The following is a 54,760-nucleotide window of genomic DNA, read 5'->3' on the forward strand; positions in this document are numbered from 1 at the left end:
CACAGGCTTTCCTGCCCACCGACAAGGCGCAGTTCTTCTTCACGCCGACGCTTGTCAACACTGGCTCCGAACTCGTCCTCTTCGACACCAGCACTGATCCCGGCAGCATCACGGCGGCGCTCGCCGCTGCGGGCTATGCACCCGACCAGATCGACAAGGTCGTGCTGACCCATATGCACCCCGACCACATCGGCGGGTTGATGACCGAGGGCAAACCGACCTTCGCCAATGCGACCTATGTGACCGGCGCGACCGAGCACAATTTCTGGTCGGCCAACCCCAGCGACCAGTTCACCGCCAATGTCGTACCGCTGAACGACAGGATCGCCTTCCTCGACGACGGCGGCACCGCCGCGCCCGGCATCGTCGCGATGGAGGCCTTCGGCCATACGCCCGGCCATATGGCCTTCGTCCTCGACAGTGGCGGCAAGGTCATGGCCATCACCGGCGACACGGCGAACCATTATGTCTGGTCGCTTGCCTATCCCGACTGGGAGGTGAAGTTCGACGCCGACAAGGCCAACGCTGCCGCAAGTCGCCGCCGGGTCTTCGGCAAGATCGCCGCCGACCGCATTCCCTTCATCGGCTACCACATGCCCTTCCCCTCGATCGGCTACGTCGAGGCGCAGGGCGATGGGTTCCGCTATGTCCCGGCGAGCTATCAGCTGATGCTCTGAGGGCACCGCTCGCCGAAAGGCATGCCGGAGGCCCGGTCCGGCCTCCGGCAATCCGGCAGGATCGGCCCTGCCGTCAGAAGCTGATCTCGGCCAGCGTCGCCCGGTGGTCCGAGGGCCAGGGATCGACGGCAAGATCGGTGCGCGGGCCGGTCTCGCCCACGATCCAGCCGCCCTTGACCGTCAGACCCTCTGCCTTTGCGAAGGCGAAATCGATCCGGTCGTGATGATCCTCGGGGTCCTTTTCGTCGCCCTGTGGTGTCCAGGTATAGGCGGGCTTCGCCACCGGGTCGGGGTTGGCCGCGCGGTAGCTGTCGACGAAACCGGCCTCCGACAGGCGGTGCGTCGTCGGCCATTCCACCGTCACCGGCTGCTGACCCGCCGCCACCGCGGCCTCGGTCCAGTCATGTTCCGACGGTTCGTTGAAATCGCCGAAGACGAAGACCGCCGCCGCCCCCTCTGAAGCCTTCATATCCTCAAACAGCAGGTCCATTGCGGGGCCGCGCGTCTGGTTCGCCCAGTCCTGCGCCTCGGCTTCGGTCTTGATGAAGGGCGCCGGGCCATATTCGATGCCTAGAAGCTGGTAGGGTTGATAGGGTTCGTCATCGAGATGGATGTTGAAGGCCCAGACCGTCTGGCCATTCACATCGATCGGCACACCCAGATCGTTGGTTGACGCCGCGCCGATCGGATAGCGCGACAGGATCGCATTGGCCCAGAGCGCGACATTCTCCTGCGTCTGGTCGTAATAATAATAGCCCAGCGCCTCGGCGATCTCCTTGGCGACCGACGGCCCACCCGCCGGGCAGCTTTCGGCGGTGCAATCGTCGCCTTCGATCCGGGTCTCCTGAAGGCCCACGATATCGGGATTGGCGGCCTTCAGGACCGCCACGGTTTCCTCGACGCCTTTGCCGTCGTTCGCGCCGCCACCGTAGATGTTGAAGCTCATGATCCGAAGCGTGGTTTCGGCCCCGGCCGGTGTTGCCAGAAGCCCCGCCGCCAGCGCGGCGATGATGTGTCTTTGCATATGTGCCTCCCTGTTTCGGGCGGGGGAAGGCTAGCGCGGGAAGAGATTCGGGGGAAGTTTATTTTGACTGACTATTCAATAAATATCTCGAACGCCCAGCAACCAGCCCGCCAAAGCCCGGGCAGCATCCGCCTCCGCCCCTGCCGTCGCCGCGGGGCCGTCCTCATGCGTCCAGCCATGATCCGTACCCCGGATCTCGACATGATGCAGGCCCGGCAGGCCTTGATAGGCGGCCTCGCGACACAACGCCGCCGACGGATCGCGCGACCCGATCAGCGAAAAGGAGGGCCCCGGGCAAAGCACCATCCGTTCCATCAGATACGTCCCCCTCAACGACGGCGTCAGCCAGAGCCAGAGCGCCCGCGCCGGAGGCGCCGCCATCATCCCGCCCATGGCAATCGTGCCGAGCGACTTACCCGCGACCCACAAGGGGCGGCCGTCCGAGCGCGCCAGCGCCTCGCCCAGCAGCGCCGCGCCATCCGCCTCGATCCGCGCCAGTTGCGCCTCATCCTCCTGCGCCATGAAAGCCGGATCGTCCGCATAGCTGAAATCCACCCTGAGCCGGGCAAGTCCCTGCACGGCAGCGCGCGCGGCCACCATCGCCAGCAAGGGACGGTCCGAGCGATAGGTCAGACCGGCGAGGATCAGCGCGAGGCCCCGGCCGGTGCCGGGTTCATATCGCAGCGTTGCATGGGGCGGACTGGTCATGATCCTCCTCCCCGCCGGCCGATCCTCAGCTTCCGTCGCGCCAGCGGTTCACGATCGGATAGCGGCGGTCGAGCCAGAAGGCCCGGCGCGTCAACCGTATGCCGGGCGCGCATTGGTAGCGCTTCCACTCGGCCCCATAGAGGAGGGCCTCGACCTTCTTGACCACCGCCCGCTCGAACCCCGCCGCGGCCACCTCCTCGACCGACTGGTCGCCCTCCACCAGCCGCTCAAGGATCGCATCCAGCACCGGATAGGGCGGCAGGCTGTCCTCGTCCTTCTGGTTGGCGCGCAGTTCCGCCGACGGCGGCTTGTCGATCACCCGCTCGGGGATCACCGCGCCCTTCGGCCCCTTCATCCACGCCCGGTGGTTGGCATTCCGCCAGCGGCAGGTCTCGAACACACGGGTCTTGTAGAGGTCCTTCAACGGGTTATAGCCCCCCGCCATGTCGCCGTAGATCGTGGCATAGCCCACCGCCATCTCCGACTTGTTTCCGGTCGTCAGCAACATTTCCCCGAACTTGTTCGACAGGGCCATCAAGAGAAGCCCGCGCAGCCGCGACTGGATATTCTCCTCCGGTATGCCGGGTTTGGTGCCCTCGAACAACGGCGCCAGCGCGGCGCCCACCGCCTCCCGCGCCCCCTCGATAGAAATCGTATCCAACCGGCACCCCAGCGCCCCGGCCACCGATGCCGCGTCCTGCAGAGAATGGGCCGAGGTAAATTCCGACGGCAGCATCACGCAGCGCACATTCTCGGGCCCTATCGCATCCGCCGCCACCGTCGCCACCAAGGCCGAATCGATGCCGCCCGAGAGGCCGAGCAGCACCTTCGAAATCCCGCTCTTGCCCAGATAATCGCGCAAGGCCTCGACCATGGCGCGGTAATCCTGTTCCCATTCGTCCGGCAAAGGCTCGATCTCCTGCCGGATCGCGCGCCAGCCCTGCGGCCCCCGCTCGAAATCCAGATGCCGGATACATTCGTCGAAGGGCTGCATCTGCAGCGCCAGCTCCACCCCGGGGTTCAGCACGAAACTGCCGCCGTCGAAGATCTGGTCATCCTGCGCGCCGACCATGTTGAGATAGATCAGCGGCAGCCGCGTCTCGATCACACGGGCAACCATGAGGGCCACGCGCCGGTCGTACTTGTTGCGGTAGTAGGGAGAGCCATTGGGGACCAAGAGCACCTCTGCCCCGGTCTCGGCCAGGGTCTCGGCCACATCGTCATGCCAGGCATCCTCGCAGATCGGCGTGCCGATCCGTATGGGCCCGATCCGGTAAGGGCCAGAGACCTCGCCCGAGGTAAAAAGCCGCGCCTCGTCGAAAACCGTGTCGTTCGGCAGATGGTGCTTCAGCACCCGCGCCACGACCTTGCCGCCCTCCATCACCCAATAGGCATTGTAAAGCCGCTCGCCCATGACCCAGGGCCCGCCGATGCCAAGCGCCGGGCCATCGGCGCAATCGAGCGCCAGCTGTTCGAGCGCCGCAATCGCGTCGCGGTGGAAGGCGGGCTTCAGGATCAGGTCGCGGGTCTGATAGCCGGTGATGAACATCTCGGTCAGCGCCACCATGCCCGCGCCAGCGCGCTTTCCTTCCTCCCAGGCGGCACGCGCCTTGGCGGCATTGGCGGCAATTGCGCCCACCGTGGGGTTCAGCTGCGCGAGCGTCAGGCGGAAGCTTTCGGTCATCATTCCCTCGGCAATTCTCATGGTTTCTTATGCCACTTGTCCGGCCAAGGGAAAGGCTTGCGATCGCCGATAGCGGACGACAGGGCCGCGCAACGCTTGTCTCGCCCCCGCCCTGCCTTTAAGTTCACCCCGTCCCGCGCCCTCCTGCCGGGATCTTGTGCAAGGCGGTTTCGATGAAGGCACTTTCGACAGGACTGGCGGCAGCCCTTTTCGCGGGCGTGACGCTCGCGGCACCCGGCGCAGCCACGGCGCAGGACGTCGTGACCAAGCAGTACGAGGATGGCGGCGTCTACGAGGGCACGTTCAAGGACGGCAAGCAGCACGGGCGCGGCACCTACCGGCTGCCGAACGGCTATGTCTACGAAGGCGACTGGGTCGAGGGCGAGATCCTCGGCCAGGGCAAGGCCACCTATCCCAACGGGTCGGTCTACGAAGGCCAGTTCCGGAAGGGCCGCCCCGACGGCAAGGGCAAGATCACCTATGCCGACGGCTCGACCTATGAGGGCGACTGGGTGGCGGGCGAGATCGAGGGCGTAGGCACCGCAACCTATGCCAACGGCTCGGTCTATACCGGCCATTTCACCAAGGCCTTGCATGACGGCAAGGGCGTGATGACCGGGCCGGACGGCTACCGCTACGAAGGCGACTGGGTCAAGGGCGTGAAGGAAGGCCAGGGCAAGATCACCTACCCGGACGGCGCGACCTATCAGGGCCAGATGATCGGCGGCCAGCGCGGCGGCACCGGCACGCTGAGGCTCGCGAACGGGCTGACGTATGAAGGCACCTGGGCCGACGGCCAGATGAACGGCACCGGAAAGCTCGTCCAGCCGAACGGCGATATCTATGAAGGCCCGCTGAAGGCCGGCAAGCGCCATGGCAAGGGCCGGGTGACCTATGCCAATGGCGATGTCTATGACGGCGGTTTCGTCGATGACAAGCGCTCGGGCCAGGGCAGCTTCAGGGGCGGCGACGGCTATGCCTATGAAGGCGAGTGGAGCGAGGGCCAGATCAGCGGCACCGGCAAGGTCACCTACCCCGACGGCTCGGTCTATGAAGGCCAGTTCCTGAACGATGCCGCCGACGGCACCGGCAAGATCACCTACAAGGACGGCTCGACCTATGAAGGCGGCTGGAAGGCGGGCGTGATCGAGGGCGAGGGCAAAGCCACCTACGCCAACGGCCTCGTCTATGAAGGCGGGTTCCTCAAGGGCAAGAACCACGGCAAGGGCAAGATGACCTATCCCGACGGTTACACCTATGACGGCGACTGGAAGGACGGCAACCGCGACGGACAGGGCGTGGCCAGCTATGCCGACGGCACCACCTATACCGGCGGCTTCGTGAAGGGCCAGCGCGAGGGCCAGGGCGAGATCGTGATGACGGACGGTTTCCGCTATACCGGCGGCTGGAAGGGCGGGGAGATGGACGGTGTGGGCACCGCCACCTATCCCAACGGCGATGTCTATGAAGGCGAATTCCGCAACGGCCGCCGACAGGGCAAGGGCACGATGCGCTACAAGTCGGGCGAGACAGCGACCGGCACCTGGACCGAAGGCGCCCTGACCGAGGAAGCGCCCGCCCCGGCCGAAGGCGAAGCCGCGCCTGCCGAGGGCAGCGGGAACTGAGCGCACCCATGGCGGACAATCCCCGCAAGGGCGCGGCTCGTATCGCCGACGTGCCGCCCGGTGTGCTGGCCGACCTCAACGCCGGTCGGATCGAGGCGGCGACGCTTTCGGAAAATCTCGCAACCGATTTCGGCCTGCTCCTGTCGCATGTCCTGCCCGACCTTGCGTCCCGCGCCCACGAGATCGACCCACGGGCGGGCGTCACCCGGCGCATGGCCATGGTCGCCGATCTGGTACTGGCAGGCGATGCCGAGAACCGGATTGCTCACCTCGCCCGCCACCCCTCCGATCTCGCGCGCGGCTGGGCCACCTTCGCGCTGGCCGCGCTGCCCGGCCTGCCGCTCGCGGACCGGCTCTCGCGCATCAGGCCCTTCGCGGACGATCCGCATTTTGGTGTACGCGAATGGGCCTGGCTTGCGCTTCGCCCCCATGTCGTCGAAGCGCCGGGCGAGGCGATCGAGCTTCTGACCCCATGGGCCTCCGACCCGTCCGCCAACATCCGCCGCTTCGCCATCGAAGCCACCCGCCCGCGTGGCGTCTGGTGCGCCCATATCGCCGCGCTGAAGTCTGACCCGGAGCCCGGGCGCGCCCTTCTGGGTCACGTCCGCGCCGACCCTTCGCGCTATGTGCAGGATTCCACTGCCAACTGGCTGAACGACGCCTGGAAAAGCCGCCCCGACTGGGTCGAGGCGCTCTGTTCAAGCTGGACAGCCGAAAGCCCCGGCCCCGCCACCGCCTACATCGTCCGCCGCGCGCTCAGGAACCGGCCGACGGCTTGACGCGCAAGGCGAGCTTTCCACAGCTTCCGGGTCGCGCCGGGCTGCCTGCGCCCCGACAGTGGGGCCTGCCAAATCGCAGGAGGCCGCCATGCAAGCCGATATACTCGCCCTTCTCCTCTTCCTCTTTCCGCTGGCCTACAGCCCCGGCCCCGGCAATCTCTACTTTGCGGCCAATGGCGCGCGGTTCGGCTGGCGGGCGACGCTTCCCGCCAATGCGGGCTACCATCTGGCGACCTGGCTGGTGACGGCCACGATCGGTCTGGGCTTCGCCTCGGCGGCCGACGCAGCCCCTGCCTTGCTCGAGGCGCTGCGCTGGTGCGGCGCGGCCTATGTGCTCTACCTCGCCTGCGCTTTCCTGCGCGCGCCCGCTTCCGGCGCCGCGCTTCGGGCCACGGCGCGCTCTGGCTTCTGGGAAGGCGCGCTTCTCCTTCTCTTCAATCCCAAGGCCTATGTGATCATTGCGCTGATGTTCACACAGTTCCTTCCCGCCGATCCGGCAGCGCATACCGTCCCGGTCCTCTGGATCACCACGATCTTCACCGTGAACAACCTAATGGCCTTCCTCGCCTGGACCGTCGCCGGCGACCGTATCGCCGCGCGTTTGCGCGACGAGGGAGCCGCACGGCGGCTCAACCAACTCTTCGGCCTGACGCTCGCAGCGGTGGCGCTCTGGATGGCGCTGCGCTAACAGATGCCCGGATTTCTCCGCCCTCCCCCGGATTTTTTCGCTTTTCCTTTCCGTCAAGGCACGTATAGTCCGGCGCCATGACGCGAAGCTTGATCCAGATTAGTGCGATTTCGGGTGCCTCCCGCGCCCTGCCGCTTCGCGGGCTCCTTCTTCTTACTGGCCTCTGAGCGTGCCATCCGGCGCGACCGCTCAGATGTGTCAGCGCGCCGGGATGAAGAAGCCAGAGACTTAAAGCAGAGACAGACCATGACCGACACTCCCAAGACCCGCGCCGATCAGGACCGTGTGGTGATCTTCGACACCACTTTGCGCGACGGCGAACAATCGCCGGGCGCCACCATGACCCATGACGAAAAACTCGAGATCGCCGAGATGCTCGACGAGATGGGCGTGGATATCATCGAGGCGGGCTTTCCCATCGCCTCAGAGGGCGATTTCGCCGCCGTGTCAGAGATTGCGAAACGCGCGAAAGGCTCCACCATCTGCGGCCTTGCGCGGGCGAACTTCAAGGATATCGACCGCTGCTGGGAGGCGGTGAAACACGCGAAATCCCCCCGCATCCACACCTTCATCGGCACCTCGCCCCTGCACCGCGCCATCCCGAACCTCACGCAGGACCAGATGGCAGAACGGATCCACGAAACGGTGACCCATGCCCGCAACCTCTGCGACGATGTGCAATGGTCGCCGATGGATGCGACGCGGACCGAGCATGACTATCTCTGCCGCGTGGTCGAGATCGCGATCAAGGCGGGCGCGACGACCATCAACATCCCCGACACGGTGGGCTACACTGCGCCTGCTGAAAGCGCCGACCTGATCCGCATGCTTCTGGAACGGGTGCCCGGCGCCGACAAGGTGATCTTCGCCACCCATTGCCACAACGACCTCGGCATGGCGACGGCGAACGCGCTCGCCGCCGTCGTCGCGGGCGCGCGCCAGATCGAATGCACGATCAACGGCCTCGGCGAACGCGCGGGCAATACCGCGCTCGAAGAGGTGGTGATGGCGCTGAAAGTGCGTAATGACATCATGCCCTATCGCACGGGGATCGACACGACGAAGATCATGAACATCTCGCGCCGCGTCGCCACGGTGTCGGGCTTCCCGGTCCAGTTCAACAAGGCCATCGTCGGCAAGAATGCCTTCGCGCACGAAAGCGGCATCCATCAGGACGGCATGCTGAAAAACGCCGAGACGTTCGAGATTATGCGCCCTTCTGACATCGGCCTCGCCGCCTCCAGCCTGCCCTTGGGCAAGCATTCGGGGCGCCATGCACTCCGTACCAAGATGAGCGAGCTGGGCTTCGACCTCGCCGACAACCAGCTCAACGACGTTTTCGTCCGCTTCAAGGCTTTGGCCGACCGCAAGAAAGAGGTCTATGACGACGACCTCCTGGCGCTGATGAAGGACCATGAGGCCAACACCGACAGCGACCATCTGCAGCTGAAGCGCCTGCGCGTGGTCTGTGGCACCGACGGCCCGCAGGAAGCGGAACTCACCCTGTCGGTCGATGGCGTTGATCATTCGATAGACGCGACCGGCGATGGCCCGGTGGACGCGGCCTTCAATGCGGTGAAGATGCTCTTCCCCCACAAGGCGCGGCTGCAGCTGTATCAGGTGCATGCGGTGACGGAAGGCACGGACGCGCAGGCGACCGTCTCGGTCCGGGTCGAGGAGGATGGCCGCATCGCCACCGGCCAATCGGCCGATACCGACACCGTGGTCGCGAGCGTGAAGGCCTATATCAACGCGCTCAACCGCCTGATCGTGCGCCGCACCAAATCGGCCCCGGGCGACGATGTGAAAACCGTGTCGATGCGCGACGCCTGATCCGCCATTCCTGCGACGGACGATTTCACGGGCGGCCCCTCGGGCCGCCCGTTTTCATGCGTTCCCCCGCACGCTTGCCCGGTGCACGGCAACTTTACAGGTGGCATGGAATTCAATATATAGAGAATCATCAATATAGATGATAATCAATTATGACGACGGAAGCCGCTACGCTCGACCGCATCTTCACCGCCCTCGCAAATCCGACGCGGCGGGCGATCCTCGACCGGCTGAGCCTCGGCGCGGCGACGGTGAACGAACTGGTCGCGCCCTTCGCGCTCAGCCAGCCGACGATCTCCTCTCATCTGCGCATTCTTGAACAGGCGGGCCTTGTCGAGCGAGGCCGCCAGGCCAATTTCCGCCCCGTCCGCCTTGCGCCCCATGCGCTGGCCGATGCCCATCGCTGGATCGGCCGGTACGAGGCTTTCTGGGCCGAAGGGCTCGAACGGCTCGAAGCCTACGCGAAAAGCCTGCAGGAAAAGGAAAAGACAGATGGCAGCGATCCCGGAACATGAAAGCGAGGCCGAACGCACCGCGGTGATCAGCCGCAAGATCCCGGTGCCCGCGCGCTATCTCTTCGCGGCCCATGCCTCGGCCGACCATATCAGCCGCTGGTTCGGGCCGGTTGGCTATCCGGTCACCAGCTGCGACTACGATTTCCGCGTCGGCGGGCGCTGGCGCATGGTGATGACCAGTCCCGACGGCGTGGAGGGCCCGCCCTTCGGCGGCACGATCCTCGACATCGAGCCAAACCGGCGCATCGTTTATTCGAACCGTTTCGAAGATGGCGTCGGCGGCGAGATGAACCTTCGCAACGCGGGCGACGAGATGATCCATACCGTCACGTTCGACGAGGTGGGCGGCTTCACCACCGTCACCGTCTCGATCCTGTTCGCGACCGTCGCGATGAAAGAGGAATTCCTCGGCATCGGCATGCTCGAAGGCATCTCCTCGGGCCTTGATCAGTGGGAGGCTGTCGCGAAGATTCTGGCTGCCTGACGCGGGTCAGGCCGTGCGATCCGCGGCCTCGCCCCGGGCGGCGGCGGGCTTGAACGGCTTCATCCCCTCCCGTGCCAGCTCGTCCGCGCGTTCGTTCTCGGGGTGCCCGGCATGGCCCTTGATCCATTCCCAGCGCACCTGATGGCGGGCCTGTGCCTGATCGAGCCTCTGCCACAGATCGACATTCTTCACCGGCTTCTTGTCGGCGGTCCGCCATCCGTTCCGCTTCCAGCCGAAGATCCATTGGGTGACGCCGTTCTTCACATAGGCGCTGTCGGTCACCAAAGTGATCGCCGTCGCCCGACCCAAAGCCTCAAGCGCCGAGATCGCCGCAAGAAGCTCCATCCGGTTGTTGGTCGTCCCCGCCTCGCCGCCCGAAAGGGTGCGTTCCTTCACCACCCTCTCGCCGTCCTTTGCCAGCAACAGGACCCCCCAGCCCCCCGGCCCCGGATTGCCCGAACAGGCACCGTCGGTGAAGGCGAAATAGTCAGGCATGGGACTGCACCACGATGAAAGGATCCTCTGTTCCGGCCAACCCGCGCTCCCGCCCCTCCCAGATCTTTTGGGGGGAAAATCCGGCAGCGGCCAAGAGTGCCAGCAGTTCCTCGCGGCTGTAGTAACAGTAGAAGCGGTCCAGCGCGTCGCGCGCTTCGCCCGCGCCGAGCTTCATCCCGATATGGAAAAGCCCGCGCGGCTTCAGCGCCCGGTGAAGGGCAGCCAGATGCAGCGGGAACCGCTCGCGCGGGGCGTGCAAGAGCGAAAAGTTCGCCCAGACGCCGTCATAGGCGGCCTCGGCCTCGATATCGTCGAAGCTACCCAGACGCGCCCCCAGCGCATGGCGCGCATTGGCCAGCGCCACCATCGCGGGCGTCGCATCGACCGGATCGGGCCGATGCCCCGCTGCGCGCAGGAAGGCCGAAGCCGTGCCCGGCCCGCAGCCGAGGTCAAGCACATGCGCAGCTGGCGGCAGCGCCGCGATGAAGGCTTTCAGATGCACGCCCGGCTCCGCCGAGGCAAACCGGTCGGCATAGTCGCCGACATGCGCCTCATAGGCGGCAAGGGTACGCGCATCGCCCGTCATGCCGGTTCGCGAAGGACGCGCGGCACCTTGAACTCGACCCGCTCCTGCGCCGTCTCGACCAGTTCGACCGTCAGATCGTACCGGGCACTGAAAGCGTCGATCACCTCGTTGACCAGCACCTCGGGCGCGCTCGCCCCCGCCGTCACGCCGACCGCCGCTGCGCCCTCAAGCGCGCGCCAGTCGATATCGGTCGCGCGCTGCACAAGCTGCGCATAGGCGCAACCCGCCGCGCGACCCACCTCCACCAGGCGCTTGGAGTTCGACGAATTGGGCGCGCCGATCACCAGAAGCGCCGAGATTTTCGGCGCGATCGCCTTCACCGCTTCCTGCCGGTTCGTGGTGGCGTAACAGATATCTTCCTTGTGCGGCCCGATGATCGCGGGGAAGCGCGCCTTCAAGGCCGCCACCACCGCCGCCGTATCATCGACTGAAAGCGTCGTCTGGGTGATGAAGGCTAGCTTACCCTCGTCGCGCGGCGCGACCTGCGCCACATCGGCAACCGTCTCGACAAGGATCACCTCGCCTTCCGGCAACTGCCCCATCGTGCCCAGCACCTCCGGATGCCCGGCATGGCCGATCATCACCATCTGCAAGCCGTTCTGGTGGTGCCGCTCGGCCTCGATATGGACCTTCGACACCAAGGGGCAGGTCGCGTCCACATAGACCATCCGCCGCCGCTCGGCCTCGGCCGGAACCGCCTTCGGCACGCCATGCGCCGAAAAGATCACCGGCCGGTCCACTGGGCATTCGTCCAGCTCTTCGACGAAGACCGCGCCCTTCTCCTTCAGCCCGTCCACCACATATTTGTTATGGACGATCTCATGGCGCACATAGACCGGCGCGCCCCATTTCTCGATCGCCATCTCGACGATCTTGATCGCGCGGTCGACGCCTGCGCAAAAGCCGCGCGGCGCGGCGAGATAGAGGTGAAGCTTTGCGTTCGACATGAATATTCCAGCCGGGCGTAGTCACGCCCGGTTAGGCCCGCTCACGGGACTGGTGTCAAGCGGATTGGCCGGGGCCCTTGGGCCCGGGATCAATCTTCGACGGCGGCCACAGCGACCGATTCCCCGCGCGGTTCGCGCGGCGGGCGGCCAATGACATCGCGCAGCGCATCAAGCTCGATGAAATTGTCGGCCTGACGGCGCAATTCGTCGGCGATCATCGGCGGCTGCGAGCGGATGGTCGACACGACCGAGACCCGAACCCCCTGACGCTGCAGGTTTTCCACCAGCGCACGATAGTCACCATCCCCGGAGAAGAGCACGATATGATCGACACGCGGCGCAAGCTGCATCGCGTCGACCGTCAGTTCGACCTCCATATTGCCCTTCACCTTCCGGCGGCCCTGGCTGTCGGTGTATTCCCGCGCTGGCTTCGTCACCATGGTGAACCCATTGTAATTCAGCCAGTCGACCAGAGGTCGGATCGGAGAGTAATCGTCGTTTTCCAGAAGGGCTGTGTAGTAGAAGGCCCGCAACAATTTCGACCGCCGTTCGAATTCTTGTCGCAAGAGCTTGTAGTCGATGTCAAATCCCAACGCTTTCGCCGCCGCGTAAAGGTTGGAGCCATCGATGAACAGCGCAAGCCGTTCGTCTTTGTAGAACATTAATGTCCCTTTCAAAATACCGGACAGAGTGGCTTCCGTAAGTGTGGTCTACAGACTAGTTACTACAAACAAGAACGCGCTCTGGCGGACACAGCCAAAGCGTACACGATTAAGCGAAATACTAGCGTAAATGGAATCTGTCCAAAAGAACAGGTGCTGCATTGTAGCACTCGGTGGCAACGAACCGTCGATCTGGGGCTCTTCGGGGCGCACAATCGCCCATGCCTTGACCCGCCTGTCTTCCGCCGTCGGCGTGCTTTCCGCGGTCAGCCGGTTCTATCTCACACCCGCCTTTCCGGCAGGCTCGGGACCGGAATATGTGAATGCGGTCGCGATCTTAGCAACCAGCCTCGCGCCCGAAGCGATCCTGGCCCGGCTTCATGAGATCGAGGCAGAGGCCGGACGCGCGCGCACATCCAGATGGGGCGCACGGACGCTCGATCTGGACCTTCTTTTCCTGAATGATCTGACCCTGCCCGACCGGGACACTGTTGCAAATTGGATGCGCCTTCCGCTCGAAATGCAACAGCGCGCGGCACCCGACAGGCTGATTCTCCCCCATCCCCGCCTGCAGGACCGCGCCTTCGTTCTTGTTCCGCTGGCCGAGATCGCAGCAGGGCTCCGCCACCCCTTGACAGGTCGGACGGTGGCCGAAATGCTCTCCGCACTTCCTGAGGAGGATCGCCGCGCGGTTCGCCCGCTCTGAGTGGTTCTGCGGGCAGCGCGGTTTTTCTGCGCGGCAGCGATAGGCGCTTGTCTTTCCCCGCCCTTCGGCCTAAATAGCGGTTTCCAGCTTTTCCGAAGGAATTGGAGTCTGCTTATGGCCCGCGTTACGGTCGAAGATTGCGTTGACAAGGTCCCGAACCGGTTCGAGCTTGTGATGCTCGCCGCGCATCGGGCGCGCGAAATCGCTGCCGGATCGCCGCTGACCATCGACCGCGACAACGACAAGAACCCGGTCGTGTCGCTGCGCGAGATCGCCGACGAAACCCAGACCGCCGACGACCTGCGCGAGCGCATGATCGAAAGCCACCAGACCCAGATCGAGGTCGACGAGGCCGAGGACGACGATATGGCGCTTTTGATGAGCGCCGAGATGGACCGCCCCGCCCAGGACGACATGTCGGAAGAAAAACTCCTCCGCGCCCTGATGGAAGCACAGGGCGAGGCCTGAACGGCCCGAAGGCGGACCCGCGATGATCGACGTCGAAGACCTGATCGCGCTGGTCCGCAACTACAACCCAAAGACCAATGCCGATCTGATCCGCCGGGCCTATGACTACGGCCGCCGGATGCATGCCGGCCAGAAGCGTCATTCGGGCGAGGATTACTTCACCCATCCGGTCGCCGTCGCCGCGATCCTGACCGAACAGCGGCTGGACGATGCCACGATCGTCACCGCCCTTCTGCACGACACGATCGAGGATACCAAATCCACCTGGGGCGAGATCGCCGGGATGTTCGGCGAAGAGGTTGCCGAACTGGTGGACGGCGTCACCAAGCTGACCAACCTGCAGCTTTCCTCAACCGAATCCAAACAGTCGGAAAACTTCCGCAAGCTCTTCATGGCCATGTCGAAGGATCTGCGCGTGATCCTCGTCAAGCTGGCCGACCGCCTGCACAACATGCGCACGATCAAGTCCCTGAAGGCCGAAAAGCAGGCCCGCAAGGCGCGCGAAACGATGGATGTCTTCGCCCCGCTCGCGGGCCGTATGGGCATGCAGTACATGCGCGAGGAGCTGGAGGACCTGTCCTTCAAGGTCCTGAATCCCGAAGCGCGCTCCTCGATCATCCGCCGCTTCATCACGCTGCAGCGCGAAACCGGCGATGTGATCCACAAGATCACCGCCGATATAAGGCTGGAACTTGAGAAGGAAAAGATCGAGGCCGACGTCTATGGCCGCGCCAAGAAGCCTTATTCGATCTGGCGCAAGATGCAGGAAAAGCAGCTCGCCTTCTCGCGCCTCTCCGACATCTACGGCTTCCGCGTCATCTGCCGGACCGAAGGCGACTGCTACCGCATCCTCGGCGCCATCCACCGCCGCTGGCGTGCAGTTCCCGGCCGGTTCAAGGACTATATCAGCCAACCCAAGTCGAACGGCTACCGCTCGATCCACACCACCGTCTCAGGCCGCGACGGCAAGCAGGTCGAGGTGCAGATCCGCACCCGCCAGATGCACGAAGTGGCCGAGGCGGGCGTCGCCGCCCACTGGTCCTACCGCGACGGCGAACGCGCGCAGAACCCGTTCGCCGTCGATCCCGCCCGCTGGATCGCCACGCTGACCGAACGGTTCGACAATGGCGACGACCATGACGAGTTCCTCGAGAATGTGAAACTCGAGATGTATTCCGATCAGGTCTTCTGCTTCACGCCCAAGGGCGATGTGGTGCAGCTGCCGAAGGGCGCCACGCCCATCGACTTTGCCTATGCGATCCATACCCGCATCGGCAATGCCTGCGTCGGCGCCAAGGTCGACGGTATCCGCGTGCCGCTCTGGACGCGGCTGAAGAACGGCCAGTCGGTCGAGGTCATCACCGCCGCCGGCCAGCGCCCGCAGGCCACCTGGATCGACATCGTCGCCACCGGCCGTGCCAAATCGGCGATCCGCCGCAGCTTGCGCGAGGAAAACCGCGAACGGTTCGTCAAGCTCGGCCATGAACTGGCCCGCGTCGCCTTCGAACATGTCGGCAAGAAAGCCACCGACAAGGCGCTGCGCACCGCGGCCAAGACCCTTGGCCTGCCCGACGAATCCGAAGTGCTCGCCCGCCTCGGCAGCGCCGAACTGACCGCGCGCGAGGTGATCGAGGCGATCTATCCCGAACTGGCCACCCACACCGCCGACGAGGTCGACAGCCGCCGCCCGGTCGTGGGCCTCGCCGCCGACCAGTCCTTCCGCCGCGCCAATTGCTGCCAGCCGGTGCCGGGCGAACGGATCGTCGGCATCACCTATCGCGGCCAGGGCGTCGTCGTGCATGCGATCGACTGTCCCGCACTCGCCGAGTTTGAGGAACAGCCCGAACGCTGGGTCGATCTGCACTGGCATTCGGGGCGCCACGCCGCCGCCTTTCCCGTCAGCCTGACCCTGACCATCGCCAACGGCGCGGGCGTCCTCGGCCGCATCTGCACCCTTATCGGCGAACAGAAGGCCAATATTTCCGATCTGACGTTCGTCGATCGCAAACCGGATTTTTATCGTCTCATTCTTGAAGTTGACCTGCGTGATGCCGAACATCTGCATATGGTGCTGAAAGCGCTTGAAGCGGAAAGCGACGTGGCGCAGGTGGAGCGCATCAGGGATCTTTCGCGCAAGCCCTAAGCGAGAAGACCCCGAGGGGAAGGCTATGGTTTTCAGACGGCGCGACCGGCGCCCGTTTACGACGGTCCTGAGCGAGCTCGTCTATCCGCGCGGCGGCTGGTGGCGCGCCGTGCAATATATCGTCCATCGCCTGCGCCGCCTGCCCGACCCGCCCCACCGCATCGCACGCGGCGTCTTCGCCGGGGTCCTCATTTCCTGCACCCCTCTGTTCGGCCTGCATTTCATCGGTGCGGGCGTGATCGCCTGGGCGATCCGCGGAAACATCCTCGCGGCTCTCATCGCCACCTTCTTCGGCAATCCGGTCACGCTGCCGTTCATCGCCTATGGCTCGGTCGAGCTTGGCCACTGGATGCTCGGCGATCCCTCCGGCATTGGCTTCGAGGAGATCCTGCAAAGCTTCTCGGGTGTCTGGACGAGCTTCTATCACAATGTCCGCGCGCTTTTCACCGCCGAGATCGCCGACTGGGCGGGGCTCAGGCATTTCTTCGACGATATTTTCCTGCCCTATCTGATCGGCGGGCTGCTCCCTGGCATCGTCCTTGGAATGATCTGCTATTACGCTACGCTTCCCGGTGTGGCGGCCTATCAGAAGCTCCGCGACCGCCAGCGGCGCGAAAGGATCGAACGCGCCATTGAAAAGCGCCAGAAAGCGGCCGACAAGGAACGGCGGCGGGCCGAGAAAGTGGCGGCAAAGGTGGAGGACGACAGATGACCGGCGACAGATTGCGCCTTGGCGTCAACATCGACCATGTGGCGACGGTCAGGAATGCCCGTGGCTCGGCCTATCCCGATCCGGTACGCGCCGCGCTTCTGGCCGAAGAGGCGGGCGCCGACGGCATCACCGCGCACTTGCGCGAAGATCGCCGCCATATCCTCGATGCCGATATCGAGGCGCTGATGGCCGCGCTCTCGCGCCCCCTCAATTTCGAATGTGCCGCGACGGCCGAGATGCAGGCGATCGCGCTCCGCCACCGCCCCCATGCCGTCTGCCTCGTTCCCGAAAAGCGCGAGGAGCGGACGACCGAAGGCGGGCTCGATGTGGCCTCCGACCAGAACCGCCTGACCGATTTCATCGCGCCGCTCAGCGAGGCCGGTTGCCGGGTCTCTATGTTCATCGGCCACGACCCCCGCCAGATCGAAGCCTCCGCCCGCATCGGCGCGGCAGTCGTTGAATTGCACACCGGCCATTACTGCGACCTTCACGCCGAAGGCCGCTTCGCCGAACGCGACGCAGAACTGGCGGCGCTTGTCGAAGGCGCGCGCCTTGCCCATTCGCTCGGTCTCGAAGTGCATGCGGGCCACGGCCTGACCTTCGACACGGTCAGCCCCATCGCCGCCATCCCCGAAGTCCGCGAACTGAACATCGGTCATTTCCTGATCGCCGAGGCGATCTTCACCGGCCTCGGCCCCGCCATTGCCGAGATGCGCCGCCTGATGGACGTGGCGCGCGCCTAAGACGTCGCCCCAAAAGTCTTAAAAGACTTTTGCCAAAGTCCTTCGAAGGATTTTGGCCCCGCCCGATCGTTCGTAAACGCTGTTCAATTGTCGGGACGGATGCCATACGCTTGCGGGACGGATGACCGACGCAGGCCAGACAGCATTATCGGGCAAGAAACCATGATCCTCGGCATCGGGACCGACCTTGCGAACATCGAGCGGATCGAGGCGACGCTCGAACGCTTTGGTAAACGCTTCCTTGACCGCGTGTTCACCGAACGCGAACAATCGAAAGCCCAAAGCCGCCCCCGCGCGGTGGCGGCGACCTATGCCAAACGCTGGGCCGCGAAAGAGGCTTGTTCAAAGGCGCTCGGCACCGGATTGCGGATGGGGATCAGCTGGAAGGACATGGCGGTGTCGAACCTGCGCTCGGGCCAGCCGGTGATGCATCTGACCGGCTGGGCCGCCGAACGGCTCGCCACGATGACCCCGCCAGGCCATGAGGCCGTCGTCCATGTGACCCTGACCGACGACCATCCCTGGGCGCAGGCCTTCGTGGTGATCGAGGCGCACCCACTGTCGCCAAAGGGCTAGTTTGCTTGACTCTTTGCCCCTCCGCGCTCATGTAGCGCCGGAACCGGCAGAACAGGACCGATCATGTCGACGAAGGCCAAGGAAGGGATCGCCGAAACGATCCGCACGGTGATCTGGGCTCTGGTGATCGCGGGCGTGTTCCGGACGCTTTTCTACCAGCCGTTCTGGATCCCTTCGGGTTCGATGAAGGACACGCTGCTCATTGGCGATTTCCTCTTCGTCAACAAGATGGCCTATGGCTATTCGCGCTATTCCTGCCCCTTCGCGATCTGCCCGATCTCGGGCCGTATCCTCGCGGGCGAACCCGAACGCGGCGATGTGGTGGTCTTCCGCCATCCGACGACGGGCGCGGATTTCATCAAGCGCCTGATCGGCCTTCCCGGCGACAAGATCCAGGTAAAGGGCGGGGTCGTCTATATCAACGGCGAGGCCGCACCACAGGAACCTGCAGGCACGTTCGACGAGATCTATGCCCGTCAGGGATCGCAGGGCAACTGGCCACGCTGCGCCAATGGCCCGGTCGGCGAAGGCGGTCTTTGCCAGAAGGAGCGTTTCGTCGAAACCCTGCCGAACGGTGTGAAACATGACGTGCTGAACATCGGCACCGGCCCGGGCGACGATACGGCGATCTTCACCGTGCCGCCGGGCAATTATTTCTTCATGGGCGACAACCGCGACAATTCGCAGGACAGCCGCTTCCCCACCGCCGCAGGCGGCGTGGGCATGCTGCCCGCCGAATATCTGATTGGCCGCGCCGAGCGGATCATCTTCTCCTCCGCCGGCCGCTCGCTCTTCTACTTCTGGACCTGGCGCCCCGACCGTTTCTTCAAGGCGGTGGAGTGAAGCTCGGTTCCGACCTTCAGGCCTTTTCGGCCCGGATCGGCCATTCCTTCGCCCGGCCGGAGCTTCTGGCGCGGGCGCTGACTCATGCCTCGATTTCCACGCCAACCCGGCCCGACAACCAGCGGCTCGAATTCCTCGGCGACCGGGTTCTGGGCCTTGTGATGGCCGAGGCGCTGCTTGCCGCAGACCGGACGGCAAGCGAAGGCCTGCTTGCGCCGCGCTATAACGCCTTGGTCCGCAAGGAAATCTGCGCCGAGGTGGCGCGCGAGATCGACCTCGGTTCGGTCCTGAAACTCGGCCGATCCGAGATGATGTCAGGCGGGCGCCGCAAGGAAGCCCTTCTTGGCGACGCGATGGAGGCGGTGATCGCCGCCGTCCATCTCGACGCCGGTTTCGAAGCGGCGCGGGCGATGATCCTCCGGCTCTGGGGCAAACGGATCGAGGGCGTCGAGACCGACGCGAGGGACCCCAAGACCAGCCTCCAGGAATGGGCCCAGGCGCGCGGCCTGCCCCCGCCCAGCTATACCGAAATCAGCCGCGACGGCCCCGATCACCAGCCGCTTTTCACCGTCGAGGTAAAGCTCGCGACCGGCGAGGCCGAACGCGCGCAAGCCGGCGCCAAACGTCAGGCCGAACAGGCCGCAGCCCGCGCCCTTCTGTTGCGGATGGAGAAACGAAATGACTGAAGATTCCACCCGCGCAGGTTTCGTGGCACTGATCGGCGAGCCGAACGCCGGAAAATCGACGCTGCTCAATCGCATGGTCGGCGCCAAGGTCTCGATCGTCACCCACAAGGTGCAGACGACCCGCGCGCGCATCCGCGGCATCGCGATGGCGGGCGACAGCCAGATCGTTTTCGTCGACACGCCCGGCCTTTTCCGCCCGCGCCGCCGTCTTGACCGCGCGATGGTTGCGGCTGCCTGGGGCGGGGCGGCTGATGCCGATATCACCGTCCTCCTGATCGAGGCGCACCGGGGCCTGACCGAGGGCGTGCAGGCGATCCTTGACGCCCTGAAGGAACGCGGCAACCCTCGCGTGGCACTCGCCATCAACAAGATCGACCGAGTGAAGGCCGAGGAGCTGCTGGCCCTGTCCCAGAAGCTGAACGAGGCCTATCCGTTCGAACGCACCTTCATGATCTCGGCCGAAAAGGGCTATGGTTGCGACGATCTGAAAGACTGGCTTGCGGGCGAACTGCCCGAGGGGCCCTGGCTTTACCCCGAAGACCAGATCGCCGACCTGCCCCTGCGCATGATCGCCGCCGAAGTGACGCGTGAGAAACTGACGCTGCGGCTCCACGAGGAGCTGCCCTATCAGCTGACCGTCGAGACCGAGAAATGGGAGGAACGCAAGGACGGTTCCGCCCGCATCGACCAGATCATCTATGTCGCCCGCGACGGCCACAAGGGCATCATCCTCGGCAAGGGCGGCGAAACGCTGAAGGCGGTGGGAAGCCAGGCGCGCGCCGATCTGATGGAGTTCCTTGAACGGCCGGTGCATCTGTTCCTGCAGGTCAAGGTCCGGCCGAACTGGCTGGAGGAAAAGGAGCGCTTCACCGAGATGGGCCTCGACTGGAAAGATGGCAACTGATCCGCGCCTTACCGCCGATTTCTGGGTGCGCGCCTACCTGCGGCGCCTCGAACTGGCAAATATCCCCGCCTATGTCACCAGGAAGGGCGACCCGACCGCTGGCGCCATCCTCGTGAAGCTAGCCACGCTCGACGGGCAGGCGCGCGCCCTCCAGCGCTCCTTCGACCTGATGAGCGGGAACCGGACCTGGGTCACCCTCGCCGAAGGGCCAGAGGCGGAGGTCGACGCAACGCTCGCCCGCCAGCGGCGGAACGACCCGGACCTCTGGATCATCGAGATCGAAAGCCGCGACGGCACAACGCTGCTCGATCAGGATGGACTTTCCGCCTGATCCCCTTTCATCTTGGCCCAAATACCTCGTAGGGTTCCGGGGAGGCAGCGCCTCTCCGGCCTTCGGTGTGAAGGAAGCCCATGGACTGGCGCGACGAAGCCCTGCTCTTATCGGTCCGGCCGCACGGCGAAAGCGCGGCGATCATCGAGGTCTTCACCCCCTCGAAAGGCCGCCATGCGGGCGTGGTGCGGGGCGGCGCCTCGCGGCGGCTGGCGCCGGTCCTGCAGCCGGGCAGCCAGCTTTCCGTCGCCTGGTCGGCGCGGCTTGAGGAGCACCTGGGCCATTTCATCGCCGAACCGGTCCTGTCGCGCAGTTTCCTCTGGCAGGACCGGCTCGCGCTCGCCGGCCTGTCGGCAACGCTCGCGCTTCTTGCCTTTGCGCTTCCGGAACGGGACCCCCATCCGACGCTTTATGCCGCAACCCAGGCACTCTTGACCTCGATGGAAGTTGAGGGCTGGCCCGCCGACTATCTGCAGTGGGAGCTTCTCCTCCTTGAGGAACTCGGTTTCGGCCTCGATCTATCGGCCTGCGCGGTGACCGGCGATAGCGACGATCTGGCCTATGTCAGCCCGAAAAGCGGGCGCGCGGTCTCGCGTCGGGGCGCAGGCGAGTGGGCGTCAAGGCTCCTGCCGCTGCCGCCCTGTCTTCTGGGCGAGACGCCAACGGACGAGGCCGAACTGGCAGATGCCCTCGCCACCACCGGTTTCTTCCTCGAAGACCGGCTTGCGCGCGAGCTTGGCCCCGCGCCGATCCCCGAGGCGCGGCGCCGGTTCATCGATCTTCTACAACGCCGGGCAAAATAACGACATATCTGGTCGCGGGCAGGCGGTTTCTGTCGCGCCCGGCACAGACCCGGACGCCCGCACTGACCATCACTTGCACATGGCCCTGCGTTACGTCCCGCTCGCGCTGAAGCATCCGCCGAAGCCGACAATACAGCATTTCGCCCTGCTCGCCGGTCTCGAGGCCGCGGTGCGCGGCACGCTGATTTCCGTCATGCCGCTTGCGGTGCGCGAGGCGATGGGGGGCACGGTCGGCGCCTCGCGGATCTATTTCTTCGCCGGGATAATCTCGCTCCTCTGGGGGCTGATGGTGCCCTGGTTCACCCGCCATCTGCCGCGCCGCTGGATGTATACGGCGGGTGCCTGCCTCTATCTCGCGGGCATGGCGCTGGCGCTCGCCGACACGTCGGTGACCGTGCCGCTGGCCCTTCTCGTCAATGCGATGGCGACGGCGACGACCTTCGTCTGCTTCAACGCCTATGTGCTCGACTATGTGAACCGGGCCGAACTTGGGCGCGGCCAGTCAATGCAGATGGTCTATGCGGCGACACCCTGGGCGGTAGGCCCGATGCTGGGCGTGTGGCTCTACAGCTATTCGCGGCCCCTGCCCTTCCTGCTCGCGGGCGCCTTCGCGCTCGCGCTCCTCACCGCTTTCTGGGTTCTGAGGCTCGGCAACGGCAAGCAGATCGCCCGCGCCAAGGGACCGGCGGTCAACCCGCTCGCCTATCTTTCGCGCTTCTTCGCCCAGCCGAGGCTGATCGCGGGCTGGCTTTTTGCGGTGATCCGGTCGTGCGGCTGGTGGGTCTATGTTGTCTATCTGCCTTATTTCTGTATTGAATCTGGCCTCGGCGACAAGGTCGGCGGCGTCGCGCTTTCCATTTCCAACGCTCTTCTCTTCATCTCGCCCCTCATGCTGAAGCTCGCCCGCCGCGCCTCTGTCAGGCTGTCGGTGCGCACCGCCTTCGGTCTCTGTGGCGGGCTTTTCCTGGCGGCATCCCTTGTCTCGCCCCTGCCCTGGCTGACCGTCGCGGCCTGCATGGGTGCCTCGATCTTCCTCGTCATGCTCGATGTGGTGGGCGGCCTGCCGTTCCTGATGTCGGTCAAACCGTCGGAGCGCACCGAGATGTCGGCGGTCTATTCAAGCTTCCGCGATGTCTCTTCGATCCTCACGCCCGGGGCCGCCTGGGCGGTGCTGGCCGTCGCCCCCACAGCCGCGATCTTCGCCGCCTGCGGCGCGGCGATGGGCGCGGCGCATCTGATCGCCGGGCGGCTGCACCCGAGGCTCGGGGTACAGCGCCCGTCACGTGGCGGTGAACCCGCGGGCGCCGAGGCGGCCTAGGCCAGCCCCTCCTCGATGAGGAATTCGGCCGATTTCAGAAGCGCCGTCCTCGCGTCGGTAAACTCAAGCCCGAGAAGCCTTCGTGCCTTTTCGTTCGAGGATGTCATCGGTGCATCGAGCCGCGGCAGCGCCGCGCGGATTTCGCGGTCGAAGAGCGACAAGAGCTTCAAGAGAAAACGCGGAGCGGTACGGGTGGCGATGCGGCGCTCTGGCCAGCGCTCTTTCAGGGCGCGGCCCCAGTCGGGAAACCAGAGCGATCCTTCAGTGGTCACGATGATCCGCTCGCCGATGGCCTCCGGGATACGCAGCGCCCTGACATGGGCCTCCGCGACATCTTCCACATCCACCACCGAGAAGGAGAGGCGCGGCAGCATCGGGTCCTTGCCACGCAGGACCCGGGCCACGAGATTGACCGACGTGCCGAAATCACGATCGAGCGGCCGACCAAGGATCCAACCCGGGTTGATCGCGGTCAATTGCAGCCCGTACTGAGCGGCATAGTCCCAGGCCGCCCGTTCGGCGAGGGTCTTGGAGCGGGCATAGAGATCCAGACGCGGGTCGTCCGGATCTGACCAGTCGGCCTCGGTATAGGGGTCGCTGCGGTCCGGCGAGATCGCCCCTTGCACAGCGACCACCGACGAGGTCAGGACCACCCGCTCGATGCCCGCCGCCCTCGCCGCCATCAGGGCCCTGAGCGTGCCATCGACCGCCGGTCGGATCAGCGCATCGGGATTGTCTCTTTCCGTGATGACAAAGGGCGAGGCGGTGTGGATCAGCGCATCGCATTCCTGCATTGCCTCCGCCCAGCCCTCGTCCTTCAGAAGATCGAGCGTGGCAAAGGAAAGCCGGGACGCTGCTGCCTCTCCCGCCAGCGACAGAACCGCGTCCCTGACCGCCTGCGCCTGCCGCTCCCCCCGCACGGAACCCCGTACTGCGCAACCGGCGCCGAGCAGCTTCAACACGATATGTTTGGCCAGAAACCCGGACGCGCCGGTCACGAATATCAGGTCATGTGCGCTCATCGTTCTGCCCCTCCAGACGCCTGTAATCCAATGATGCCACGGATCGCTTGCGCAGCGTATGGTTTCCGGCGCAGATGGCATGCCTGCATATGTGGACCCTGTTCGTGCGCCGCCTTATTCAAACACTCGACCTGGGGGATTATTTCATCCTGTCTGTCGCGTTCGTTGCTCTTTTCTGGCTGGAGGTCACCAAGCCGGTCTCACTGATCTTTTCGTGGATCGACCCGGAACCATCGAAGCACGCGCCCGCTGATGCGACAGCCGCCGCTGATGCGCAGCTGACCAAGGAGACCGGCGACGCACCTGTAGTGGCACCCGCCTATGAGGCCTATCGACCACGCATCTTCGGCACGACCAACCGTCTCATTCTGACCGATGAGAAGCGCCTGACGATGAACGAGGCACAGTCGATCCGGCACAACTTTGTGGCCGGTCCCTATTTCGGCGCCTTCTATGTCGGTGCCGACGGGGCATGGGGGATGTCGCTTGGGGCTGGCAGCCCAGCCGCCGCCAGGGCCGAGGCGCTGGCACGGTGCCTGGCACGATCGACCGGTTGCAGACTGATCGCCGAGCGCGGACCGAAGGACCGGACGGCGTCGCTGACGGATTCCGAAGAGACTTTGAACCAGAGACAGTCGCTCGACTATATCCGCGCCACCAAGGCGACCGGCCCGCGAGCCTTTGCCCGTTCCCGCATAGGCGCCAAGGGCTATAGCGGCGTGACGCTCGGGCCGGAACAGGCGGGTAAAGTTGCCTTGAGGGCCTGCGAGCAGGACCTGCTTCGGAACTATTCGGGCTACCTCACACGGTACCCGTGCGAGGTCGTCGCTGTCTGGGCGCGCTGATCAGTCCAGAAGCCGCCGCGCGATGACTTGGGCCTGAATTTCCGCAGCGCCTTCGAAAATGTTCAGAATCCGCGCGTCGCACAGGATGCGGCTGATCTGATATTCCAGCGCAAAGCCATTGCCGCCGTGGATCTGCAGCGCATTGTCGGCCGCTGCCCAGGCGACACGGGCGCCCAGAAGCTTGGCCATCCCGGCCTCGAGGTCGCAGCGCTTGTCGTGGTCCTTCTGCCAGGCGCTGAAGTAGGTCAGCTGCCGGGCGATCATGATCTCGACCGCCATCATCGCCAGTTTGCCCGCCACACGCGGAAATTCGATCAGCGACTTGCCGAACTGCTTGCGGTCCTCGGCATATTTCATGCCCACTTCCAGTGCCGATTGCGCGACCCCGATCGCCCGGGCAGCGGTCTGGATGCGGGCGGACTCGAAGGTCTGCATCAGCTGCTTGAAGCCCTGCCCGGGCACACCGCCCAAGAGGTTCTCGCCCTTCACCTTGAACCCGTCGAAACCAAGCTCGTATTCCTTCATGCCGCGGTAGCCCAACACCTCGATCTCGCCGCCAGTCATGCCAGGCGTCGGGAAGGGGTTTTCATCAGTGCCCGGCGTCTTTTCGGCCAGGAACATCGACAGGCCCCGATAATCGGTCGTCTCTGGGTCGGTCCGCGCAAGCAGCGTCATCACATGGGTGCGGGCGGCATGGGTGATCCAGGTCTTGTTGCCGGTGACCTTCCAGTCATCGCCCTCCTTGACCGCCCGGGTGCGGAGCGAGCCGAGGTCCGATCCGGTGTTCGGCTCGGTGAAGACGGCGGTCGGCAGGATTTCCCCCGACGCAAGCTTCGGCAGCCACTCTGCCTTCTGCTCGGGCGTACCGCCGCAAAGAATGAGTTCTGCGGCGATCTCGCTGCGCGTTCCCAGCGAGCCCACGCCGATATAGCCGCGGCTGAGTTCCTCGCTGACCACGACCATCGAAGCCTTCGAAAGCCCCAGCCCGCCAAATTCCTCGGGGATCGTCAGGCCGAAGACCCCAAGACCGGCGAGTTCCTCGATGATCCCCATGGGGATCAACTCGTCGCGCAGGTGCCAGCCGTGCGCGTTTGGCACGACCCGTTCATCGGCAAACCGCCGGAACTGGTCGCGGATCATTTCCAGATCGTCATCCAGGCCCGAGGCCCCGAAGGTCGCGCGCCCGTGATTGTCGCGCATGAGCGAGACAAGTTGCGCCCGCGCTGCCGGGTTGTTGCCCATCGCCATCAGCCGCGCCGCCGCAGTGCCGGGCGTCCAGCTCACACCCATGTCCGCCAGCCGCGCCACCTCGCCCTGGCTCATCGGAATGCCGCCGGCGATCTGCGCAAGATATTCGCCCGACCCGATCTGCAGGATCAGTGCCTCCATCTCGCCAAAGTCGCCCGCCTCAGCCACCCGGCCCGCCCAGGCGCGCATCTGTCTCAGTGCCTCGACGTAGGTCGCAAGCCACGACAGCGCATGAGCCGCGAATTGGTTTTCCTCCAGCAGCGACGCGGAAACCCTGCCGTCGTGGCTGACCCGCGCCCTCACACCGGACTGTGCCTCGGCCAATAGCGCCTCGACCTCGGGCAGTGCCGCCTCGGTAAGATCAAGAAGATCGGAAAGAAGGGCGGTCGTTGGCATCTGAACCCCGTCATGCGCCATGAATCGGCTCCGTTTCTGCATCTGCACTGTCCTAACGATTTCGCAGTCGCAGCGCAATAATAATTCACAATATGATCTCTCGGCGAGCTTTTGTGTCTCTGGAAATTTCCAGTCCCTGTCACGGCGAAAAGCCGCTAAGACCCTTTCAGGAAGGGATGATGACCGGGTTCGAATTTCATCAGATCGTGCTGGCCGTGTCTGTCACGCTGTTCGCGGGCTTCGTGAAAGGCGCGATCGGCTTTGCCATGCCGATGATCATGATGTCTGCCTTCACCGCCTTCCTGCCGCCGCCGGTGGCGCTTGCCTTGCTGATCCTGCCGACCTTCGTGACAAACCTGATGCAGGCCTTCCGGCAAGGAAGCCGCGCGGCAATCGAGAGCGCACTTGCCTTCCGTCTGCATATCGCCGCCGTCCTCGTCTTCCTCTTCCTCTCCGCGCAATTCGTGACCGGCATCCCGAAGGCCCCGATGGAGGCCGCGCTTGGCCTGCCGATCCTCGGTTTCGCGCTCTGGCAGCTCTCCGGCCGCCCGATGGCGCTGAAGGTCGAACATCGCGCCCGGGCCGAACTCGGACTCGGGGTAATAGGCGGGCTTTACGGCGGTATCTCGGGCATCTGGGGGCCGCCCCTGATCGTCCTTCTCCTGTCGCTAAGGACGGACAAGCAGGAAATGATGCGTGTGCAGGGCGTCGTCTTCCTGATCGGGTCGGCAGCCCTCTTCGCTGCGCACCTGACCTCGGGCGTGCTCAACGCCGAAACGCTGCCCGTCTCCGCCCTCCTCGTGATCCCCGCCCTTCTCGGCAACCGGCTCGGGCTCGCGATCCAGGACCGGCTCGACCAGCAGAAATTCCGCCGCTGGACGCTGATCCTTCTCGCCGTCACCGGCGCGAACCTGATCCGGCAGGCCCTTTCCTAGGCCTGCTCACGTTCTGTCCCAAAATACTCCGGGGGAGCGCGAGGGGGCAGCGCCCCCTCGCACGGGTCGGCCGGGCGAGGCCCGGACGAAATCAGGCCTCAGCCGATCGCCGCCGCCTTCACGTCGGCATCGATGAACGGCACATACTGGGCGAAATTGTCCGAAAACATCTGGACAAGCTTCTTGGCCTGCGCGTCATAGGCCGCCTTGTCAGCCCATGTGGCGCGCGGATCAAGAAGCTCGGTATCGACGCCCGGAACAGCGACCGGCACTTCGAAGCCGAAATTCGGATCCTTGCGGAAGGACACGCCATTCAGCGAGCCGTCGAGCGCCGCCGTCAGAAGCGCGCGCGTCGCCCTGATCGGCATGCGCTTGCCTGTGCCATAGGCGCCGCCGGTCCAGCCGGTGTTCACCAGCCAGCAGGTCGCGCCATATTGGGCGATCTTTTCCTGCAACAGCCGCCCGTAAACCTCGGGCCGACGCGGCATGAAGGGCGCACCGAAACAGGTCGAGAAGGTCGGGATCGGCTCGGTGACGCCGACCTCAGTCCCCGGTGTCTTCGAGGTGAAGCCCGACAGGAAGTGATACATCGCCTGCGCGGGCGTCAGCCGCGCGATGGGCGGCAGGACGCCGTAAGCGTCGCAGGTCAGCATGATCACATTCTTTGGGTGACCGCCGCGCGATGAGGCCGAAGCGTTGGAAATATAGTCCAGCGGATAGGCGCAGCGCATGTTGTCGGTAATCGAATTGTCCTCGAAATCCAGATCGAAGGTCTCGGGATCGAAGACCATGTTCTCGACCACGGTGCCGAATTTCTCGGTCGTGGCATAGATCTCGGGCTCTGCCTCGCGGGATAGGTTGATGGTCTTGGCATAGCAGCCGCCTTCGAAATTGAAGGTGCCCTTGTCAGACCAGCCATGTTCATCGTCGCCAATGAGCGTGCGCGAGGGATCGGCCGACAAAGTAGTCTTGCCGGTGCCGGACAGGCCGAAGAAGACCGCGGTTTCCGCCTCGTCCCCGATCGCATGGTTGGCCGAGCAATGCATGGCCATCACGCCCTTGCCGGGCAGGATGTAGTTCAGAAGCGTGAAGACCGATTTCTTGTTCTCGCCAGCATACTGGGTGCCCGCGATCAGGATGAGCTTGCGGTCGAAATTGAGCGCGATCACCGTTTCCGACCGGCAGCCGTGGCGGGCCGGATCGGCCTTGAAGGACGGGCAGTTGATGATGGTGAATTCGGGTGCGAACTCGTCCAACTCCTCGACCGAGGGACGGCGCAGCAGGTGGCGGATGAAAAGCCCGTGCCAGGCCAGTTCCGTCACGACCCGCACATCAAGCCGGTGCTCGGGGTCGGCGCCCGCGAACAGGTCCTGAACGAAAAGGTCGCGCCCCTGCATGTGCGCGACCATATCTTCGTACAGACGGTCGAAGGCGGCGGGATCCATCGGTTTGTTGTTGTCCCACCAGATCGTGTCTTCGACCGAGGGGGTGCGGACCACGAACTTGTCCTTGGGCGAGCGTCCGGTGTGTTTGCCGGTCGTCACCAGAAACGATCCGCCCTTGCCGAGGGTACCTTCCTTCCGGCCGAGCGCCGCTTCGATCAGCGCCGGTTCGCGAAGGTTGTAATAGACATGGCCGAGCCCCGTGATGCCCTGGTCTTCCAGACGGTTGGCGGGGTTCACTCGTCCTGTGCTCATGTGCTCGCTCCTGGCGCCGCTCCCGCGGCTTATCGGTTGCTTTCTCAGGTCTTCGGGGTTCCGGGCCATCGGAACCGGCGGTCACGGCTAAGCCGTTGGGCCGCCTATAACCCAGCCTATCACATTGAACCAGAAGGCTTTACGGGCGTTAGCGCCACCATGGGCGGTTTAGCGCAACCAAGGTGAATCGGTGATCACATTCGGAAACAAAACCGGTCTCACTGCGACAAATTCGTCATGCGCGCGAACTTTCACCCGACTGTAAGGCACTCGTTTCTTGGTGATTCGTACTTACCAGTTGATTCCGCGGGGCGAAAAACGGAAACTGTGATCAAAACAAGGCATGAGCAGAATAGGGAAGGCAGAAATGTCGCGGATCGCACTGGTGGACGATGACAGGAACATCCTGACATCCGTGTCCATGACGCTCGAAGCCGAGGGGTTCGAGGTCGAAACCTACAACGACGGCCAATCGGCGCTTGATGCGTTCAACAAACGCCTGCCCGACATGGCTGTGCTGGACATCAAGATGCCCCGGATGGACGGGATGGACCTCTTGCAGCGGCTTCGGCAGAAAACCTCGATGCCGGTCATTTTCCTGACCTCGAAGGACGACGAGATCGACGAGGTTCTGGGCCTGCGGATGGGCGCGGACGATTACGTCAAGAAGCCCTTCAGCCAGCGCCTGCTGGTCGAGCGAATCCGTGCGCTTCTGCGGCGCCAGGACGCGATCGCCTCGGGCGAGGTCGCGACCACCGAAGAGACCAAGATCATGACGCGCGGCCATCTGACGATGGACCCGCTGCGCCATTCCGTAAGCTGGAAAGGCCGGGATGTGGCGCTGACTGTGACCGAGTTCCTGCTTCTGCAGGCGCTCGCCCAACGCCCCGGCTTTGTCAAAAGCCGCGATCAGCTGATGGATGTGGCCTATGACGATCAGGTCTATGTGGACGACCGCACGATCGACAGCCATATCAAGCGCCTGCGCAAGAAGATGCGCATGGTGGACGACGATTTCGGCGCGATCGAAACCCTTTACGGGATTGGGTACCGTTATAACGAAGAATGACCCTTAGTAGAGGTTTGTGGTGGGTGGCAGGACCTCTGACAGGGCAGACGTCGTACTCGGCGAGGATTGGGTCGGACCGGAAGGGGTCGTCGATACCGAACTGAGGGAAGGGCGGGAACGGCGAGGCATCATCTCGCTCAACCGCTCGCCGTTGGCCCGCAAGATCATTACGTTCAACCTCATGGCGATGGTCGTGCTGGTTGCCGGTGTCCTGTACCTGAACCCGTTCCGCAACAGCCTTGTCCTGCAGCGCGAAAGCGGCCTTGTCGCCGAGGCGCAGCTGATCGCCGATGTGTTCGAGGCCCAGCTTGATACGGCGGGGCCGGTGAATTTCGTCACCGGCGACGGGATTGACGCGGTGGCGACCACCGGCGGCATCGAGCTGCCCGAAGGCGTCGAACTCTTCATCTATGACGCGACCGGGCAGCTCGTAACCTCGTCGGTTGGCATGGCGCGACCCGAGCAGGAGCTGATCAAGGGATTGCAGCGTGACGAGCGGTCGACCATCATCACCGATATCCTCAACCGCGTCTGGGATACGATCGAAGCGCTTCTTGGCCCCGGCGATACGCCCGACATCACCCGACATCCTGAAAGACTCGCCGCAGGGCTGGTGGATGCGGCGCTGGCCGGGGCCACACAGGCCCATACCGGCAAGGATGAACTGGGCGACGCGACCTTCACCGTGGCAACACCGATCCGCCAGAACGGCACGGTCGTGGGCGTTGCTGCCGTGACCTCCTTCGCGGGCGAGATCAACCAGCTTGTCCGCGTCGAGCGCGAACAGGTGCTACAGATGTTCGTTGTGGCGATCATCGTGTCGATCGGCCTGTCGCTGGTTCTGGCGTCCACAATCGCCAATCCGCTGTCGGACCTCGCGGCGGCGGCGGAAATCGGGCGCGACAAGAATGCCCGCAAGATCTCGCCCAACCGCGTGCGCATCCCCGACCTGACGGCACGACCCGACGAGATCGGGCGGCTTTCGGGCGCGATGCGCGGGATGGTCTCGGCGCTTTATGAACGGATCGAGGCGAACGAACAATTCGCGGCCGATGTGGCGCACGAGATCAAGAACCCGCTCGCCTCGCTGCGGTCCGCCGTCGGTACGCTGCGCGTCGCCAAGCGCGAGGATCAGCGCGACAAGCTTCTTGACGTGATCGACCATGACGTGCGCCGTCTCGACCGGCTGGTCAGCGACATCTCGAACGCCTCGCGGCTCGACAGTGAACTGGTGAAGGAAGAGGAAGAAGCGTTCAATCTTCTGAAGATGCTGACCAACCTCAGCGATTATCTGGGTCAGGAGGCACGGTCGAAAGGCGTCGAATTCATCGCCGATCTTCCCGCCGAACCGATCACCATCACCGGACTTGAGGCGCGGCTTGCGCAGGTCTTCGTCAACCTGATCACCAACGCGATATCCTTCTGCACTGAAGGCGACGCGGTGCGCATCTGGGCGCGGCAGCGCGAGGGGCGCGTACTTGTCGTGGTCGAGGATACAGGCCCCGGCATTCCCGATCAGGCGCTGACAAAGATCTTCAAGCGTTTCTATTCCGAGCGCCCGCCCGGCCAGTTCGGAGAACATTCGGGCCTTGGCCTTGCGATTTCCAAACAGATCGTCGAGGCGCATGGCGGCGTGATCTGGGCCGAGAATATCAGGCCCACGGATGCCGACATCACCTCTGAGCCGCTCGGCGCGCGTTTCGTCGTCGGCCTGCCGGTGTGACGGATACCCCTTCGGAGATCATCCACGCTACGACCGTTGCCTGGCAGCGGCGGGCCGTGGTGATCGCAGGCCCATCCGGGTCCGGCAAATCCGCGATGGCGCTGGAGCTGATGGCATTGGGCTGTTCGCTGGTCGCCGACGACCGGACGCTTCTGTCGATCCAATCCGGCATCCTCCGCGCCGAAGCGCCAGACCCGATCCGCGGCAGGATCGAGATTCGCGGCGCGGGCATCTTCGCTGCCGAGGCTGCAGGCCGCATCCCGGTCACACTCATCGTCGATCTTTCGACAGATGAACGCGAACGCCTTCCCCCGCGCCGTGTCCGCACCTATCTTGGCATTCCCATCCCTTGCCTTCACAGGATCGAGGGAGCGCATTTTCCAGCCGCGATCCTGCATGTGTTGAGGTCGGAACGTCTGGACTAGCTATCGAAGGACCGACCCAGATGACGGGCAAGGACCGGGCCGCGACCGCGAACAACCGCCATAGGCTCCTGATGGTGACGGGGCCGTCCGGTGCGGGCCGCGGCACCGCGATCAGGGCACTGGAAGACCTTGGCCATGAACCGATCGACAACCTGCCGCTCAGCCTCGTGCCGCGACTTTTCGACGGCCCGCCGATCGGGCGCCCCGTGGCGCTCGGCATCGATGTCCGGAACCGCGATTTCTCGGTCGCGGCGCTCATCGACCTGATCGACGATCTGACTGAGCGGCCCGAGGTTGATGCCGAACTGATGTTCCTCGACTGCGACCAGACGGAACTCCTGCGCCGCTATTCCGAAACACGCAGGCGCCATCCGTTCGTTCTGGCGCCGACGCCCGAGGACGCGGTCGAGCGCGAGATCGAGCTTCTGACGCCGATCCGGGCGCGCGCCGATATCCTGATCGACACGACCGACATGTCGCCGCACGACCTGAAGGCCGAGATCGCGCGTTGGGTCGATGCGGGGGCAGCCGAACGGCTGGCCGTCTCGGTCCATTCCTTTTCCTACAAGCGCGGCGTGCCGCGCGGGCTTGACATGATGTTCGACTGCCGGTTCCTGAAGAACCCGCATTGGGAAGCCGCCCTGCGCCCGCTCGACGGGCGCGATGAGCGCGTTGCGGACTTCGTGGCCAATGACCCGCTTTACCCCACGTTCTTTGAAAAAACCCGCGATCTTCTGCTTTTCCTGTTGCCTGCGCAGGTGGATGAGGGCAAGAGCCACCTCGCCGTGGGCTTCGGTTGCACCGGCGGTCAGCACCGGTCGGTGATGATGGGGGAACGGATGGCCAAGGCGCTTGCAGCCGCTGGCTGGCAGGTGTCTATAAGGCATCGTGAATTGGAACGGCGGACGGGTGGTTCGCCCAGACGAATGGCAGGTGGCGGGGCTTGATCGGGATCGTGATCGTCGCGCATGGCGGGCTGGCGAAGGAATATCTCGCGGCCGTCGAACATGTGGTGGGGCCCCAGAGGGGCATCCGCGCGATCGCCATTGAGGAAGACCATGATCGCGCCAAGAAACAGGCAGAGATCATGGGCGCCGCCGATGCGGTTGACGAGGGCGATGGCGTGGTGGTGGTGACCGACATGTTCGGCGGCTCGCCTTCGAACCTCTCGCTCAAGGCCTGCGTGTCGCAGGATCGCCAGATCATTTACGGCGCCAACCTGCCCATGCTGATCAAGCTGGCGAAATCGCGCGCGCTGCCGGTGCCCGATGCGGTCGCCTCGGCGCTCGATGCGGGCAGGAAGTATATCAACAGTTACGTCGGTTCCGGGCAGGGCAGCCAATGACCCCCATTCTCCTCGATATTGTGAACGAAAAGGGGCTTCATGCCCGCGCCTCGGCGAAGTTCGTCGAAGTGGTCGAGGCGCATGATGCCTCGGCGACGGTCGAGAAGGACGGGATGAGCGTGTCGGGCGATTCGATCATGGGTCTTCTGATGCTCGCCGCCTCGCGCGGGACCCAGATCAGCGTGGTGACCAGCGGTCCGGAGGCTGAAAAGCTCCTCGAAGCGCTGCGCGCACTCGTCGCCAACCGCTTCGGCGAGGAGCATTGAGGATGACCGGGGCACGCGCATGGTGAGCGTGACCGAAACCCGGCCCACCCCGGCGCCGAAGAACAAGCGCTACGAAATGCGGCGCCTGTCCTACGCGGGCACCTTTTCCAACCCGTTCAAGGCGGGGGCGATACGCACCATCGAATGGCTGACGGGTAAGGTCACGCTCATCCGCCTGATCCGGTCGTTCGAGAAATCGGGGGCGCCGGTCGGTTCGCCCTTCTGGCCGAAGGCGATCCGCCATATGGGGATCGATATTCAGACCCCGCCCGAAGAAATTGCCCGCATCCCGAAGACCGGTCCCGTCGTCGTGGTGGCGAACCACCCGTCGGGCCTTGTCGACGGGATGATCATGGCCGAGATGGTCAATCGGGTCCGGTCGGATTTCAAGATCCTCACCCGCTCGCTGCTGACCGGTATCCCCGAGGTCGAGGAGTTCATGATCCCTGTGCCCTTCCCGCACGAGGAAAACGCCCGCGAACTGGGGCTGATCATGCGCGATGACACGATGAAGCACCTAAAGGCGGGGGGCGTGGTGATCCTGTTTCCGGCCGGGAAGGTCGCGATGTCGGAAGGCTGGTGGGGGGCTGCGGTCGAGGGTGAATGGAACGTCTTCACCCACAAGATCGTGCGCTCGACCGGTGCGACGATCCTGCCGATCTATTTCGCGGGCCAGAACAGCCGCGCCTTCCAGATCGCCAATCAGGTATCAGACACGATCCGCCAGGGCCTGCTGCTGCACGAGATCAAACGCGCGCTCTTCAAACCGCAGCGCCCGGTCATCGGTGAACCGATCCCGGCGACGGTTCTGAAGGACTGGGAGGGCAACCCGCGCGGGTTCCTGGCGTGGCTCAGGGAACATACGCTTAGCCTCGGCAGGTGACGGCCAGCTGGGGTCAGCCCCCGAACCCCCGAGATATTTCGGCCAGAATGAAGATATGCTTTCACTGTGGATCAAATATCCTCGGGGGTCTGGGGGCAGACAGCCCCCAGCCTTCGCCCGGAGGTCACCGCGTCGGCACCGGCACTTCGCCGCGATAGTCGTAGAACCCGCGCTGGGTCTTGCGGCCGAGCCAGCCGGCTTCGACATATTTCGTCAGAAGCGGACAGGGCCGATATTTGGTGTCGGCGAGCCCCTCGTGAAGGACGTTCATGATCGCGAGGCAGGTGTCGAGGCCGATGAAATCGGCCAGTTCCAAGGGCCCCATCGGATGGTTGGCGCCGAGCTTCAGCGACTGGTCGATGGATTTCACCGAGCCGACGCCCTCGTACAGCGTATAGACCGCCTCGTTGATCATCGGCATCAGGATGCGGTTCACGATGAAGGCCGGGAAATCCTCGGCGCTTGCGGCCGTCTTTCCGAGCCTTTCCACGACCTCGACCAAAGCCTTGTAGGTCGGCTCGTCGGTGGCGATGCCGCGGATCAGCTCGACAAGCTGCATCACCGGCACCGGGTTCATGAAATGGAAGCCCATGAACTTTTCCGGCCGGTCGGTCCGTGAGGCGAGCCGGGTAATCGAAATGGACGAGGTGTTCGAGGTCAGGATCGTCTCGGGCTTCAGATGGGGGACCAGATCCTCGAAGATCGCCTGCTTGACCATCTCGCGCTCGGTCGCGGCCTCGATCACCAGATCGGTCTGGCCAAGGTCGGCGAGCCTCAGCGTGGTGCGAATGCGGCTGAGGGCGGCTGCCTTGTCGGCCTCCAACACCTTGCCGCGCGAGATCTGACGGTCGAAATTCTTGGTGATCGTCACGATCGCCTTGTCGAGCGCCTCCTGGCTCACGTCGGTCATCAGGACATCGTAGCCCGCCGCCGCGAAGACATGGGCAATGCCGTTGCCCATCTGGCCCGCGCCCACGATACCCACCGACTGGATCGCCATTGTCTGTCCTTTCCCGCTCTGCCGCGCGACCTTATGCACCCCGGCCCCGCCTGCGCAAGCCTTGGCCACGGCAATCCCCGCTCGCATTAGGCATTTCGCAATGCCTTCCGTGCAAGCCTTGTTGTCGGGTGACTTAGAACTGAAGGTGGGAGCAATGGCCTATGAATTCCCGGGCGCGGGGGCGCTTGACTATCTTCCATGCCGCTATGGCGCGTCAAAGCTTCTGTTCCGGGGGCCGCGGAGGAAGCTGGAAGGGAAGTATTGTGCCTTTCTCGGCGGGTCGGAGACCTATGGAAAATATGTGCGCGACCCCTATCCGGCGCTGGCTGAGGCGGCGCTTGGCCTGCCGATGGTGAACCTCGGCTATATGAATGCAGGCGCGGATGTCTTTCTGAACGAACCCGCGGTCATCGATGCCGCCAACGGTGCGCGGGTTGCGGTGATCCAGATCCTCGGCGCGCAGAACATGTCAAACCGCTTCTATGCCGTGCACCCGCGCCGCAACGACCGGTTCCTGCGCGCCTCAGCGCTGATGAAGACCATCTTCGGCGAGGTCGACTTCAATGAGTTCCACTTCACCCGACATATGCTTCTGACGCTGAAGCGCGTTGCGCCGGAAAAGTTCGGCCTGGTCGAGACCGAGCTGAAGGCCGCCTGGGTGGCGCGCATGCGGCTGTTCCTGCAGAAGATGAGGACCAGGACGGTGCTTCTGGCGATCGGCGATCATCGCGGCGCCAGTCGGCCGGGCGATGAGCTGGGGCCGGAGCCCCTGCTGATCGACGAGAAGATGATCGAGACCATCCGCCCCTTCGCCACCGACTTCGTCCGCTTCGCACCAAGCGATGCCGCCAGGTCATCGGGAACGCTCGGCATGTTCTTCGCGCCGCTCGACGCGCCATCGGCCGCGGAACTGCCCGGGCCCAAGGTCCATGAGGAAGTGGCCGAGGCGCTGACGCCGGTCATCGCCCGGCATCTGAAAGGGCACTGAAAGGAAAAGGCCCGCCGATGGCAGGCCTTTCTGGTTTGTCCGGGCCGCTCGGCGGATCAGAGCTTGCCGGTCAGTTCCGGCACGGCGGCGAAAAGATCGGCGACAAGGCCGTAATCGGCGACCTGGAAGATCGGCGCCTCTTCATCCTTGTTGATCGCGACGATGATCTTGGAATCCTTCATCCCGGCAAGATGCTGGATGGCGCCCGAGATGCCCACCGCGACATAGAGGTCCGGCGCCACGACCTTGCCGGTCTGGCCGACCTGCCAGTCGTTCGGGGCATAGCCCGAATCGACCGCCGCGCGGCTGGCACCGACGGCTGCGCCGAGCTTGTCGGCAAGCGCCTCGATCAGGTCGAAGCTTTCCTTGGAGCCGACGCCACGGCCGCCCGAGACCACGACCTTGGCCGAGGTCAGTTCTGGCCGGTCAGAGGCTGCGACCTTGTCCTCGATCCATTCCGACAGGCCGGGGCTCGCAGGTGCGCCGACGGTCTCGACCGAAGCCGAACCGCCCATGCCCGCGGGTTCGAAGGTCGAGGTACGGATCGAGACGACCTTGATCTTGTCGGAGGATTTCACCGTCTGGATCGCGTTGCCGGCATAGATCGGCCGTTCGAACGTATCGGCATCGACGACGCCGGAAACATCCGAGATCACCATCACGTCGAGAAGGGCGGCCACGCGGGGCAGCACGTTCTTGGCGTCGGTCGTGGCAGGCGCGACGATATGGCTATAGCCATCCGCGAGCGACACGATCAGCGCGGCGGTCGGTTCGGCCAGGCGATGGCCAAGCACCGCGTCCTCGGCGCAGAGAACCTTCTTCACACCGTCGAGCTTCGCCGCCTCGGCAGCCGCATCGGCAGCACGCGCCCCGGCGCAAAGCACAGTGACATCGCCAAGCATCTTCGCCGCCGTCAGCGCCTTCGCGGTCGCGTCGACCGACAGCTGACCATCGGTCACTTCACCAAGCAGAAGAACAGCCATCAGATCACCCCCGCTTCGTCTTTGAGTTTCGCGATCAACTCGTCAACCGAGCCAACCTTCACGCCCGCCTTGCGGCCTGCGGGCTCGCTGGTCTTCACCACCGTGAGGCGCGGCGCGACATCGACGCCGTAGTCGGCGGGCGTCTTGGCGGCGAGCGGCTTGGTCTTGGCCTTCATGATGTTCGGCAGAGACGCATAGCGCGGCTCGTTCAGGCGCAGGTCGACCGAGACGATCGCGGGCAGCTTGACCGCGATCGACTGCAGGCCGCCGTCGACCTCGCGGGTCACGGTTGCCTTGTCGCCCTCGATCTTCAGTTCCGAAATGAAGGTGGCCTGCGCCCAGCCGAGAAGCGCCGCGAGCATCTGGCCAGTGGCGTTCATGTCATTGTCGATCGCCTGCTTGCCGCAAAGGACGATCCCGGGCGCCTCTTCCTTGACGACGCCAGCGAGCAGCTTTGCGACCGCGAGCGGCTCGATATCGGTATGAACGTCCGCCGCCGCCTCGATCAGGATCGCGCGGTCGGCCCCCATGGCGAGCGCGGTGCGCAGTGTTTCCTGCGCCTGCTTCACGCCGATGGACACGACGACAACCTCGGTCGCGACGCCCTTTTCCTTCAGCCGGATCGCCTCTTCCACGGCGATCTCGTCGAACGGGTTCATCGACATTTTGACGTTAGCGAGATCGACCCCCGATCCGTCCGCCTTCACGCGGACCTTCACGTTATAGTCGATCACGCGCTTCACAGGCACGAGGACCTTCATCGGCGTGTATCTCCTCAAGACGGGCCCCCCTTGCGGGTGGCGCAATAACTCCCGTCCGGTTCCTAGCGATTCTGCAACGCAGAGGACAGTGCAAAATCGACAGGAGTTGACGCTCAGACGCCACGTTTTGGCCTGTTAGCGACGGACACCGGCCAGGCCGGGCCGCTTATCGCGCCCTTGCGGCCGCTCTTCGCGAGGAGCGCGCGTCAGGGCGCGAGAAGCGGCCTAGCGGTGGGCGCCGGGGACCCAGAGCACATCCTCGCCGCCGTTCGCCACCCGCGCCGCCACAAAGAACCAGTCCGACAGACGGTTCAGATAGGTGATGGCGGCGGGATTGACCTCTTCGCTTTCCGCCAGTTCGACCGTCAGCCGTTCGGCCCGGCGGCTGACCGTGCGGCAGAGGTGGAGGTATGCGGCAAGCGGTGTGCCCCCCGGCAGGATGAAGCTGCGGAGCGGCGAAAGCGGCGCGTTCATCACGTCGATCTCGCGTTCCAGCCGCTCGGCCTGGCCGGGCACCATGCGCAGGACCGGATAGCCCGCTTCCGCGTCCTTCGTCATCTCGGGGCGGCAAAGATCGGCGCCGAGGTCGAAAAGATCGTTCTGGATACGGGCAAGGCCTGCATCCATCTCGGTTCCGGCCGCATGCAGGCGGGCAAGACCCACCGTGGCATTGACTTCATCCACCGTGCCATAGGCCGAAACGCGCGCCGAATGTTTCGCGACCCGCGCGCCGTTTCCGAGCGCGGTTTCGCCCTTGTCGCCGGTCTTCGTATAGATTTTGTTCAGGACGACCATCAGCGACCCCGGATCAGCACGAAGGCGAGGATCAGCACCACCGCCGCCGCCTGAGCGATGATCCGGTAGCGCATGATGCGGTTGGCGTGCTTGCGGTTGAAGTCGCCGCCCTTGGCGAAGCCGCCTATCCCAGTCATCAGGATGGCCAAGACCACGAAACAGGCGATGGCCGCGACGATGAAAAGCGGGTCTCTGGTCATGATGCCTCCCGGGGCTTTTCCCCTGCTTTAGGCGCTCCGCGCCCTCTTTACCAGCGCCCCTTCAGAAGGCCTGTAAAATCCACCGGACCCACCTGCCCCGTCAGACGTGCCCGGTAGATCGGCAGGCTTTCGGCCACGCGCATCACATAGGTCTGGGTCTCGCGGAAGGGGATCGCCTCGATCCAGTCGACGGGATCGACACCCTTGACGCGCGGATCTCCAAGGCTTGCGATCCATTTGCGCGACCGTCCCGGCCCGGCATTATAGCCGGTGGCCACGAGAAGCGGCGAGGTGCCGAATTCCTCGACCAGCCCCGCCAGATAGGCCGAACCGAGCGTGGCGTTATAATCAAAGTCGCTGCCAAGCTTGGTGCGGTCAAAACCCACGCCCACTTTGGCCGCCATCATCTTGCCGGTCTCAGGCATCACCTGCATGAGGCCGAGAGCGCCCACGGAAGATACCGCCTCGGGGTTGAACTCACTTTCCCGGCGCGCGATCGACAGCGTCAGTTCGGTCGGCACCGGCAGATTGAGATGATCGAGACCGACGAGCGGGAAATAGGCCGACGGCCAGATCACGCCCTTGTCGGCGGCGGCCTTGGCGAGGACCACGCCGATGTAGGGCTCATCCGCCTCAAGCGCCATGCCTGCGATCCGGCCGATATCTTCACCGGAAAGGCCTTCGGACAAATGCAGGAAAAACCGGGCAGCCAGCTGATGTTCGCCTGCCTGCATCAGAAGCCGCCCGGCCTTGAAGACCGACGATCCGGCGAAAGAGGCATCCTGCCAGCCGGGATAGGCCTCGCCGCCCAGCAGCGCGGGCGACAGCGGCAGGCCCGCATTTTCGGCGGCAAGCAGACCGTAGAAGGCGGTCTGATAGCGCGCGGCCTCTGCATAGGCGGCCTGGGCATCGCCCGCGCGGCCTGCCGCCTCGTAGGCGCGACCCAGCCAGTACCCGGCGCGGGCGAGGCTGATTGGCCCATTCACCGCCGCCTTGTAGCGGGCGAAATGCTTCAGCGCCGTATCGACATCGCCAAGTTTGCGCAGGGCGATGTAACCCGACAGCCATTCGAGGTCTGCGTAATCGTCGCCACTTTCCAGATGATGGTTCGCTGCCATCCGGTAGGCGCGGCGCGGATCGCCCTCGCGCATTTCCTTCCGCGCCAGCTTGCGCCGCCAATCGGCCCAGGCCTCCGGATCGCCAAGCTCCTTGGCGCTGCCCGACCGTTCCAGCATCAGCGTCCCGGCGTCGGCGTAAAGATCCTTGCCGATCCGCCAACGGAACCGGTCGTAGGCGAGGCCGGCCGAGCCTTTCATGCGATCCGGCACCGCCTTGATCAGCGCATCCACCCCGTTCGCGCGTTCCTGCAAGGCAATCCGCGCTTCGGCGACCGCGCGGGTACCCGCGCTGGCGAGCGGCAGCATGCGTTTGGCGTCTGTGGTGAGCCCCGCCTGCAGCATCGCCGCCATGCGGCCATCGTGATGGTCGGCAAGTACCTCGCCAAACTCGGCGAGGAAGGCCGCCTGATCCTCCGGCCGCATCGAAAGGTTGCGCCAGGCGCGGATCGCCTCTTTCGCGGCCGCCTTTCTGTCGCCCTGCGCCCGCAGCGCGTGCGCAAGCGCGAGGCTGCCCTGACCAGTCTGCGGCGGCTCGTCAGCGAAATAGGAGACGATCAGCACCGGGCTCAGCCCGTCGGTGATCGCCGCCTCGCCCTTCTTGCGCAGCAGCTTCAGGCCCGGCCAGTCGGGACGACGGCGCAGGAAATCGACATAGGCCGCGAAAGAGGCGGGCTGTTCGCGCAGATAGCGCCATTCGATCACGTCGGCGGCCAGCGACCCGCCGCCGCCCGCCTCGGCCAGCGCCGCGTTCCAGTCGCCCCTGTCGGCCGAGGCGATGGCCGCGCGCAGCGACGCCGCCTCATCGGCCCGCACCGTCTGCGCAAGCAAGATGACCGCGACAAGCGCGGCAAGAAGGGTCCGGATCATGCTGCCTCGTCGACTGCTTCGTTCTTGTTTCGGCGAATTTACCGCGGCGGCGGCGCCACGCAACACACAAACTTGGCAAGGCGCTCAGATGCGGCTAGGTTCCGCCGCGATTTTCACCCCGGGCGCCCTGCCCCATCCTCAAGGAGCGTGTCATGTTCAAAGGGTCCTTCCCAGCCCTCGTCACGCCGTTCAAGAACGGCGAGCTGGATCTGGACACGCTGAAGAAACTCGTGGACTGGCATGTGGCCGAAGGCTCGCACGGGCTGGTGCCCGTCGGCACGACCGGCGAAAGCCCGACGCTGTCCCATGAGGAACATGTGATCGTGATCCGCGAAGTGGTGAAGGCTGCCGCCGGGCGCATCCCGGTGATCGCCGGGGCGGGGTCGAATTCGACTGTGGAGGGCGTCGGCCTTATCAAAGGCGCGGAAGCGGCTGGCGCCGACGCGGCGTTGGTTGTCACGCCCTATTACAACAAGCCCACGCAACGGGGGCTTTACGCCCATTACAAGGCGATGCACGACGCCTCGTCGCTGCCGATCATCATCTACAACATCCCCGGCCGCTCGGTCATCGACATGACGCCCGAGACGATGGGGGAACTCGCGAAACTGCCACGCATCGTTGGCGTGAAGGACGCGACCGGCAAGATCGAACGGGTGAGCCAGCAGCGCGCCGCTTGCGGCCGCGATTTTGTCCAGCTGTCGGGCGAGGATGCCACCGCACTGGGCTTCAACGCCCATGGCGGGGTCGGCTGCATTTCGGTCACAGCGAATGTGGCACCGCGCCTTTGCGCCGAATTCCAGGAAGCGACCCTGCGCGGCGATTTCGCCAAGGCGCTGGACTATCAGGACCGGCTGATGCCGCTTCATGAGGCGATCTTCATCGAACCAGGCCTCTGCGGCGCCAAGTACGGCCTGTCACGGCTGGGACTTTGCTCCGAGGAGGTGCGCCTGCCGCTGACCGGCCTCCTAGACACGACGAAGGCGAAGATCGACGCGGCCATGCGGCACGCAGGCCTGATCAACTGACAGGTTTACAAAACTAGATTTCTGGTTATATTGGGGTCATGATGACCATGACCCCAGAAGCACGCGCGCTTGCGGCCCTTGGCCACGACGCCAGGCTATCGATCTTCCGGCTTCTGATCCGGGCGGGCGAGGCCGGGCTGAACGTGGGCCAGATCGGCGCGCATCTTGACGTTCCGCCATCGACCCTTGCGCATCACCTCGGGGCGCTCGTCGACGCAAAGCTCGTCTTGCAGGAACGGAACGGCCGCGAGGTCGTGAACCGCGCCGACTTCGCCGCGATCCAGCGCATCGCCGCCTTTCTCATGGCCGAATGCTGCGCGGGCCTGCCCGCGGTCACCGACCTGCGGGAGGCGACCTGAGCCTTCAACCTTTGCCATGCCAAATACAACCATATAACTAAGGATATAAAATATGTCCAACATTGCGACCATCCCTACAAGCTTTCGCGCCGTGGTCCGTCCCTGGCGCGTTGGCCTTGCGGCGATTTCAATCCTTGCGGCAATCGCGCTGTTCGATCCGGCGCAAGCTGGAGCCGCCGCAAGATTCGCCGCATCCGCCGCGCTGGCGATCGCACCCTTCCTGCTTGCGTCGGTGATCCTCGCGGCCTGGGCACAGGCGTCTGGCGCGGACGCGATGATCGCCCGCGCATTCTCGGGAAATGCGGCCCGGATGATCACGATGGCCGCGCTGTTCGGCGCCCTGTCGCCCTTCTGCTCCTGCGGGGTCATCCCGCTTATTGCGGCGCTTCTCGCCATGGGAGTGCCGCTCGCGCCGGTCATGGCTTTCTGGCTCGCCTCGCCGATCATGGACCCCGAGATGTTTGTGCTGACCTGGGGGATCCTCGGGCTGGATTTCGGGCTCGCAAAGACCGCAGCGGCGATCGGGATCGGGTTGGCAGGCGGCACGGTCACCCATCTTCTGGCCGCCCACCTCGGCCCGGAGAGCCTGAGGAACCTGCCCGGCCCGAAGAGCTGCGCCGCGCGCGCGCAAGGCAGGGCGCGGAAACCGATCGTCTGGGCCTTCTGGAAGGAGGAGGAGCGCGCTGCCGTCTTCCGGCTGCAGGCAGCAAGAACGCTGATGATGCTCGGCCAATGGCTGCTGCTTGCCTTCGTGCTTGAAAGCCTGATGCTGCGCCTCATCCCAGCTGAGGCCATCTCGACCCATCTCGGTGGTTCCGGCCTGATGCCGATCGTTCTTGCGACGGTCGCGGCCATTCCGGCCTATCTGAACGGCTATGCGGCGCTGCCTCTTGTCGAGGGGCTGCTTGGCCAGGGGCTACAGCCGGGCGCGGCCATGGCCTTTCTGGTGGCGGGGGGCGTGACCTCGATCCCGGCGGCGATGGCGGTCTGGGCTTTGGTCCGCCCGCGCGTCTTTGCGCTCTATCTCGCTTTGGCAACCGGCGGGGCGCTTCTCTCGGGCCTGCTCTTCAACCTTGCGGCATAAGGGGCCCGGGCTGCGGCCCCGGCCCACAGGGCCGGGCGGAGGCTGACAGGAGGCTGGCGCCTTTGGCGCCGCGGCACCGCCTGGCCTGCGGCGACAGGTCTAGCAGCCGCCGAGAACCTGCGAGATCGCTCCCACCCGGCAAACCTTCATCGGCTGGGCATGTCCGGCCTCGACCCCGGCGAAGGCGAGAAGGGCGAAGAGCGTGGCAATGAAGACAGCTTCCTGCATGGTGGGTTCCGATCCGTTGTTCTTGGATCGTTCTAGCCGTTAACCATTAAGTCGCGGTTACCAGAACATTACCGGAACATTAACCATGCGCGCAGCTGAAATTCAGTTAAACCATTGCACAATATCACTTTATCGAACCGATCGCACGGCGGTTTCCGCCACCTCGGCACTCCCCCGCGCCTTTTCTTCGGCGGCGGCGCGCGGTTTGCGCATCATTACGAAACGACCCGTCAGTGTTGGCGATTTCGGGAAATGCCAGCGTCCTTCGATCCGGGTGCGCGCCGCATTCAACTCGCCCTGATAGCGGGGGTGGTCGCCCTGATCGAAGCCGACATAGCGTTTGAGGAAGCTGACGCGCTGGCCGTTGTGATCGCCATTCAGGACCGCACTCAGGATTGTGCCCTGATCGGGGCGGAAACTATTGGGCTCGGTGATATCGCCGGTCAGGGTGCCGCCCGCATCGTGCAGGTCGACTTCAAAGGGCACCGGTTCTGCTGCCCCCTGATAATCATAGCGTCCAAGCCAGCGGCCGGTCAGATCGTCGCTCCGCGCGGCCATGGGTTCAGGCCACGAGCTGTTCGGCGCGTTTCAGATCGACGCTGACCAGCTGGCTGACGCCCTGTTCCTGCATGGTCACACCGAAGAGCCGGTCCATCCGGCTCATCGTCACAGCATGGTGAGTGATGATCAGGAAGCGCGTGTCGGTGCGACGCGTCATCTCGTCGAGGAGGTCACAGAAACGGGTGACGTTGGCATCGTCAAGCGGCGCATCGACCTCGTCCAGCACGCAGATCGGCGCGGGATTGGCGAGGAAGACGGCGAAGATCAATGCAAGCGCGGTCAGCGTCTGTTCGCCGCCTGAGAGAAGCGAGAGGGTCGCGAGTTTCTTGCCGGGGGGCTGGCACATGATTTCCAGTCCCGCTTCCAGCGGATCGTCCGATTCGACCAGCACCAGATTGGCCTCGCCGCCACCGAAGAGATGGGTGAAGAGCAGGCGGAAGTTTTCGTTCACCTGTTCGAAGGCGGTGAGCAGCCTTTCGCGGCCCTCGCGGTTCAGGCCCGCGATCCCGGCGCGCAGCTTCTTGATCGCTTCCTCCAGATCGGCCTTTTCCTTCACCAGCGTGTCATGCTCGACCTGGACCTCCTTCGCATCCTCCTCGGCGCGCAGGTTCACGGCGCCCAACGCATCGCGCTGGCGCTTCAGGCGGTTCACATCGGCGTCAAGCGCCTCGGCGTCCGGCATGCGGTCAGGATCGGCACTCAGCGATTGCAGCAGTGTGCCCGGCGTATTGTCGGTTTCCTCGCGGATCCGCTCGGCGGCGTAGGTCACGGTCTCGCGCGCCGCATCGGCGCGCGCTTCGGCCCGGGCTCGGGCCTCGCGCGCCTCCGATGCTCCGCGCTCGGCCTCGCGTTCCGCTTCGGCGGCAAGCCGCAGGGCGGTTTCGCCCTCGGCCAGCCGGTCGGCGGCTGACTTGCGGCGGGCCTCCGCCTTGTCAATTGCATCGCTGAGTTCGGCACGCTTGGCCGCGATCTCGGCCGGGGCAGAGGAGGCCGCCTTCAGCTCTGCCTCGGTCGCGTCGCGCCGCTCGGTCAGTTCCGCCGTGCGCTTCTCGGCATTCTCCAGCCTGAGTTTCCAGCCGGAGATTTCCTTGGTGATCTCTTGCCGCCGCCTCAGACGCGCCTCGCCCTCGCGGCGCAGTTCGTCATGGACAGAGCGTTTGGTCAGCATGGTGACGCGCGCGGCCTCGACGGTCAGCTTCACGTCCTCGACCTGCGCCCGGGCGGCATCGAGGTTTGGCAATGCCGTAACCGCTGCCTCGGCCTCTTTCAGGCGGGTGCGGGCGCCCATCGCCTCTTCCTCGTGACGGCTGACCGCAAGGCGCGCGCTTTCCAGCTTACCGCCCGCGATCGACCGGTCGGCCTCGGCGCGCGAGAGCGCCCGGCTGGCATCCGCCATGCGCCGGTCGGCCTCGCGGCGCGCTTCACGCGCCGCCGCATCAGCGCGGGTCGCGTCAGCAAGCGTGCGGGTCAGAAGCTCGTGCGCCTGACGGGCGCCTTCGGCGCGGGCAGCGACCTCTTCGAGGTCGCGTTTCAGTTCGACAAGCCGGTTGAGCTGCTGCAGCCTCAGCGCCGCCGCCGACGGCGCATCCTCGGCCGCCGCGCGGAACCCGTCCCAGCGCCAGACATCGCCCTCGACCGAGACAAGCCGCTGGCCCGGCTTCAACTCGGCCTGCAGGCGGGCCCCGTCGGCGCGGGCGACGAGGCCGATCTGGCCGATGCGGCGCACCAGCGCCTCTGGCACGGTAACGAGATCTGAGAGGGCCTTCGCGCCCGGCGGCAGGGCCTGCGCCTCGCGGTAGGCGGGCAGGACAGCCCAGCCGCTGCCCTTGTCACCGTGAACTTCCGGGGCGCGCAGATCGTCGGCCAGCGCCGCGCCAAGTGCCTTTTCATAACCGGGCTGGACGCGCAGACGGTCGAGCATCTGCTTGCCGGTCTGCGCCTCGCGTTCGACGAGCTTGGCGAGGGCCGCCACCTCGGCGCGCAGCGCGCCCGCTTCGCCTTCGGCTTCGGACCTCGCAGCACGGGCATCGGTTTCGCGGGCCTGCGCCTCGTTGCGCGCCTCATCGGCCGCTTTCAGCGCCTCTTCGGCGCCCTCGGCCGCTGCGACTGCCCCGGCCTGGGCGGATTCCGCCGCCTGATGGTCGGTGCTGGCGCGCGTCAGTGCCGCCTCTGCCTCGCTCGCCTGCGCCCGGGCACGGGTGGCTTCGGCTTCGTTCTTCTCGACGGTCGACCGGCTGTCGGCCAGAAGCCGGTGCGCCGACTGGTGGCGGGCGGAGAGGCGCGCGACATCCTCGGTCAGTTCGGAAAGCGTCGCTTCACGGTTCTGCAAGACCTGCGCAGCTTCTGCCGCTTCGGTCGCGGCAGTTTCGAGCCGGGCCTCGTGACCCTCGGTCGCCTTGGCGATCTGGCCCTGTTCCCAGTCGAGCCGCTGGATCGTCTCGCCTGCATCGCGGTTGAGCCCCGCCTCGCGGTCGAGGTCGCGCGTCAGCTGGTCGATGCGGCCCTTCAGCGTCTCGATCATCTGGAGCGCCTGGGCTTCCTGATCCTTCAGCGTGTCACGGCTGACTGTCAGCCGCTGCAGGATCGCGCCCGCGACCGCCTCCTCCTCGCGCAAGGGCGGCAGCCGGTCCTCGGCCGCTTCGCGGGCCTTGGTTCCGGCGCGGGCGGCGGTTTCGGCCTGCGCGGCCGCAGTGGTGCGCGCCTTCAGGTCGGTTTCGGCGGCAAGGCGGGCCTGATCGGCCTCGCGCCAGCGGCGGTAGAGAAGCATGCCTTCGGCGCGCCGCAGTTCCTCGCCGATCTCGCGGTAGCGGGCGGCCTGCCTTGCCTGACGCGCGAGTTGCGCGAGCTGCTGGGCGAGTTGTTCGATTACATCGTCGACGCGCAGCAGGTTCTGTTCGGTGGCGTTCAGCTTCAGCTCTGCCTCGTGGCGGCGCTGGTAGAGGCCCGAGATGCCCGCCGCCTCTTCAAGGATCCGGCGGCGGTTCTTCGGCTTGGCGTTGATCAGTTCGGCAATCTGGCCCTGGCGGACGAGGGCGGGGGAGTGGGAGCCGGTGGAAGCGTCTGCAAACAGCATCTGCACGTCGCGGGCGCGGACGTCCTTGGTATTGGCCTTGTAGGCGGAACCCGCGTCACGGGTAATGCGGCGGACAATCTCCAACTGGTCCTGATCATTGAAGCCAGAGGGCGCCAGCCGTTCGGTATTGTCGATGGTGATGACCACTTCGGCGAAGTTGCGGGCGGGCCGAGTGGCGGCACCGGCGAAGATCACGTCCTCCATTCCGTCGCCGCGCATGGCGGTCGGGCGGTTTTCGCCCATGACCCAGCGCAGCGCTTCCAGAAGGTTCGACTTGCCGCAGCCATTCGGCCCGACGACGCCCGTCAGGCCTTCATGGATCAGCAGGTCCGTCGGATCGACGAAGCTCTTGAAGCCGTTCAGTCTGAGGCGCGTGAAACGCAAAGGGCAGGTCCGGTCTGATTCCTCGGATCAGGAATCCTTGGACGGATGGCCTCGTGAGTCAACGGCGTTCCACATGATATGGGGATAGATCGGCAGTTATCCCCAATATGTCGCTATCAGGCCGCCCGCGCCGGCTTGAACCGGGCGGTAGACCGGTCGCAGGCGTAGGTCTCGATCATCGGATAGGGATTGCGCGCAAGCTGATCGACCGCGCCGATGATCAGATCGGCCTTGGCATCATCGGCCAGCGCCGAAAGGTTGAGCCGCGTCCAGCCCGGCTTTTCCATTTCCTCCCCCGACAGGATCGCGGCGCGGAGTGCCTCGGAATGTGCTTCGTCAATGCCGAGCAGACGGTGGGCATAAGGCCCCGCACAGGCGCAGCCGCCGCGGGCCTGCACGCCGTGGCAATCCGACAGCATGCGGGTAAAAAGCTGCTGATGGACATAGCCCTCGGTGCGCGGATCGCGGATGCGCAGCGAGAAGATCGGCAGGCGGCGAGTGGCCTTGGGATTGCCGACCACCTCGATATTCGGGTTGGCGGCCCAGACTTTCAGCGCGCGCTGGCGCAGCTCTTCGTGTCGCTGGTCCATGAAAGCCTGGCCGATGGCTTCCTTCACCAGAAAGGCCAGACCCGCGCGGACGTCGCCCACGACATTGGGCGTGCCCGCTTCTTCGCGCACGGCGACATCGGCGGAATAGTCATGCGCCCAGGGCGAGACGAAGCGGACGGTGCCGCCGCCGGTCGCGGTGGGCGTCGCGCGGGCAACTGCGGCGCGGCGGACGATCATCACGCCCGAGGCGCCGGGGCCGCCGATGAACTTGTGGGGCGACAGGACAACGGCGTCCTTCTCTGCATCGGTGCCCGCCCGCATGTCGACGGGCAGGTAAGGCCCGCCGCCCGCATAGTCCCAGACCGCAAGCGCGTCGAACAGCTTCAAGAGTCGTGTCACCGGATCGGGGTCCGTTACGATGCCGGTAACGTTCGAGGCAGCCGAAAAGGCGCCGATCTTCAGCGCGCCCTTCGGGGCCGCGGATAGCGCGGTGGCCAGGGCCAGGAGATCGGGACCACCTGTTGCCGCTTCTGGAATCTCGACTACCTCAGCCCCGCTTTCGCGCCAGGGCAGGATGTTCGAATGATGCTCATAGGGGCCGATGAAGACGACGGCTCCTTGCGCGGCCGCTGCTTCGCGCACACCGAAAAGGCCAACCAGCCGGTTGAGCCCGGCCGTCGCGCCGGAGCCGGTGAAGACCGTGGCGAAGCCCTCATCAGCGCCGCAGGCGCGGGCGATGATCGCACGCGCCTCGCGGCGCATCTTTGTCATCCGCTCACCGCAGTAGGAGGCTTCAGTGTGGCTGTTGGCGTAGAAGGGCAGCACTTCTTCCATCATGAAGCGCTCGACCTGCCAAAGCGCGCGGCCAGAGGCGACATAATCGGCATAGACAAGTTTCTTCCTGCCGAACGGCCCTTCGATCTCAGTGCCCTCGCCGATGAGCCCGTCGCGAAGCTGTTGGACGGAATTTGGCCCACTTAGGCTGTTTGCGAAGTCGCCAAAGAAGCTGGTGCTGGAAGCGATGGTCATCGAGGCCTCGGGCGGACATTGGAGTGGATCAAGCCAATGATGATTGAAGTTTGTCGCGATTTCATTATCAGTATGTGCAAAGTTTTCCTCAATATTGGGTCATATGATCGACGATGGCAGAAAAAATAGATCAGATTGATCGCGCAATCCTCAGGGTTCTGCAAAAGGACGCGAGCCTATCGCAACGCGATCTGGCCGAAAGGGTCGGCCTATCGCAGAACGCCTGCTGGCGCCGGCTGAAGGCGCTGAGAGACAGCGGGCTGATCAGGGGCGAGACGCTAAGGCTCGATCCACAGGCGCTCGGCCTTGGGCTGACGGTCTTCATGATGATCCGTACGAAGCATCATGGAAAGGAATGGCTGGATCTCTTCCGGCGCGAGGTCTCCGCCATCACCAACGTGATCGACTTTTTCCGGATCGCAGGGGATTACGACTATATGCTGAAGGTCGTGGCGCGCGACATGAACGATTTCGACCGGGTCTATCAGCGGCTGATCGAAAAGGTGGAACTGGACACTGTCACCTCCTGCATCACGATGGAGGCAATCGTGAACGGGCGCGATCTGCCGGTGTGACGGATCAGCCGTCTGGCGCTTCGAGGCTGAGGCGGAAGCGCCCGCCCGTGACCGGTCGCGCCTCGAACCCGCGTTTCAGATAGAAGGCCTCGGCCGGGTCGTTGCCCGGAGCGGTGCCGACCGAGAGGTAGGAACAGCCCACTAACCGGGCGAGCCCGATTCCCGCATCCACCAGCCGGGCGCCAACGCCCCGCCCGCGCCAGTCCGGTTCGACATAAAGGTGATGCATGTCGAGCCCGCGGCGCGAATATTGCAGAAGATGCAGGGGCAGGAAAGCGGCATAGCCAACTGGCCCGTCTGGTGCACCGGCGACCAATATCCGGCACCAGGGCGGGTCATCCAGCGAATCACGGATGAGCGTCTCGGCGGTCACCGCGGCTGTATCGCCGTGATGCGCGGCCAGCGCGCGGATCATCGCCACAACCGTGACGATATCGGTTACCCGGATCGGTCGTACCACAATCTCCGCCATCCTGCCGATCTCCGCCGTTTTGCGCAGCTTGCGCGGGCGGAAGACCGCCGGTCAAGCGGGCGCCCCAGGCGCGCGGGCGGCACTCCGCCGCGCACGGAGCGCGTTCGGGCGACGATCCGCCCTCACGCCACCCGTCTGGCGATCGCGGACTCGACGCGGTTCTTCATCGCGAGGCAGTTTTGCCGGGCTACCGACAATCGCCGGGCTGTGCGGGCCCGTCAAATCGACCGGAAAGCCATAATTCGGCCTCAATTCCGGCCTCACCTGCATGACCCGAGGAGACAGACATGACCCTTTCGGCTACCGAACAATATCTTCTGGAACTGATCAATCGCGGACGGCTCGCCCCCGATGCCGAAGCGGCGCGCTTCGGCATCTCGCTGAACAGCGGGCTGAGCGCCGGGACGATCAGCAGCGCGGCCAAGCAGGTCCTTGCCCCGAATGCGCTGCTTGAAGCCGCGGCGACCAAACATTCGCTGTGGATGCTTGCGACGAACACGTTCTCTCACACCGGCGCAGGCGGGTCTGACCCCGGCGACCGGATCTCCGCCGAGGGCTACAACTGGCAGCGCTATGGCGAGAACATTGCTTGGCGCGGGACGACCGGTACGCTGAATATACAAGCAACAATCGACTCGATCTACGAGGGCCTCTTCCGCAGCTCGGGTCACCGGACGAACACGCTCGGCGACAATTTCCGCGAGCTGGGCCTCGGCGTGGAAACGGGTCAGTTCACCTCGGGCGGCACGACCTACAACGCAATGATGGCGACCGAGAATTTCGGCACCTCCGGCAGCAAGACGTTCCTGACTGGCGTCGCCTATACTGACAGCGACGGCGACCAATTCTACTCGATCGGCGAAGGTCTGGGCGGCGTAACCTTCGATGTCGGCGGGTCGGGCGCGACGACCGCGGCAGCTGGCGGTTACGCAATCGGCCTGACGGGCGCCAAGGGCATGACCGTCACCGGCACGGTCGGGGCGCTCGCCTTCTCTGCCGCACTGGACATGGACGGCGGCAACGTCAAGCTTGATGTGGTCGACGGATTCAAGTTCCGAACCTCCGGCAATATCTCGCTCGGCACCGGCATCCAGCAGGTTGAACTTCTGGGGATCGCGGATCTCAACGCGAACGGCAATGCTGACGCCAATCTCCTGGTCGGCAACAACGGCGCGAACCGGTTGTCGGGCGGCCAGTCGAATGACAATCTCAGCGGGCGGCAGGGCCACGACATCCTGTTTGGCGGCAAAGGCGCCGACATCATGCATGGTGGCCAGGGCGACGACTATCTGAGCGGGGATCGCGGCTATGATACCCTGTGGGGCGACAAGGGCCGCGATATTCTGAGCGGCGGCTGGGGAATAGACCAGCTGACCGGCGGCGCGGATGCTGATCGCTTCCTCTTCAACGTCGGAGACTTCCAGGACACGATCACCGACTTCTCTGCGACTGACGGCGACCGGCTGCAGTTCGACGACGCGCTCTGGGGCAACGTCGCGATGGCGGCGTCACAGGTCGTTTCGACCTTTGCGCATGTGGTCGCGGGCGGAGTTTTGTTCGATTTCGGTCAGGATGAGCTGATGCTCGCCGGGCTCACGACCACATCGGGTCTGCAGAACTACATCGACATCGTCTGAACCCTTGACCGCGCGGCCCTGTCGTCGCCAAATCCCGCTGAAAGATCGGGGAGGCGGCGATGGACGGCGGCGCGGGTCATTGTCTGTGCGGAGCGGTCAACTACCGGTTCGAGGGGCCACCGAACTGGCAGGCGCACTGCCATTGCGAAAGTTGCCGCCGCAATTGTTCGGCTCCCTTCACCAGCTATTTCGGTGTGAACCACGGCAAATGGCATTGGACGGGGACAGTGCCGCAGATCTACGCCTCCTCGCCCGGCGTCCGGCGGCATTTCTGTGCGATCTGCGGCACGCCGATGGCGTTCGAGGGCGAAACATGGGCGCATGAGATCCATTTCTACGCGGCAAGCCTGGACGATCCGTCGGAATTCGAACCTGGCCTGCACGTGAACTGGAACGAGCATCTGCCATGGGTAAGGCTTGACGATGGGCTGAAACGTATGCGGAGCCCGCGCCGCATGCAGGCGGCCGATGATTTCGGGCCGGTGCTGGCGCTGATCCGGGAGGCCTTCGCCTATATGGATCGGCGGATTGACCCACCCTCTTCCGTCCACCGGCTGACGGCCGATGCGTTGGCCGCGCGCGCCGCGACCGAAGAAGTCTGGGTGCTGGAGGACCTCGGCCAAACCATCGCTTGCCTTGTCCTGACACCTGCCGCCGATCACCTCTATCTCGGCAAGTTGGCGGTCGCCCAACACTTCCGCGGTCATGGACTGGCGCGGCAACTCGTCCGGCATGCAGCGACGCGGGCGAAGGCGCTTGCACTGCCGGAGCTGCGGCTGGAGACACGGGTCGAACTGCAGGAAAACCATCAGGCCTTCGCGGCGATGGGCTTCACCGAGATCGGCCGGACAGCGCATCAGGGCTATGACCGGCCGACCTCGATCTTGTTCGCGCGCCGGGTCTGACACCATGTGGCGCCTGATCGCCTTGCTTCTCTTGGCGCCGACAACCGCAGCGGCCGGGCCGCTCGATGGCAAGAGTTACATTGTCGAAATATCCTCGTCACAGGATGCGAGCGGCTACGCCGCCTACCTGCTGCCGCCGCTATTGAAGGCGCTCAACCGGTCGGCTTTGCGCCCTGCCAAGGGTCCGGGGGCAGACGTGGTCTTCAACATCGTCACCGAAAGCGATGTCGGCCGCTGGGTCGGTACCGGCAGCGCGCGTGCCTGGCTCTACCGGGTCGATGTGACGGTGGGCATCTCGCCCGAAAGCTACGTCATCCCGCTTGATGGCACACCACGCTTCGGCGTCCGTGCCCGTCTGACCACGCCCAATCCTGACCGCGAGGACGAGCTTGCCTGTCTGATCGCGCTGGCCGCCCGCACCGCAATCGCCAACTATCGCCCCGAAGGGCAACTCGACACCGACGGGTCAAGCTGCCTGCGCCCGGGATGAGCCAGTTGGCACAAGTACTCTCACCCCGCCGCACAGATCGCCCCATTGCACGGCGCCGCACCTCGTCCGATAATGGGCGGTGGAAGGGATCTTATGATGAAACTGCGCCTCACCCGCGACCTGATCGGGCGGTTGCCCGAATGCGTGCCGGACCCCGGCTCGATTGCGCGCGCACAGGTGTCCGAGGACCATTATCCCGCCATTGCGCGCAAACTCTTCGAGGCGCACAGGGGGACCGGCGCGACGCGGTTCTTCGCCATCGGCTCGCTCATCTGGAAGCCCCGCCCCTATTTCGCAGGGATGGAGCCTGCCCGTATCTATGGCTGGCACCGCGCCTTCTGCCTGGGCCCCGACACCCGCTATCGTGGCAACCCGGACGCCCCCGGTCTGATGTTGTCGCTTGACCGGGGCGGATCGTGCAAGGGGATGGTGATCCGGCTGAAGGATGATGTGGGCGAGGCCGAGCTGCTCGACCTCGTGCAATCCGAACCACCGCCGCCACCCCATCCGGTGACCGCCCACACCGCAACCGGGCCCGTCGCGGCCTGGGCCTTTACCTGCCCGCGCGACTATGCGGGCTATGTCAGCGGCCTGAGCGAGTGCGAGATCGCGGACCGGCTCTCCTGCTGCGTCGGCATGCGCGGCACCATGGCGGAATATGTGCTTAACACGATCGAGCATCTGGAAGAGGCCGGCATTCACGACCCGATGCTCTGGCGAATGCAGGCGCTGATCGCCGAGCGGCTGGCGCGCTCAGGCTGACCGTTCCTGCCGCGCCCGGATGCGTTCGCGCCAGAGGGTGAAGAGGCCCGCGCCCACGACGATGGCCGCGCCCACGACCAGGTTCGGGCGCAGGGTTTCGCCAAAGAAGGTAACGC

The 54,760-nt window shown here is 64.8% G+C and carries 59 protein-coding genes (2 of these 59 only partly in view); 37 read left to right on the top strand and 22 right to left on the bottom strand.

The genetic code is table 11. From position 1 onward, the window contains the following. Nucleotides 1-677: the 3' portion of an MBL fold metallo-hydrolase gene (locus tag OU426_RS12030; RefSeq protein WP_267634258.1), read on the top strand. It extends 241 nt beyond the left edge of the window; the window shows 677 of its 918 coding nt (coding positions 242-918); its start codon lies beyond the left edge, outside the window; the stop codon is at nt 675-677. Between the two features lie 73 nt (nt 678-750). Here OU426_RS12030 and OU426_RS12035 read toward each other — a convergent pair whose 3' ends face one another. The 3 genes from OU426_RS12035 to OU426_RS12045 all read right to left on the bottom strand — a co-directional run bounded on the left by OU426_RS12035 (nt 751) and on the right by OU426_RS12045 (nt 4,093). Then, nucleotides 751-1,701 carry an endonuclease/exonuclease/phosphatase family protein gene (locus OU426_RS12035; RefSeq protein WP_267634259.1) on the bottom strand — a complete coding sequence of 317 codons (951 nt, stop codon included), beginning with the start codon at nt 1,699-1,701 and terminating at the stop codon, nt 751-753. A 75-nt stretch (nt 1,702-1,776) separates the two neighbouring features. Further along, nucleotides 1,777-2,409 carry a hypothetical protein gene (locus tag OU426_RS12040; protein ID WP_267634260.1) on the bottom strand — a complete coding sequence of 211 codons (633 nt, stop codon included), beginning with the start codon at nt 2,407-2,409 and terminating at the stop codon, nt 1,777-1,779. A gap of 25 nt (nt 2,410-2,434) precedes the next feature. Beyond that, entirely contained in the window at nt 2,435-4,093 is a 1,659-nt protein-coding gene (locus OU426_RS12045) for an NAD+ synthase (protein ID WP_267634261.1), read from the bottom strand. A gap of 173 nt (nt 4,094-4,266) precedes the next feature. Here OU426_RS12045 and OU426_RS12050 point away from each other — a divergent pair, with 173 nt between their 5' ends. The 6 genes from OU426_RS12050 to OU426_RS12075 all read left to right on the top strand — a co-directional run bounded on the left by OU426_RS12050 (nt 4,267) and on the right by OU426_RS12075 (nt 10,017). Next, nucleotides 4,267-5,718, top strand: a complete 1,452-nt coding sequence (locus OU426_RS12050) for a 2-isopropylmalate synthase (protein WP_267634262.1) — start codon at nt 4,267-4,269, stop codon at nt 5,716-5,718. 8 nt (nt 5,719-5,726) lie between these two features. Continuing rightward, nucleotides 5,727-6,497: a DNA alkylation repair protein gene (locus OU426_RS12055; RefSeq protein ID WP_267634263.1), complete on the top strand. Its 771-nt coding sequence runs from the start codon at nt 5,727-5,729 to the stop codon at nt 6,495-6,497. Nucleotides 6,498-6,585: 88 nt separating this feature from the next. Beyond that, complete coding sequence (locus OU426_RS12060) at nt 6,586-7,185, top strand: LysE family translocator (protein WP_267634264.1); 600 nt, start codon at nt 6,586-6,588, stop codon at nt 7,183-7,185. Between the two features lie 246 nt (nt 7,186-7,431). Beyond that, a complete protein-coding gene (locus OU426_RS12065; protein ID WP_267634265.1) occupies nt 7,432-9,018 on the top strand; it encodes a 2-isopropylmalate synthase in 1,587 nt (528 codons plus the stop codon). Between the two features lie 152 nt (nt 9,019-9,170). Further along, the gene (locus tag OU426_RS12070) at nt 9,171-9,533 is read left to right on the top strand and encodes an ArsR/SmtB family transcription factor (protein WP_267634266.1); all 363 of its coding nucleotides are present in this window, start codon (nt 9,171-9,173) and stop codon (nt 9,531-9,533) included. Continuing rightward, complete coding sequence (locus OU426_RS12075; RefSeq protein ID WP_267634267.1) at nt 9,511-10,017, top strand: SRPBCC family protein; 507 nt, start codon at nt 9,511-9,513, stop codon at nt 10,015-10,017. The genes OU426_RS12070 and OU426_RS12075 overlap by 23 nt, the downstream gene beginning before the upstream one ends. A 6-nt stretch (nt 10,018-10,023) precedes the next feature. Here the strand turns inward: OU426_RS12075 and rnhA are convergent, their stop codons facing one another. From rnhA to OU426_RS12095, 4 genes are all read right to left on the bottom strand, one after another. Then, nucleotides 10,024-10,512, bottom strand: a complete 489-nt coding sequence (rnhA, locus tag OU426_RS12080; RefSeq protein WP_267634268.1) for a ribonuclease HI — start codon at nt 10,510-10,512, stop codon at nt 10,024-10,026. Next, on the bottom strand, nt 10,505-11,098 hold the full coding sequence (locus OU426_RS12085; RefSeq protein WP_267634269.1) for a class I SAM-dependent DNA methyltransferase: 594 nt from the start codon (nt 11,096-11,098) through the stop codon (nt 10,505-10,507). The genes rnhA and OU426_RS12085 overlap by 8 nt, the downstream gene beginning before the upstream one ends. Then, nucleotides 11,095-12,045: a 4-hydroxy-3-methylbut-2-enyl diphosphate reductase gene (gene ispH, locus OU426_RS12090; protein ID WP_267634270.1), complete on the bottom strand. Its 951-nt coding sequence runs from the start codon at nt 12,043-12,045 to the stop codon at nt 11,095-11,097. Before ispH ends, OU426_RS12085 begins: the two co-directional genes overlap by 4 nt. An 89-nt stretch (nt 12,046-12,134) precedes the next feature. Then, the gene (locus OU426_RS12095; RefSeq protein ID WP_267634271.1) at nt 12,135-12,707 is read right to left on the bottom strand and encodes a LabA-like NYN domain-containing protein; all 573 of its coding nucleotides are present in this window, start codon (nt 12,705-12,707) and stop codon (nt 12,135-12,137) included. A 130-nt stretch (nt 12,708-12,837) separates the two neighbouring features. Between OU426_RS12095 and folK the strand changes: the two genes are divergently transcribed. From folK to OU426_RS12155, 12 genes are all read left to right on the top strand, one after another. Further along, entirely contained in the window at nt 12,838-13,413 is a 576-nt protein-coding gene (gene folK / locus OU426_RS12100; RefSeq protein WP_267634272.1) for a 2-amino-4-hydroxy-6-hydroxymethyldihydropteridine diphosphokinase, read from the top strand. 114 nt (nt 13,414-13,527) lie between these two features. Further along, complete coding sequence (gene rpoZ / locus OU426_RS12105) at nt 13,528-13,881, top strand: DNA-directed RNA polymerase subunit omega (RefSeq protein ID WP_267634273.1); 354 nt, start codon at nt 13,528-13,530, stop codon at nt 13,879-13,881. Between the two features lie 22 nt (nt 13,882-13,903). Beyond that, on the top strand, nt 13,904-16,024 hold the full coding sequence (locus OU426_RS12110; RefSeq protein WP_267634274.1) for a RelA/SpoT family protein: 2,121 nt from the start codon (nt 13,904-13,906) through the stop codon (nt 16,022-16,024). 25 nt (nt 16,025-16,049) lie between these two features. Beyond that, complete coding sequence (locus OU426_RS12115) at nt 16,050-16,736, top strand: DUF2062 domain-containing protein (RefSeq protein WP_267634275.1); 687 nt, start codon at nt 16,050-16,052, stop codon at nt 16,734-16,736. Further along, nucleotides 16,733-17,479: a pyridoxine 5'-phosphate synthase gene (locus OU426_RS12120; protein WP_267634276.1), complete on the top strand. Its 747-nt coding sequence runs from the start codon at nt 16,733-16,735 to the stop codon at nt 17,477-17,479. Before OU426_RS12115 ends, OU426_RS12120 begins: the two co-directional genes overlap by 4 nt. Before the next feature lie 162 nt (nt 17,480-17,641). Further along, a complete protein-coding gene (gene acpS, locus OU426_RS12125; RefSeq protein WP_267634277.1) occupies nt 17,642-18,055 on the top strand; it encodes a holo-ACP synthase in 414 nt (137 codons plus the stop codon). A gap of 63 nt (nt 18,056-18,118) precedes the next feature. Next, entirely contained in the window at nt 18,119-18,898 is a 780-nt protein-coding gene (lepB, locus tag OU426_RS12130; protein ID WP_267634278.1) for a signal peptidase I, read from the top strand. After that, complete coding sequence (gene rnc, locus OU426_RS12135; protein WP_267634279.1) at nt 18,895-19,584, top strand: ribonuclease III; 690 nt, start codon at nt 18,895-18,897, stop codon at nt 19,582-19,584. Before lepB ends, rnc begins: the two co-directional genes overlap by 4 nt. Next, nucleotides 19,577-20,488, top strand: a complete 912-nt coding sequence (era, locus tag OU426_RS12140) for a GTPase Era (RefSeq protein ID WP_267634280.1) — start codon at nt 19,577-19,579, stop codon at nt 20,486-20,488. The genes rnc and era overlap by 8 nt, the downstream gene beginning before the upstream one ends. Beyond that, entirely contained in the window at nt 20,478-20,819 is a 342-nt protein-coding gene (locus OU426_RS12145; protein ID WP_267634281.1) for a DUF1491 family protein, read from the top strand. Before era ends, OU426_RS12145 begins: the two co-directional genes overlap by 11 nt. An 80-nt stretch (nt 20,820-20,899) precedes the next feature. Continuing rightward, a complete protein-coding gene (recO, locus tag OU426_RS12150) occupies nt 20,900-21,622 on the top strand; it encodes a DNA repair protein RecO (protein ID WP_267634282.1) in 723 nt (240 codons plus the stop codon). A gap of 79 nt (nt 21,623-21,701) precedes the next feature. Beyond that, entirely contained in the window at nt 21,702-22,940 is a 1,239-nt protein-coding gene (locus tag OU426_RS12155; RefSeq protein WP_267634283.1) for an MFS transporter, read from the top strand. On the opposite strand, the gene OU426_RS12160 is transcribed toward OU426_RS12155, so the two are convergent. Then, on the bottom strand, nt 22,937-23,962 hold the full coding sequence (locus OU426_RS12160; protein ID WP_267634284.1) for an NAD-dependent epimerase/dehydratase family protein: 1,026 nt from the start codon (nt 23,960-23,962) through the stop codon (nt 22,937-22,939). The genes OU426_RS12155 and OU426_RS12160 overlap by 4 nt on opposite strands. Nucleotides 23,963-24,066: 104 nt before the next feature. On the opposite strand from OU426_RS12160, the gene OU426_RS12165 reads away from it, so the two are divergent. Continuing rightward, entirely contained in the window at nt 24,067-24,807 is a 741-nt protein-coding gene (locus OU426_RS12165) for a hypothetical protein (protein WP_267634285.1), read from the top strand. On the opposite strand, the gene OU426_RS12170 is transcribed toward OU426_RS12165, so the two are convergent. Continuing rightward, nucleotides 24,808-26,472 (bottom strand): acyl-CoA dehydrogenase family protein, encoded by a 1,665-nt coding sequence (locus OU426_RS12170; RefSeq protein ID WP_267634336.1) that lies wholly within the window; start codon nt 26,470-26,472, stop codon nt 24,808-24,810. It abuts the gene before it with no gap. 158 nt (nt 26,473-26,630) lie between these two features. Here OU426_RS12170 and OU426_RS12175 point away from each other — a divergent pair, with 158 nt between their 5' ends. Beyond that, on the top strand, nt 26,631-27,386 hold the full coding sequence (locus OU426_RS12175; protein WP_267634286.1) for a sulfite exporter TauE/SafE family protein: 756 nt from the start codon (nt 26,631-26,633) through the stop codon (nt 27,384-27,386). 98 nt (nt 27,387-27,484) lie between these two features. Here OU426_RS12175 and OU426_RS12180 read toward each other — a convergent pair whose 3' ends face one another. Beyond that, a complete protein-coding gene (locus OU426_RS12180; protein WP_267634287.1) occupies nt 27,485-29,083 on the bottom strand; it encodes a phosphoenolpyruvate carboxykinase in 1,599 nt (532 codons plus the stop codon). Between the two features lie 367 nt (nt 29,084-29,450). Between OU426_RS12180 and OU426_RS12185 the strand changes: the two genes are divergently transcribed. Genes OU426_RS12185 through OU426_RS12215 form a run of 7 tightly spaced genes read left to right on the top strand, consistent with a single transcriptional unit; the run spans nt 29,451 to nt 34,794 of the window. Further along, nucleotides 29,451-30,152 carry a response regulator transcription factor gene (locus OU426_RS12185; protein WP_267634288.1) on the top strand — a complete coding sequence of 234 codons (702 nt, stop codon included), beginning with the start codon at nt 29,451-29,453 and terminating at the stop codon, nt 30,150-30,152. A gap of 19 nt (nt 30,153-30,171) precedes the next feature. Further along, nucleotides 30,172-31,875, top strand: coding sequence for a sensor histidine kinase (locus OU426_RS12190; protein ID WP_267634289.1), 1,704 nt, complete (start codon nt 30,172-30,174; stop codon nt 31,873-31,875). Next, entirely contained in the window at nt 31,872-32,300 is a 429-nt protein-coding gene (locus OU426_RS12195; protein ID WP_267634290.1) for an HPr kinase/phosphorylase, read from the top strand. The genes OU426_RS12190 and OU426_RS12195 overlap by 4 nt, the downstream gene beginning before the upstream one ends. 20 nt (nt 32,301-32,320) lie before the next feature. Then, complete coding sequence (rapZ, locus tag OU426_RS12200; protein WP_267634291.1) at nt 32,321-33,247, top strand: RNase adapter RapZ; 927 nt, start codon at nt 32,321-32,323, stop codon at nt 33,245-33,247. Further along, entirely contained in the window at nt 33,244-33,645 is a 402-nt protein-coding gene (locus OU426_RS12205; protein WP_267634292.1) for a PTS sugar transporter subunit IIA, read from the top strand. Before rapZ ends, OU426_RS12205 begins: the two co-directional genes overlap by 4 nt. Continuing rightward, on the top strand, nt 33,642-33,911 hold the full coding sequence (locus tag OU426_RS12210; protein WP_267634293.1) for an HPr family phosphocarrier protein: 270 nt from the start codon (nt 33,642-33,644) through the stop codon (nt 33,909-33,911). Before OU426_RS12205 ends, OU426_RS12210 begins: the two co-directional genes overlap by 4 nt. Before the next feature lie 19 nt (nt 33,912-33,930). Then, nucleotides 33,931-34,794 carry a lysophospholipid acyltransferase family protein gene (locus tag OU426_RS12215; RefSeq protein ID WP_267634294.1) on the top strand — a complete coding sequence of 288 codons (864 nt, stop codon included), beginning with the start codon at nt 33,931-33,933 and terminating at the stop codon, nt 34,792-34,794. Nucleotides 34,795-34,918: 124 nt separating this feature from the next. Here OU426_RS12215 and OU426_RS12220 read toward each other — a convergent pair whose 3' ends face one another. Next, nucleotides 34,919-35,794 carry a 3-hydroxybutyryl-CoA dehydrogenase gene (locus OU426_RS12220; protein ID WP_267634295.1) on the bottom strand — a complete coding sequence of 292 codons (876 nt, stop codon included), beginning with the start codon at nt 35,792-35,794 and terminating at the stop codon, nt 34,919-34,921. 154 nt (nt 35,795-35,948) lie between these two features. Here OU426_RS12220 and OU426_RS12225 point away from each other — a divergent pair, with 154 nt between their 5' ends. Continuing rightward, nucleotides 35,949-36,782, top strand: a complete 834-nt coding sequence (locus tag OU426_RS12225) for a DUF6473 family protein (RefSeq protein WP_267634296.1) — start codon at nt 35,949-35,951, stop codon at nt 36,780-36,782. Nucleotides 36,783-36,838: 56 nt separating this feature from the next. On the opposite strand, the gene OU426_RS12230 is transcribed toward OU426_RS12225, so the two are convergent. The 5 genes from OU426_RS12230 to OU426_RS12250 form a co-directional block, all read right to left on the bottom strand. Further along, nucleotides 36,839-37,765 (bottom strand): electron transfer flavoprotein subunit alpha/FixB family protein, encoded by a 927-nt coding sequence (locus OU426_RS12230; RefSeq protein WP_267634297.1) that lies wholly within the window; start codon nt 37,763-37,765, stop codon nt 36,839-36,841. Then, entirely contained in the window at nt 37,765-38,526 is a 762-nt protein-coding gene (locus OU426_RS12235; protein ID WP_267634298.1) for an electron transfer flavoprotein subunit beta/FixA family protein, read from the bottom strand. The genes OU426_RS12230 and OU426_RS12235 overlap by 1 nt, the downstream gene beginning before the upstream one ends. 225 nt (nt 38,527-38,751) lie before the next feature. After that, a complete protein-coding gene (locus OU426_RS12240; protein ID WP_267634299.1) occupies nt 38,752-39,321 on the bottom strand; it encodes a cob(I)yrinic acid a,c-diamide adenosyltransferase in 570 nt (189 codons plus the stop codon). Then, nucleotides 39,321-39,521 carry a twin transmembrane helix small protein gene (locus OU426_RS12245; RefSeq protein WP_267634300.1) on the bottom strand — a complete coding sequence of 67 codons (201 nt, stop codon included), beginning with the start codon at nt 39,519-39,521 and terminating at the stop codon, nt 39,321-39,323. The genes OU426_RS12240 and OU426_RS12245 overlap by 1 nt, the downstream gene beginning before the upstream one ends. A 47-nt stretch (nt 39,522-39,568) precedes the next feature. Next, nucleotides 39,569-41,506, bottom strand: a complete 1,938-nt coding sequence (locus OU426_RS12250) for a lytic transglycosylase domain-containing protein (RefSeq protein ID WP_267634301.1) — start codon at nt 41,504-41,506, stop codon at nt 39,569-39,571. Between the two features lie 152 nt (nt 41,507-41,658). On the opposite strand from OU426_RS12250, the gene dapA reads away from it, so the two are divergent. Genes dapA through OU426_RS12265 form a run of 3 tightly spaced genes read left to right on the top strand, consistent with a single transcriptional unit; the run spans nt 41,659 to nt 43,977 of the window. After that, complete coding sequence (dapA, locus tag OU426_RS12255; protein ID WP_267634302.1) at nt 41,659-42,534, top strand: 4-hydroxy-tetrahydrodipicolinate synthase; 876 nt, start codon at nt 41,659-41,661, stop codon at nt 42,532-42,534. A gap of 38 nt (nt 42,535-42,572) precedes the next feature. Continuing rightward, nucleotides 42,573-42,893 carry an ArsR/SmtB family transcription factor gene (locus OU426_RS12260; RefSeq protein WP_267634303.1) on the top strand — a complete coding sequence of 107 codons (321 nt, stop codon included), beginning with the start codon at nt 42,573-42,575 and terminating at the stop codon, nt 42,891-42,893. Between the two features lie 52 nt (nt 42,894-42,945). Beyond that, entirely contained in the window at nt 42,946-43,977 is a 1,032-nt protein-coding gene (locus OU426_RS12265) for a permease (RefSeq protein ID WP_267634304.1), read from the top strand. 99 nt (nt 43,978-44,076) lie between these two features. Here the strand turns inward: OU426_RS12265 and OU426_RS12270 are convergent, their stop codons facing one another. From OU426_RS12270 to OU426_RS12285, 4 genes are all read right to left on the bottom strand, one after another. After that, nucleotides 44,077-44,205: a hypothetical protein gene (locus OU426_RS12270; RefSeq protein ID WP_267634305.1), complete on the bottom strand. Its 129-nt coding sequence runs from the start codon at nt 44,203-44,205 to the stop codon at nt 44,077-44,079. Between the two features lie 129 nt (nt 44,206-44,334). Then, nucleotides 44,335-44,763, bottom strand: a complete 429-nt coding sequence (locus tag OU426_RS12275; RefSeq protein WP_267634306.1) for a hypothetical protein — start codon at nt 44,761-44,763, stop codon at nt 44,335-44,337. A 4-nt stretch (nt 44,764-44,767) separates the two neighbouring features. Next, the gene (gene smc / locus OU426_RS12280) at nt 44,768-48,223 is read right to left on the bottom strand and encodes a chromosome segregation protein SMC (RefSeq protein WP_267634307.1); all 3,456 of its coding nucleotides are present in this window, start codon (nt 48,221-48,223) and stop codon (nt 44,768-44,770) included. 116 nt (nt 48,224-48,339) lie between these two features. Further along, a complete protein-coding gene (locus OU426_RS12285; protein ID WP_267634308.1) occupies nt 48,340-49,803 on the bottom strand; it encodes an aminotransferase class V-fold PLP-dependent enzyme in 1,464 nt (487 codons plus the stop codon). A 113-nt stretch (nt 49,804-49,916) separates the two neighbouring features. On the opposite strand from OU426_RS12285, the gene OU426_RS12290 reads away from it, so the two are divergent. After that, complete coding sequence (locus OU426_RS12290; RefSeq protein WP_267634309.1) at nt 49,917-50,378, top strand: Lrp/AsnC family transcriptional regulator; 462 nt, start codon at nt 49,917-49,919, stop codon at nt 50,376-50,378. Nucleotides 50,379-50,382: 4 nt separating this feature from the next. On the opposite strand, the gene OU426_RS12295 is transcribed toward OU426_RS12290, so the two are convergent. Continuing rightward, nucleotides 50,383-50,850 carry a GNAT family N-acetyltransferase gene (locus tag OU426_RS12295; RefSeq protein WP_267634310.1) on the bottom strand — a complete coding sequence of 156 codons (468 nt, stop codon included), beginning with the start codon at nt 50,848-50,850 and terminating at the stop codon, nt 50,383-50,385. A 287-nt stretch (nt 50,851-51,137) separates the two neighbouring features. On the opposite strand from OU426_RS12295, the gene OU426_RS12300 reads away from it, so the two are divergent. The 4 genes from OU426_RS12300 to OU426_RS12320 all read left to right on the top strand — a co-directional run bounded on the left by OU426_RS12300 (nt 51,138) and on the right by OU426_RS12320 (nt 54,644). Further along, entirely contained in the window at nt 51,138-52,487 is a 1,350-nt protein-coding gene (locus OU426_RS12300; protein ID WP_267634311.1) for a CAP domain-containing protein, read from the top strand. Nucleotides 52,488-52,546: 59 nt separating this feature from the next. After that, nucleotides 52,547-53,392 carry a GNAT family N-acetyltransferase gene (locus OU426_RS18130; protein WP_324289816.1) on the top strand — a complete coding sequence of 282 codons (846 nt, stop codon included), beginning with the start codon at nt 52,547-52,549 and terminating at the stop codon, nt 53,390-53,392. A 4-nt stretch (nt 53,393-53,396) separates the two neighbouring features. Beyond that, entirely contained in the window at nt 53,397-53,882 is a 486-nt protein-coding gene (locus tag OU426_RS12315) for a hypothetical protein (protein WP_267634312.1), read from the top strand. 96 nt (nt 53,883-53,978) lie between these two features. Continuing rightward, complete coding sequence (locus OU426_RS12320; protein ID WP_267634313.1) at nt 53,979-54,644, top strand: gamma-glutamylcyclotransferase; 666 nt, start codon at nt 53,979-53,981, stop codon at nt 54,642-54,644. On the opposite strand, the gene OU426_RS12325 is transcribed toward OU426_RS12320, so the two are convergent. Further along, on the bottom strand, nt 54,636-54,760 hold the final stretch of the coding sequence (locus OU426_RS12325; RefSeq protein ID WP_267634314.1) for a DMT family transporter. 760 nt of this gene lie beyond the right edge of the window; the window shows 125 of its 885 coding nt (coding positions 761-885); its start codon lies beyond the right edge, outside the window; its stop codon occupies nt 54,636-54,638. The two genes, OU426_RS12320 and OU426_RS12325, sit on opposite strands and share 9 nt — an antisense overlap.

It is taken from the genome of Frigidibacter sp. RF13 (assembly GCF_026626305.1).
Classification (GTDB): Bacteria; Pseudomonadota; Alphaproteobacteria; order Rhodobacterales; family Rhodobacteraceae; genus TMP-24.

What these genes read in the sequence shown, in the direction of transcription:
- OU426_RS12070 (WP_267634266.1), top strand. Translation starts at nt 9,171, where the DNA reads ATGACGACGGAAGCCGCTACGCTCGACCGCATCTTCACCGCCCTCGCA.
- OU426_RS12220 (WP_267634295.1), bottom strand. Translation starts at nt 35,794, where the DNA reads ATGGCGATCCAGTCGGTGGGTATCGTGGGCGCGGGCCAGATGGGCAAC.
- OU426_RS12155 (WP_267634283.1), top strand. Translation starts at nt 21,702, where the DNA reads ATGGCCCTGCGTTACGTCCCGCTCGCGCTGAAGCATCCGCCGAAGCCG.
- OU426_RS12260 (WP_267634303.1), top strand. Translation starts at nt 42,573, where the DNA reads ATGATGACCATGACCCCAGAAGCACGCGCGCTTGCGGCCCTTGGCCAC.
- OU426_RS12060 (WP_267634264.1), top strand. Translation starts at nt 6,586, where the DNA reads ATGCAAGCCGATATACTCGCCCTTCTCCTCTTCCTCTTTCCGCTGGCC.
- OU426_RS12270 (WP_267634305.1), bottom strand. Translation starts at nt 44,205, where the DNA reads ATGCAGGAAGCTGTCTTCATTGCCACGCTCTTCGCCCTTCTCGCCTTC.
- OU426_RS12285 (WP_267634308.1), bottom strand. Translation starts at nt 49,803, where the DNA reads ATGACCATCGCTTCCAGCACCAGCTTCTTTGGCGACTTCGCAAACAGC.
- recO (WP_267634282.1), top strand. Translation starts at nt 20,900, where the DNA reads ATGGACTGGCGCGACGAAGCCCTGCTCTTATCGGTCCGGCCGCACGGC.
- rnhA (WP_267634268.1), bottom strand. Translation starts at nt 10,512, where the DNA reads ATGCCTGACTATTTCGCCTTCACCGACGGTGCCTGTTCGGGCAATCCG.
- era (WP_267634280.1), top strand. Translation starts at nt 19,577, where the DNA reads ATGACTGAAGATTCCACCCGCGCAGGTTTCGTGGCACTGATCGGCGAG.
- OU426_RS12120 (WP_267634276.1), top strand. Translation starts at nt 16,733, where the DNA reads ATGACCGGCGACAGATTGCGCCTTGGCGTCAACATCGACCATGTGGCG.
- OU426_RS12045 (WP_267634261.1), bottom strand. Translation starts at nt 4,093, where the DNA reads ATGACCGAAAGCTTCCGCCTGACGCTCGCGCAGCTGAACCCCACGGTG.
- OU426_RS12210 (WP_267634293.1), top strand. Translation starts at nt 33,642, where the DNA reads ATGACCCCCATTCTCCTCGATATTGTGAACGAAAAGGGGCTTCATGCC.
- OU426_RS12180 (WP_267634287.1), bottom strand. Translation starts at nt 29,083, where the DNA reads ATGAGCACAGGACGAGTGAACCCCGCCAACCGTCTGGAAGACCAGGGC.
- OU426_RS12075 (WP_267634267.1), top strand. Translation starts at nt 9,511, where the DNA reads ATGGCAGCGATCCCGGAACATGAAAGCGAGGCCGAACGCACCGCGGTG.
- OU426_RS12185 (WP_267634288.1), top strand. Translation starts at nt 29,451, where the DNA reads ATGTCGCGGATCGCACTGGTGGACGATGACAGGAACATCCTGACATCC.
- OU426_RS12055 (WP_267634263.1), top strand. Translation starts at nt 5,727, where the DNA reads ATGGCGGACAATCCCCGCAAGGGCGCGGCTCGTATCGCCGACGTGCCG.
- lepB (WP_267634278.1), top strand. Translation starts at nt 18,119, where the DNA reads ATGTCGACGAAGGCCAAGGAAGGGATCGCCGAAACGATCCGCACGGTG.
- OU426_RS12290 (WP_267634309.1), top strand. Translation starts at nt 49,917, where the DNA reads ATGGCAGAAAAAATAGATCAGATTGATCGCGCAATCCTCAGGGTTCTG.
- OU426_RS12265 (WP_267634304.1), top strand. Translation starts at nt 42,946, where the DNA reads ATGTCCAACATTGCGACCATCCCTACAAGCTTTCGCGCCGTGGTCCGT.
- OU426_RS12250 (WP_267634301.1), bottom strand. Translation starts at nt 41,506, where the DNA reads ATGATCCGGACCCTTCTTGCCGCGCTTGTCGCGGTCATCTTGCTTGCG.
- OU426_RS12225 (WP_267634296.1), top strand. Translation starts at nt 35,949, where the DNA reads ATGGCCTATGAATTCCCGGGCGCGGGGGCGCTTGACTATCTTCCATGC.
- OU426_RS12085 (WP_267634269.1), bottom strand. Translation starts at nt 11,098, where the DNA reads ATGACGGGCGATGCGCGTACCCTTGCCGCCTATGAGGCGCATGTCGGC.
- OU426_RS12245 (WP_267634300.1), bottom strand. Translation starts at nt 39,521, where the DNA reads ATGACCAGAGACCCGCTTTTCATCGTCGCGGCCATCGCCTGTTTCGTG.
- OU426_RS18130 (WP_324289816.1), top strand. Translation starts at nt 52,547, where the DNA reads ATGGACGGCGGCGCGGGTCATTGTCTGTGCGGAGCGGTCAACTACCGG.
- OU426_RS12295 (WP_267634310.1), bottom strand. Translation starts at nt 50,850, where the DNA reads ATGGCGGAGATTGTGGTACGACCGATCCGGGTAACCGATATCGTCACG.
- OU426_RS12275 (WP_267634306.1), bottom strand. Translation starts at nt 44,763, where the DNA reads ATGGCCGCGCGGAGCGACGATCTGACCGGCCGCTGGCTTGGACGCTAT.
- OU426_RS12315 (WP_267634312.1), top strand. Translation starts at nt 53,397, where the DNA reads ATGTGGCGCCTGATCGCCTTGCTTCTCTTGGCGCCGACAACCGCAGCG.
- OU426_RS12065 (WP_267634265.1), top strand. Translation starts at nt 7,432, where the DNA reads ATGACCGACACTCCCAAGACCCGCGCCGATCAGGACCGTGTGGTGATC.
- OU426_RS12050 (WP_267634262.1), top strand. Translation starts at nt 4,267, where the DNA reads ATGAAGGCACTTTCGACAGGACTGGCGGCAGCCCTTTTCGCGGGCGTG.
- OU426_RS12035 (WP_267634259.1), bottom strand. Translation starts at nt 1,701, where the DNA reads ATGCAAAGACACATCATCGCCGCGCTGGCGGCGGGGCTTCTGGCAACA.
- OU426_RS12230 (WP_267634297.1), bottom strand. Translation starts at nt 37,765, where the DNA reads ATGGCTGTTCTTCTGCTTGGTGAAGTGACCGATGGTCAGCTGTCGGTC.
- OU426_RS12170 (WP_267634336.1), bottom strand. Translation starts at nt 26,472, where the DNA reads ATGGCGCATGACGGGGTTCAGATGCCAACGACCGCCCTTCTTTCCGAT.
- ispH (WP_267634270.1), bottom strand. Translation starts at nt 12,045, where the DNA reads ATGTCGAACGCAAAGCTTCACCTCTATCTCGCCGCGCCGCGCGGCTTT.
- acpS (WP_267634277.1), top strand. Translation starts at nt 17,642, where the DNA reads ATGATCCTCGGCATCGGGACCGACCTTGCGAACATCGAGCGGATCGAG.
- rpoZ (WP_267634273.1), top strand. Translation starts at nt 13,528, where the DNA reads ATGGCCCGCGTTACGGTCGAAGATTGCGTTGACAAGGTCCCGAACCGG.
- OU426_RS12215 (WP_267634294.1), top strand. Translation starts at nt 33,931, where the DNA reads ATGGTGAGCGTGACCGAAACCCGGCCCACCCCGGCGCCGAAGAACAAG.
- dapA (WP_267634302.1), top strand. Translation starts at nt 41,659, where the DNA reads ATGTTCAAAGGGTCCTTCCCAGCCCTCGTCACGCCGTTCAAGAACGGC.
- OU426_RS12160 (WP_267634284.1), bottom strand. Translation starts at nt 23,962, where the DNA reads ATGAGCGCACATGACCTGATATTCGTGACCGGCGCGTCCGGGTTTCTG.
- OU426_RS12095 (WP_267634271.1), bottom strand. Translation starts at nt 12,707, where the DNA reads ATGTTCTACAAAGACGAACGGCTTGCGCTGTTCATCGATGGCTCCAAC.
- OU426_RS12300 (WP_267634311.1), top strand. Translation starts at nt 51,138, where the DNA reads ATGACCCTTTCGGCTACCGAACAATATCTTCTGGAACTGATCAATCGC.
- OU426_RS12040 (WP_267634260.1), bottom strand. Translation starts at nt 2,409, where the DNA reads ATGACCAGTCCGCCCCATGCAACGCTGCGATATGAACCCGGCACCGGC.
- OU426_RS12110 (WP_267634274.1), top strand. Translation starts at nt 13,904, where the DNA reads ATGATCGACGTCGAAGACCTGATCGCGCTGGTCCGCAACTACAACCCA.
- OU426_RS12320 (WP_267634313.1), top strand. Translation starts at nt 53,979, where the DNA reads ATGAAACTGCGCCTCACCCGCGACCTGATCGGGCGGTTGCCCGAATGC.
- OU426_RS12175 (WP_267634286.1), top strand. Translation starts at nt 26,631, where the DNA reads ATGACCGGGTTCGAATTTCATCAGATCGTGCTGGCCGTGTCTGTCACG.
- folK (WP_267634272.1), top strand. Translation starts at nt 12,838, where the DNA reads ATGGAATCTGTCCAAAAGAACAGGTGCTGCATTGTAGCACTCGGTGGC.
- OU426_RS12145 (WP_267634281.1), top strand. Translation starts at nt 20,478, where the DNA reads ATGGCAACTGATCCGCGCCTTACCGCCGATTTCTGGGTGCGCGCCTAC.
- rapZ (WP_267634291.1), top strand. Translation starts at nt 32,321, where the DNA reads ATGACGGGCAAGGACCGGGCCGCGACCGCGAACAACCGCCATAGGCTC.
- OU426_RS12235 (WP_267634298.1), bottom strand. Translation starts at nt 38,526, where the DNA reads ATGAAGGTCCTCGTGCCTGTGAAGCGCGTGATCGACTATAACGTGAAG.
- OU426_RS12240 (WP_267634299.1), bottom strand. Translation starts at nt 39,321, where the DNA reads ATGGTCGTCCTGAACAAAATCTATACGAAGACCGGCGACAAGGGCGAA.
- OU426_RS12115 (WP_267634275.1), top strand. Translation starts at nt 16,050, where the DNA reads ATGGTTTTCAGACGGCGCGACCGGCGCCCGTTTACGACGGTCCTGAGC.